This is a genomic window from Nonomuraea sp. NPDC049709 (assembly GCF_040674815.1).
In the GTDB taxonomy this organism is placed as follows: domain Bacteria; phylum Actinomycetota; class Actinomycetes; order Streptosporangiales; family Streptosporangiaceae; genus Nonomuraea.
Genome location: NZ_JBFANM010000012.1, coordinates 1 through 54,926 on the forward strand (window position 1 = coordinate 1; position 54,926 = coordinate 54,926).

The 54,926-nt window shown below is 71.3% G+C and carries 54 protein-coding genes and 1 pseudogene; 31 read left to right on the forward strand and 24 right to left on the reverse strand.

The features are described from left to right. Positions 1 to 212: pseudogene (locus AB0J69_RS13900) on the reverse strand (hypothetical protein); the annotation flags it as partial. A gap of 322 nt (positions 213 to 534) precedes the next feature. Here AB0J69_RS13900 and AB0J69_RS13905 point away from each other — a divergent pair. From AB0J69_RS13905 to AB0J69_RS13985, 17 genes are all read left to right on the forward strand, one after another. Beyond that, complete coding sequence (locus AB0J69_RS13905; RefSeq protein ID WP_364116695.1) at positions 535 to 1,869, forward strand: MBL fold metallo-hydrolase; 1,335 nt, start codon at positions 535 to 537, stop codon at positions 1,867 to 1,869. A 228-nt stretch (positions 1,870 to 2,097) separates the two neighbouring features. Continuing rightward, positions 2,098 to 2,955: a fumarylacetoacetate hydrolase family protein gene (locus AB0J69_RS13910; protein WP_364116697.1), complete on the forward strand. Its 858-nt coding sequence runs from the start codon at positions 2,098 to 2,100 to the stop codon at positions 2,953 to 2,955. A gap of 2 nt (positions 2,956 to 2,957) precedes the next feature. Further along, a complete protein-coding gene (locus tag AB0J69_RS13915; RefSeq protein WP_364116698.1) occupies positions 2,958 to 3,869 on the forward strand; it encodes a VOC family protein in 912 nt (303 codons plus the stop codon). A gap of 340 nt (positions 3,870 to 4,209) precedes the next feature. Beyond that, complete coding sequence (locus AB0J69_RS13920; protein ID WP_364116700.1) at positions 4,210 to 5,142, forward strand: TauD/TfdA family dioxygenase; 933 nt, start codon at positions 4,210 to 4,212, stop codon at positions 5,140 to 5,142. 2 nt (positions 5,143 to 5,144) lie between these two features. After that, positions 5,145 to 6,194, forward strand: a complete 1,050-nt coding sequence (locus AB0J69_RS13925) for a hypothetical protein (protein WP_364116701.1) — start codon at positions 5,145 to 5,147, stop codon at positions 6,192 to 6,194. 11 nt (positions 6,195 to 6,205) lie between these two features. Next, positions 6,206 to 7,267, forward strand: a complete 1,062-nt coding sequence (locus AB0J69_RS13930) for a cupin-like domain-containing protein (RefSeq protein WP_364116703.1) — start codon at positions 6,206 to 6,208, stop codon at positions 7,265 to 7,267. Continuing rightward, entirely contained in the window at positions 7,264 to 8,343 is a 1,080-nt protein-coding gene (locus AB0J69_RS13935) for a methyltransferase domain-containing protein (protein ID WP_364116705.1), read from the forward strand. Before AB0J69_RS13930 ends, AB0J69_RS13935 begins: the two co-directional genes overlap by 4 nt. A gap of 9 nt (positions 8,344 to 8,352) precedes the next feature. After that, positions 8,353 to 9,510, forward strand: coding sequence for a hypothetical protein (locus AB0J69_RS13940; protein ID WP_364116706.1), 1,158 nt, complete (start codon positions 8,353 to 8,355; stop codon positions 9,508 to 9,510). 2 nt (positions 9,511 to 9,512) lie between these two features. Further along, positions 9,513 to 10,205, forward strand: coding sequence for a M15 family metallopeptidase (locus AB0J69_RS13945; protein WP_364116708.1), 693 nt, complete (start codon positions 9,513 to 9,515; stop codon positions 10,203 to 10,205). Next, positions 10,202 to 11,182: a GNAT family N-acetyltransferase gene (locus AB0J69_RS13950; RefSeq protein ID WP_364116710.1), complete on the forward strand. Its 981-nt coding sequence runs from the start codon at positions 10,202 to 10,204 to the stop codon at positions 11,180 to 11,182. Before AB0J69_RS13945 ends, AB0J69_RS13950 begins: the two co-directional genes overlap by 4 nt. Continuing rightward, positions 11,182 to 12,441: an MFS transporter gene (locus AB0J69_RS13955; RefSeq protein ID WP_364116712.1), complete on the forward strand. Its 1,260-nt coding sequence runs from the start codon at positions 11,182 to 11,184 to the stop codon at positions 12,439 to 12,441. Before AB0J69_RS13950 ends, AB0J69_RS13955 begins: the two co-directional genes overlap by 1 nt. Further along, complete coding sequence (locus tag AB0J69_RS13960; RefSeq protein ID WP_364116714.1) at positions 12,426 to 13,502, forward strand: GNAT family N-acetyltransferase; 1,077 nt, start codon at positions 12,426 to 12,428, stop codon at positions 13,500 to 13,502. The genes AB0J69_RS13955 and AB0J69_RS13960 overlap by 16 nt, the downstream gene beginning before the upstream one ends. After that, positions 13,486 to 14,232: an SDR family NAD(P)-dependent oxidoreductase gene (locus AB0J69_RS13965; protein WP_364116716.1), complete on the forward strand. Its 747-nt coding sequence runs from the start codon at positions 13,486 to 13,488 to the stop codon at positions 14,230 to 14,232. The genes AB0J69_RS13960 and AB0J69_RS13965 overlap by 17 nt, the downstream gene beginning before the upstream one ends. Positions 14,233 to 14,277: 45 nt before the next feature. After that, entirely contained in the window at positions 14,278 to 15,375 is a 1,098-nt protein-coding gene (locus AB0J69_RS13970; protein WP_364116718.1) for a hypothetical protein, read from the forward strand. Next, positions 15,372 to 16,397 (forward strand): zinc-binding dehydrogenase, encoded by a 1,026-nt coding sequence (locus AB0J69_RS13975; protein WP_364116720.1) that lies wholly within the window; start codon positions 15,372 to 15,374, stop codon positions 16,395 to 16,397. The genes AB0J69_RS13970 and AB0J69_RS13975 overlap by 4 nt, the downstream gene beginning before the upstream one ends. A 4-nt stretch (positions 16,398 to 16,401) precedes the next feature. Then, on the forward strand, positions 16,402 to 17,892 hold the full coding sequence (locus AB0J69_RS13980) for a hypothetical protein (protein WP_364116722.1): 1,491 nt from the start codon (positions 16,402 to 16,404) through the stop codon (positions 17,890 to 17,892). Beyond that, positions 17,889 to 18,146, forward strand: a complete 258-nt coding sequence (locus AB0J69_RS13985; RefSeq protein ID WP_364116724.1) for a hypothetical protein — start codon at positions 17,889 to 17,891, stop codon at positions 18,144 to 18,146. Before AB0J69_RS13980 ends, AB0J69_RS13985 begins: the two co-directional genes overlap by 4 nt. 13 nt (positions 18,147 to 18,159) lie before the next feature. Here the strand turns inward: AB0J69_RS13985 and AB0J69_RS13990 are convergent, their stop codons facing one another. After that, entirely contained in the window at positions 18,160 to 18,936 is a 777-nt protein-coding gene (locus tag AB0J69_RS13990; protein WP_364116725.1) for an AfsR/SARP family transcriptional regulator, read from the reverse strand. A gap of 26 nt (positions 18,937 to 18,962) precedes the next feature. Continuing rightward, positions 18,963 to 20,144 (reverse strand): hypothetical protein, encoded by a 1,182-nt coding sequence (locus AB0J69_RS13995; protein WP_364116727.1) that lies wholly within the window; start codon positions 20,142 to 20,144, stop codon positions 18,963 to 18,965. A gap of 238 nt (positions 20,145 to 20,382) precedes the next feature. On the opposite strand from AB0J69_RS13995, the gene AB0J69_RS14000 reads away from it, so the two are divergent. From AB0J69_RS14000 to AB0J69_RS14010, 3 genes are read left to right on the forward strand one after another with little or no spacing between them, the layout of a single operon-like run. Next, positions 20,383 to 21,264, forward strand: coding sequence for a UbiA family prenyltransferase (locus AB0J69_RS14000; RefSeq protein ID WP_364116729.1), 882 nt, complete (start codon positions 20,383 to 20,385; stop codon positions 21,262 to 21,264). Positions 21,265 to 21,313: 49 nt separating this feature from the next. Then, positions 21,314 to 22,408 (forward strand): histidine kinase, encoded by a 1,095-nt coding sequence (locus tag AB0J69_RS14005; RefSeq protein WP_364116731.1) that lies wholly within the window; start codon positions 21,314 to 21,316, stop codon positions 22,406 to 22,408. After that, on the forward strand, positions 22,401 to 23,069 hold the full coding sequence (locus tag AB0J69_RS14010; RefSeq protein ID WP_364116733.1) for a response regulator transcription factor: 669 nt from the start codon (positions 22,401 to 22,403) through the stop codon (positions 23,067 to 23,069). Before AB0J69_RS14005 ends, AB0J69_RS14010 begins: the two co-directional genes overlap by 8 nt. Here AB0J69_RS14010 and AB0J69_RS14015 read toward each other — a convergent pair. Next, complete coding sequence (locus tag AB0J69_RS14015) at positions 23,042 to 24,037, reverse strand: aldo/keto reductase (protein WP_364116735.1); 996 nt, start codon at positions 24,035 to 24,037, stop codon at positions 23,042 to 23,044. The genes AB0J69_RS14010 and AB0J69_RS14015 overlap by 28 nt on opposite strands. A 327-nt stretch (positions 24,038 to 24,364) precedes the next feature. Beyond that, positions 24,365 to 26,026 (reverse strand): serine protease, encoded by a 1,662-nt coding sequence (locus AB0J69_RS14020; protein WP_364116737.1) that lies wholly within the window; start codon positions 26,024 to 26,026, stop codon positions 24,365 to 24,367. 354 nt (positions 26,027 to 26,380) lie between these two features. Between AB0J69_RS14020 and AB0J69_RS14025 the strand changes: the two genes are divergently transcribed. Further along, positions 26,381 to 26,920, forward strand: coding sequence for a hypothetical protein (locus AB0J69_RS14025; protein WP_364116739.1), 540 nt, complete (start codon positions 26,381 to 26,383; stop codon positions 26,918 to 26,920). On the opposite strand, the gene AB0J69_RS14030 is transcribed toward AB0J69_RS14025, so the two are convergent. The 3 genes from AB0J69_RS14030 to AB0J69_RS14040 form a co-directional block, all read right to left on the reverse strand. Continuing rightward, on the reverse strand, positions 26,917 to 27,372 hold the full coding sequence (locus AB0J69_RS14030) for a hypothetical protein (protein WP_364116741.1): 456 nt from the start codon (positions 27,370 to 27,372) through the stop codon (positions 26,917 to 26,919). The genes AB0J69_RS14025 and AB0J69_RS14030 overlap by 4 nt on opposite strands. 47 nt (positions 27,373 to 27,419) lie before the next feature. Beyond that, complete coding sequence (locus tag AB0J69_RS14035) at positions 27,420 to 29,438, reverse strand: hypothetical protein (RefSeq protein WP_364116743.1); 2,019 nt, start codon at positions 29,436 to 29,438, stop codon at positions 27,420 to 27,422. Between the two features lie 114 nt (positions 29,439 to 29,552). Next, complete coding sequence (locus AB0J69_RS14040) at positions 29,553 to 29,873, reverse strand: hypothetical protein (RefSeq protein ID WP_364116744.1); 321 nt, start codon at positions 29,871 to 29,873, stop codon at positions 29,553 to 29,555. Between the two features lie 148 nt (positions 29,874 to 30,021). Between AB0J69_RS14040 and sigJ the strand changes: the two genes are divergently transcribed. Then, positions 30,022 to 30,942 carry an RNA polymerase sigma factor SigJ gene (sigJ, locus tag AB0J69_RS14045; protein ID WP_364116746.1) on the forward strand — a complete coding sequence of 307 codons (921 nt, stop codon included), beginning with the start codon at positions 30,022 to 30,024 and terminating at the stop codon, positions 30,940 to 30,942. 23 nt (positions 30,943 to 30,965) lie between these two features. On the opposite strand, the gene AB0J69_RS14050 is transcribed toward sigJ, so the two are convergent. The 4 genes from AB0J69_RS14050 to AB0J69_RS14065 all read right to left on the reverse strand — a co-directional run bounded on the left by AB0J69_RS14050 (position 30,966) and on the right by AB0J69_RS14065 (position 36,984). After that, entirely contained in the window at positions 30,966 to 31,394 is a 429-nt protein-coding gene (locus AB0J69_RS14050) for an organic hydroperoxide resistance protein (RefSeq protein ID WP_364116748.1), read from the reverse strand. 142 nt (positions 31,395 to 31,536) lie between these two features. After that, on the reverse strand, positions 31,537 to 33,348 hold the full coding sequence (locus AB0J69_RS14055) for a sugar-binding domain-containing protein (protein ID WP_364116750.1): 1,812 nt from the start codon (positions 33,346 to 33,348) through the stop codon (positions 31,537 to 31,539). Between the two features lie 71 nt (positions 33,349 to 33,419). Then, positions 33,420 to 34,409 carry a LacI family DNA-binding transcriptional regulator gene (locus tag AB0J69_RS14060; protein WP_364117035.1) on the reverse strand — a complete coding sequence of 330 codons (990 nt, stop codon included), beginning with the start codon at positions 34,407 to 34,409 and terminating at the stop codon, positions 33,420 to 33,422. 91 nt (positions 34,410 to 34,500) lie between these two features. Further along, positions 34,501 to 36,984, reverse strand: a complete 2,484-nt coding sequence (locus tag AB0J69_RS14065) for a polysaccharide lyase family 8 super-sandwich domain-containing protein (protein WP_364117036.1) — start codon at positions 36,982 to 36,984, stop codon at positions 34,501 to 34,503. Between the two features lie 121 nt (positions 36,985 to 37,105). On the opposite strand from AB0J69_RS14065, the gene AB0J69_RS14070 reads away from it, so the two are divergent. Continuing rightward, positions 37,106 to 37,528, forward strand: coding sequence for a spore-associated protein A (locus AB0J69_RS14070; RefSeq protein WP_364116752.1), 423 nt, complete (start codon positions 37,106 to 37,108; stop codon positions 37,526 to 37,528). Between the two features lie 57 nt (positions 37,529 to 37,585). Here AB0J69_RS14070 and AB0J69_RS14075 read toward each other — a convergent pair whose 3' ends face one another. Further along, positions 37,586 to 38,137: a dihydrofolate reductase family protein gene (locus AB0J69_RS14075; protein ID WP_364116754.1), complete on the reverse strand. Its 552-nt coding sequence runs from the start codon at positions 38,135 to 38,137 to the stop codon at positions 37,586 to 37,588. Between the two features lie 139 nt (positions 38,138 to 38,276). Between AB0J69_RS14075 and AB0J69_RS14080 the strand changes: the two genes are divergently transcribed. Further along, positions 38,277 to 38,882, forward strand: a complete 606-nt coding sequence (locus AB0J69_RS14080) for a response regulator transcription factor (protein WP_364116756.1) — start codon at positions 38,277 to 38,279, stop codon at positions 38,880 to 38,882. Here the strand turns inward: AB0J69_RS14080 and AB0J69_RS14085 are convergent. The 3 genes from AB0J69_RS14085 to AB0J69_RS14095 all read right to left on the reverse strand — a co-directional run bounded on the left by AB0J69_RS14085 (position 38,879) and on the right by AB0J69_RS14095 (position 41,789). Continuing rightward, a complete protein-coding gene (locus AB0J69_RS14085; protein WP_364116758.1) occupies positions 38,879 to 40,744 on the reverse strand; it encodes a histidine kinase in 1,866 nt (621 codons plus the stop codon). The genes AB0J69_RS14080 and AB0J69_RS14085 overlap by 4 nt on opposite strands. A gap of 49 nt (positions 40,745 to 40,793) precedes the next feature. Beyond that, a complete protein-coding gene (locus AB0J69_RS14090; RefSeq protein ID WP_364116760.1) occupies positions 40,794 to 41,261 on the reverse strand; it encodes a phospholipase in 468 nt (155 codons plus the stop codon). 114 nt (positions 41,262 to 41,375) lie between these two features. Beyond that, complete coding sequence (locus AB0J69_RS14095) at positions 41,376 to 41,789, reverse strand: hypothetical protein (RefSeq protein WP_364116762.1); 414 nt, start codon at positions 41,787 to 41,789, stop codon at positions 41,376 to 41,378. A 219-nt stretch (positions 41,790 to 42,008) separates the two neighbouring features. On the opposite strand from AB0J69_RS14095, the gene AB0J69_RS14100 reads away from it, so the two are divergent. Then, positions 42,009 to 43,232 (forward strand): cytochrome P450, encoded by a 1,224-nt coding sequence (locus AB0J69_RS14100; protein WP_364116764.1) that lies wholly within the window; start codon positions 42,009 to 42,011, stop codon positions 43,230 to 43,232. Between the two features lie 115 nt (positions 43,233 to 43,347). Here the strand turns inward: AB0J69_RS14100 and AB0J69_RS14105 are convergent, their stop codons facing one another. Next, positions 43,348 to 43,929, reverse strand: a complete 582-nt coding sequence (locus AB0J69_RS14105) for a hypothetical protein (RefSeq protein ID WP_364116766.1) — start codon at positions 43,927 to 43,929, stop codon at positions 43,348 to 43,350. 48 nt (positions 43,930 to 43,977) lie between these two features. On the opposite strand from AB0J69_RS14105, the gene AB0J69_RS14110 reads away from it, so the two are divergent. Both AB0J69_RS14110 and AB0J69_RS14115 read left to right on the forward strand, forming a co-directional pair. Then, positions 43,978 to 44,508, forward strand: coding sequence for a peroxidase-related enzyme (locus AB0J69_RS14110; protein ID WP_364116768.1), 531 nt, complete (start codon positions 43,978 to 43,980; stop codon positions 44,506 to 44,508). A gap of 77 nt (positions 44,509 to 44,585) precedes the next feature. Further along, entirely contained in the window at positions 44,586 to 45,020 is a 435-nt protein-coding gene (locus AB0J69_RS14115) for an anthrone oxygenase family protein (protein ID WP_364116770.1), read from the forward strand. On the opposite strand, the gene AB0J69_RS14120 is transcribed toward AB0J69_RS14115, so the two are convergent. From AB0J69_RS14120 to AB0J69_RS14140, 5 genes are all read right to left on the reverse strand, one after another. Then, entirely contained in the window at positions 45,017 to 45,430 is a 414-nt protein-coding gene (locus AB0J69_RS14120) for a hypothetical protein (RefSeq protein ID WP_364116762.1), read from the reverse strand. The two genes, AB0J69_RS14115 and AB0J69_RS14120, sit on opposite strands and share 4 nt — an antisense overlap. A gap of 140 nt (positions 45,431 to 45,570) precedes the next feature. Beyond that, positions 45,571 to 46,218 carry an iron-sulfur cluster assembly protein gene (locus tag AB0J69_RS14125; RefSeq protein WP_364116771.1) on the reverse strand — a complete coding sequence of 216 codons (648 nt, stop codon included), beginning with the start codon at positions 46,216 to 46,218 and terminating at the stop codon, positions 45,571 to 45,573. Then, complete coding sequence (locus tag AB0J69_RS14130; protein WP_364116773.1) at positions 46,215 to 47,186, reverse strand: amidohydrolase family protein; 972 nt, start codon at positions 47,184 to 47,186, stop codon at positions 46,215 to 46,217. The genes AB0J69_RS14125 and AB0J69_RS14130 overlap by 4 nt, the downstream gene beginning before the upstream one ends. 3 nt (positions 47,187 to 47,189) lie before the next feature. Continuing rightward, a complete protein-coding gene (locus AB0J69_RS14135) occupies positions 47,190 to 48,224 on the reverse strand; it encodes an NAD(P)-dependent alcohol dehydrogenase (RefSeq protein ID WP_364116774.1) in 1,035 nt (344 codons plus the stop codon). A gap of 119 nt (positions 48,225 to 48,343) precedes the next feature. Beyond that, positions 48,344 to 49,711 (reverse strand): acetamidase/formamidase family protein, encoded by a 1,368-nt coding sequence (locus AB0J69_RS14140; protein ID WP_364116776.1) that lies wholly within the window; start codon positions 49,709 to 49,711, stop codon positions 48,344 to 48,346. 144 nt (positions 49,712 to 49,855) lie between these two features. Between AB0J69_RS14140 and AB0J69_RS14145 the strand changes: the two genes are divergently transcribed. Next, the gene (locus tag AB0J69_RS14145; RefSeq protein WP_364116778.1) at positions 49,856 to 50,326 is read left to right on the forward strand and encodes a PPOX class F420-dependent oxidoreductase; all 471 of its coding nucleotides are present in this window, start codon (positions 49,856 to 49,858) and stop codon (positions 50,324 to 50,326) included. Between the two features lie 54 nt (positions 50,327 to 50,380). Further along, positions 50,381 to 51,673 carry an MATE family efflux transporter gene (locus tag AB0J69_RS14150; protein ID WP_364116780.1) on the forward strand — a complete coding sequence of 431 codons (1,293 nt, stop codon included), beginning with the start codon at positions 50,381 to 50,383 and terminating at the stop codon, positions 51,671 to 51,673. On the opposite strand, the gene AB0J69_RS14155 is transcribed toward AB0J69_RS14150, so the two are convergent. Further along, on the reverse strand, positions 51,633 to 52,088 hold the full coding sequence (locus AB0J69_RS14155) for a MarR family transcriptional regulator (RefSeq protein ID WP_364116782.1): 456 nt from the start codon (positions 52,086 to 52,088) through the stop codon (positions 51,633 to 51,635). The two genes, AB0J69_RS14150 and AB0J69_RS14155, sit on opposite strands and share 41 nt — an antisense overlap. 83 nt (positions 52,089 to 52,171) lie before the next feature. On the opposite strand from AB0J69_RS14155, the gene AB0J69_RS14160 reads away from it, so the two are divergent. Together AB0J69_RS14160 and AB0J69_RS14165 are read left to right on the forward strand one after the other, a co-directional pair. Continuing rightward, positions 52,172 to 52,717 (forward strand): YceI family protein, encoded by a 546-nt coding sequence (locus tag AB0J69_RS14160; RefSeq protein WP_364116784.1) that lies wholly within the window; start codon positions 52,172 to 52,174, stop codon positions 52,715 to 52,717. A gap of 145 nt (positions 52,718 to 52,862) precedes the next feature. Further along, entirely contained in the window at positions 52,863 to 53,546 is a 684-nt protein-coding gene (locus AB0J69_RS14165) for a hypothetical protein (RefSeq protein ID WP_364116786.1), read from the forward strand. A 77-nt stretch (positions 53,547 to 53,623) separates the two neighbouring features. Here the strand turns inward: AB0J69_RS14165 and AB0J69_RS14170 are convergent, their stop codons facing one another. Then, positions 53,624 to 54,736, reverse strand: coding sequence for an FAD-dependent monooxygenase (locus AB0J69_RS14170; RefSeq protein WP_364116788.1), 1,113 nt, complete (start codon positions 54,734 to 54,736; stop codon positions 53,624 to 53,626). Positions 54,737 to 54,926: the final 190 nt, after the last annotated feature.

Genomic DNA, 54,926 nt, shown 5'->3' on the forward strand with positions numbered 1-54,926 from the left:
AGTGCGGCGACGGTCTTGCCGTACTTCACGCCCTTGGGCGCCTTGGTGAGCACGTGCCCGACCGGGCCGGTCGCGGAGGTCAGGGCGATGCTGCCCTCGGTGGCGGCCTTGTGGGCCGAGCCGGCGGCACCGGCGGCGGACATCAGCCAGACCGCGCCCCAGGCGGCGGTCCGCAGGGTGAGCGTGTCCTGGCCGGAAAGGGTGAGGGACATGGTGGGGTGCTCCTTCAGATCTGTTACGAGAAATTCGGTTGAACGGACGGCTGGTGGAGTGCGGCCTGTCGGTGCCGCGTTCGCTGTTCCGTTCATGGGCTCAACCATCGCCGACCGCTCTGATACCGGGCCGTCGCCCTCCTGACGCGGCCGCTGACACGACACCGCATGGGCCATCGCCGCCGGGCGAGTGGCGGACCTGGGTAATGGGCAAGGCCGCGGAGGCTGAGGCCTTTCCCTGGACGCCCTCGGGGATGGATGGGCGGCAGGCTTCCTTGGGCAGTTGACTGGTCGGCCTTGTTTTGATCCGAGGAGAAGAACGATGGACGTCATGTCGTTCCGGACGCCCGGCCTGGGCGACCAGACCTACCTGCTGACCCATGAGGGCATGGGCGTCCTCGTCGATCCCCAGCGCGACATCGACCGCTTCCTGCGGGCCGCCGCCGAGTGTGACGCCGAGGTTCGATTCGTGCTGGAGACCCATCTGCACAACGACTACGTCTCCGGCGCCGAGCAGGCCGCGCTGCGTACCGGCGCCGAGCTGGTGCTGCCCGCGGCCGCCGCGCCCGCGTACCGGCACACGCCCGCCTTCCATCTGGAGGACATCGACGGCGGTGGCGGCCTGACCCTCCGGCCCGTCCACACACCTGGTCACACCCCCGAGCACACGAGCTACCTCGTGCTCATCGGCGGCGAACCGGTCGCGCTGTTCTCCGGCGGCAGCCTGCTGGTCGCCTCGGCCGGTCGGCCCGACCTGCTCGGCCCCGACCGGGCCCGCTCGCTGGCCCGGCTCCAGTACGTCTCGCTACGCCGGCTGGCCGCGCTGCCTCCCGATGTCGGCCTGTACCCGACTCACGGGAAGGGCTCGTTCTGCACCGCCACCGGCTCCGGCAAGCTGACCTCCACCATCGGGGCCGAACGGCAGGACAACCCGCTGCTGGCGATCGACGATCCTGAGGAGTTCGCCGATGCGCTGCTGGCCGCGCCCATGCCCATCCCCGACTTCTATCAGCACATGGGCCCGGCCAACACGCTCGGCGTGCCGCCCATGCCGCCCGTAAGCGTGCCCGAGCTCGGGCGACCGGCGGCGGGCTCGTACGTCGTCGACGTCCGGCCGCGCGAGGCTCAGACCCGTGGCATGCTGCCCGGCTCCCTGGGCATCGAGCTGGACGACGACTTCGGCAGCTGGGCAGGTTGGCTGCTCCCCTATCGGCAGCCGATCACCCTGGTCGCCGAGCCCGGGCAGGACGTCACCGAGGCCGTCACCCAGCTCGCCCAGGTCGGGGTCGACACCGTGCAGGGCGTCGTGCGCGGCCTCGGAAAGGACGCCACGCAGACGTACGAGCTGCTGGACCTGGACGCCTTCGTCCACCGCCTGACCGAGACCGACGCCCAGTTCCTGGACGTGCGGATGCCCAGCGAACGGGAGCGGACGCGGCTGGCGGGCGCCGTCGAGCGCTTCCTGCCCGACCTGTTCACCCAGGGCGTTCCCGCCGAGCTCGATCCGGAGCGGCCCGTGCTCGTCGCCTGCGCCTCCGGCCGCCGCGCGAGCATCGCCGGCGGGCTCCTCGCCCGCGAGGGCTACCGGCCGCTCGTGCTCACCGACGCGGGCGTCTCCGAGGTGGTCGCCGCGCTCCACCAGCGCGACGGCGCCTGACCTCCTCGCATCCCACCATCCAGCCGACCCGGGAGAGAATCTTCGCGTCCCGTGCCGACGTCGACTGCGCCGAGGCCGAGGCAGGCGGCCCTTTGGTGCCGGCGCAGCATCCCGTCGGGGTGCTGAGGCCGGGCGGGGCCACCGCCGGGACCAATCGGCGGCGAGACTTTGGGCTGGGCGCGCAAGCGGCCGTGGGCCGGGCCTTCGTTGAATCAGGGTGACAAGCCGATGGACGAAGGGAAGCTCATGCGGGTTGCCAACCTCGCCGGCCGGGCGGTGCTGCTGGCCGACGGCGGCGCGATCGACATCGAGAAGGCCGGCGGTGGGCGCTTTCCAGCCGGCCCGCAGGCGCTGTTCGAGCGCTGGGACGAGCTGCGGGCCTGGAGCCCGGACGCCGCCGAACCCGTGCCGTTCGCCGAGGCGGAGCTGGGGGCTCCGGCGCCCGCGCCGCGGCAGGTGTTCGCGATCGGGGTGAACTACCGCGACCACGCCGAGGAGTCGCGGATCGAGCCCGGGGCCCGGCCGCCGGTGTTCACCAAGTTCGTCTCCTGCCTGACCGGTCAGGACGCCGTCGTCGTGCTGCCGGAGGGCGGGCTGACCGACTGGGAGGTGGAGCTGGTGGTGGTGATCGGCCGGCATGCTCACCGGGTGGCCGCGGGCGACGCCTGGTCGTACGTGGCGGGGCTGACGGTGGGGCAGGACCTGTCGGAACGCGTCACGCAACTGTCGCCGCCGCAGCCGCAGCAGTTCTCCCTCGGCAAGTCCTTCCCCGGGTTCGGGCCGATGGGGCCGTGGCTGGTGACCCCGGACGAGTTCGCCGATCCCGACGACCTGGAGATCGCCTGCCACCTGGACGGCGAGCGCATGCAGCACGCCCGTACCAGCCAGATGATCTTCTCGGTGCCCGAGCTGGTCGAGCGGCTGTCGTCGGTGACCCCGCTGCTGCCGGGCGACGTGATCTTCACCGGTACGCCGGGCGGCATCGGCGGCACCCGTACCCCGGCCCGATTCCTGGCCCCCGGCGAGCACCTGCACAGCACGATCGAGGGCATCGGCACCCTCCGCACCACGTTCACGGGAGCCTGACCATGACCCTGCACCGCCTGACCCGGATCACCATCGGCGTCCCGAACGTCGCCGAGACCGCCGCCTACTACGCCGACTTCGGGCTGCTCGCGACCGGCGAGCACACCTTCGCCACCGCCGACGGCGGCGAGCAGCTCCACCTGGTGCACGCGCCCACCCGGCGGCTGGTCGAGCTGGGCGTCGGCGTGGACGACGCCGACGACCTCGGCCGCATCGGGGCCGGCCTGGCCCGGCTGGACCTGGCGCTCGATGCTGACGGCCGGGTGACCGACCCCGGCACGAAGGTCCGCGTCCAGGTGTCGGTCGCCGAACGGATCGCCCGCCCGGCCGAGCCCTCCCCCGTCTACAACGGGCCCGGCCGCGCCGACCGGGTCGACGCCCGCGCGCCGGGCGTGCTGCGCGAGCAGCCGGTACGGCCGCGCAAGCTCGGCCACGTGGTCCTCGGCTCCACCGACCAGGAGGCCAGCCGGCGCTTCTTCACCGAGGGCCTCGGGTTCAAGGTCAGCGACGAGGTGCCGGGCATCGCCGCGTTCCTGCGCTGCTCGACCGACCACCACAACGTGCTGGTCCAGCCGGCGCCGATCCCGTACCTGCACCACACCTCCTGGGAGGTCGAGGACGTCGACGAGATCGGCCGCGGCGCCCACCGGATGCTGGAAGGGCATCCGGAACGGCACGTCTGGGGGCTGGGCCGCCACCACATCGGCTCGAACTTCTTCTGGTACCTCAAGGACCCGGCGGGCAACTTCTCCGAGTACTACTCCGACCTGGACTGCATCGTGGACGAGGCGATCTGGGAGCCGGAGGTGTTCCACGACATGCGCATCCTCTACAACTGGGGGCCGCCGGTGCCGCCGTCGTTCATCGAGCCGGAGGACCTGGCCGCGCTGATGGCGGGAGCGCACGGATCATGAGCCACCACGCGGAGGGTGAGCGGCCGCTGGTCCTGGTTCCCGAGGATCTGCCGCTGGTGGAGGCGGTGCCGCTGGCCGAGCGGGGCCTGCCCGCCTCCACCTAAGAGCTGCTGCGCCGCACCGCCGGCGCGACCCCGCACGCGCCCGCCCTGCGTGATCGGCGGTGGCGGTGGCGTACTTCAACACCTGGGCCGAAGACGGGGGTGACAGCGGGCATCTGGACTGCTCGCCACCCCTAGTTGCAGGTTTCAGCGGCGCATCAACGGGGTTCGACAGCCAATATAGCCAGACGGGTGATTCTGGGCGGTGATGGACGGCCGGAACATCCGGAAGGTGTGGCATGAAGATTCTCTCGAAGACCATTGGCTGCGAAATCGCCGCCGGTCCCGGTGAGCGGCTCGCGGACATCGACCCCGCGATCGTCGTACCGCTCCTGAAGAAGGACGGCTACGTGCACTTCACGGGATACCAGCCGACCCTGGCGGAGTTCGAGGCCTTCACCGGGCGGTTCGGTACGTGTGCCGGGGCCCGCCACGTGCACTACCCGGAGGGCGGGGAGGCGCTGGGCTTCCACGCCGAGGACTCCTACAACCCCTACAGGCCGGATGCCATCTGGTTCCTGTGCCTGTTCGAGGGCAGTGACGGCGGCGCACCCACGGGGGCGGTCGACGGGGTGCGGCTGCTCAATGAGCTCAGCCCGCGCTGGCGCGAGTTCTGCCGGGCGAACACGCTCCGCTTCGAGCGTCACTGGGGCGAGGAGACCTGGCGGACGGCGGCCGGTGGGGCGACGGCCGGGGAGGTCGGGCAGGTGCTGGACTCGCTGCCCGGCTTCAGCCACCAGTTCCTCCCCGACGGCACGCTGTACACCTGCTGCGAGACACCGATCGTGGTCAGGACGCCCAACGGCGACGACAGCTTCAGCAACACGATGCTGCAGGCGATGACGGAGCAGACGTTCTACGGCATGACGCTCGGCGACGGCACTCCGGTGCCGCGGGAGCTGCTGGAGATCGTGGAGCGCTGGGCGTTCGAGCACGAGATCGAGATCGGCTGGTCGGCCGGCGAGGTCGCGGTGATCGACAACTACCGCATGATGCACCGGCGGGCCGAATATCACGGCAAGGACCGTGACCTGCGGGCCAGGCACTGCGAGAACCTCTTCGGTACGCGCCTGCCCGACGACTCCACCGAGCTGGCGGCCGGCGTCAAGTCGCTCATCCAGAGCGACGTGGGGCTGCCGGTGGCCACCGGTCCCATCCCCACAGCGGTGTGACCATGGACATCCGGTTCAGCAAGTACACCTCGTTCGGCAACACGTTCATCATCGTCGACGAGACCCGCACGCCGCTGGCCGGCGACGAGCAGCGGGCCGGCTTCGCGCGCTGGGCGCTCAACGGCGACTTCGGCATCGGGGGGACGGACAACGTCCTGTACCTCTCCGAGGCCACCGGCGCGGCCGACTACGTCTTCCGGATCTTCGAGGTGGACGGGTCCGAGACGCTGTCCTGCGGGAACGGGCTGCTGTGCACCGCCGCCGTGCTGCGGCGGGAGCACTGCGGCGATCAGTGGCGGGTGCTCACCGAGCTCCCCACCGGACGGCCCCGGCCGGTGCAGATCGGCGCGGAGGGGGACGGTCGCCGCACCTGGGTCAACATGGGCGAGACCCGCCCGGTCCCGGCGGAGCTGATCAACCGGAGCGGGCCGCCCCCGGCCGACGGGATCGATCGGATCAGCGGCCTCGACGTGCCGGGCGTGGGCGAGCTGGGCGGCTACCTGACCTTCAGCGGCGAGCCCCATCTGGCGCTGTTCCGCGGGCACGGGCTGCCGGACGAGCTGGCGGAGAAGCTGTTCATCGACGCGCGGGGGGCCATCGGCAAGCCGGACGGTGACGACATCACGGAGTCGGTCGCCCTCGCCCACCACATCGGCACCCACGTCAACCGGGCCTACCGGGACCTCTTTCCCCAGGGCGTACACCTCAACTTCGCCCGGGTCGAGGGGCGGCGGGTCGAGTACCGCACGTGGGAGCGCGCGATCAACTGCGAGACGCTGGCCTGCGGCTCGGGCACGGTGGCCATGACGCACGTCGGGAGGGAGCTCGGGCTCCTGCCCGAGGGTGAGATCGAGTTCTGGCCGCACCGGTGCCGCTGGTACCAGCCCGGCGCCGCCCTCACCGTCACCAGCACCGAATCCGGATATGTCGTGACCGGCCAGCCGCGCCTGGTCTGTGTCGGCGTCGTACCCGAGACGTCGGTCGTACCCGAGACGTCGGTCCCCCCAGACCTCGCCCGCGTCCCAGAACCCCGGCAACCGTCGATCCGCTAAGGACCCCATTCATGTGCTCGCTGCACCAGCAGGTTGACCCTGCCGACACGCTGCGCGAGGCCGGTCTCGACGTGCGGCCGCTGCCCCGCCACGGCAACCCCACGCCCGCGGCGGTACGGCAGGCCATCGCCGACCGCTCGGGCCCCATGGTGTTCCCGGGGCTGTCCGACTCGTGGCCGGCCAGGACTCGCTGGACGCCCGAGAACCTGGCCGGCACGCACGGCCGGCGCCCCGTCACCGCACTGATGGGGCTGCCGGCCAGCGGCGTGCTGTTCCCCCAGGACCAGAAGAACTACGAGCGCACGCTCCCGTTCGCCGAGTTCGTCCACACCATGTTGACCACCCCGGCGGACTCGCCCTGCTACCTGGCCTACACCCGGGCCGCCGAGCTGTTCCCGGCCTGCGACTACGACTTCGAGCCGCTCAGCGGCGGCCTGCCGGACGGCACGGACACCCGGGTGTGGATCGGCTCGGCCGGCACCAGGTCGATGCTGCACTCGGATCTGAAGGACAACTTCTTCTGCCAGATCTGGGGCGAGAAGCACGTGGTGCTGGTGCCGTGGGAGCACGCCCGTGACGTCTACCCGTTCCCCGGCAACCTGGTCAACAGCCAGGTCGACCTGATGGACCCGGACCTGGACCGGTTCCCGCGGCTGCGCCGGGCGGTGTTCTACGCGGGCACCGTGGGGCCGGGTGACGTGCTGTTCATGCCGCGCGGCTGCTGGCACGACATCAGGGCGCGTACGCCGTCCGTCTCCGTCAACCACTGGTTCGGCCGCCCGATGACCGCGGCCGACTACGCCTCGCTGCTGCTCAGGAGCGGTCCGCGGTACTGGGCCGCGACGGCACGGGACTTCGTCGCGCACGGGCTGCTGCGCCGCCGGGAGCAGACCACGTTCTTCTTCAGCCCGCCATCGACCGGCAAGCGGCTGTTCGACCTGCTGCGCTGGGGCGACTTCTCGCGCGAGAACGATCCGGCCACCGACGCGTCGCGCGAGAAGGTCCCGGCCCCTGAGCCGGCCCCAGCTCCGGCCCCAGGGCCGGCCGACGACCGATCCGGGAGGACGCCGTGACCACCACCACGACCCTGACCAGCCCGCTCAGGACGACCGTGGACCCGTCGTTCGAGCTGCGGCTCGTCGAGGCGATCCGGCCCATCACCGAGCACTTCCTCGCGGTGGGCATCCACCACCTCTTCGACACCGGCATCTACGACGCCCTGGCCGACCGGCCGCCGGTCCCGATCCCGGCCCTCGCCGACGAGCTGACCATGGACGTCGACCGGCTGCGCGGCTTCCTGCTCTACCTGGCCAACGAGGACATCGTGCAGCTGGAGGACGACCGGGTCGCGCTGACGGGCCGGGCGCGCGGGCTCGACGAGTTCCGTGCCTGGTACACCTTCCTCATCGGCGGATACGCCACCACGATCCAGCAGATCGGGGGCGCCCTGGCCCGCGGCGCCCCCGACTGCACCCGCAACGGCGCGTACGTGGGCGTGGGCAGCTGCGAGATCAGCCGCTACGACGGCATGCCGATGACCCTCGACCTGCTGGAGCAGGGCGGCGTGACCGCGCAGGAGCTGCTCGACCTCGGCTGCGGCAACGCGCTGTACCTCACGGAGTTCGCGAAGGCCGTCCCCGGCCTGCGGGCGGTCGGGGTGGAGCCGGACCCGGACGGCTACCGGGCGGCCGTGGGCCTGGTGGAGCGGACGGGCATGGCCGAGCGGGTCCGCCTGGTGAACGCCTCGGCCACCGACTTCCTGCGCGATCCGCCCCCGGAGTGCCGGCCCGATCTGATCGTCCTGGGCTACGTGCTGCAGGAGATCCTGGCCCAGGAGGGCGAGGAGGCGGTGCTCGACCTGCTGCGCAACGTCGTCGCCCGGTTCCCGCGGATCAACGTCGTCGTCATCGAGGTCAGCGACGAGATCGGCAACCCGGCCGTCATGCGGCACGGCGTGGCCAGGAACTTCTGGAACCCGTACTTCCTCATCCACTACTTCACCCGCCAGCGCCTGGCCAGGAAGGCCTACTGGGACGAGCTGTTCCGGCGGGCCGGGCTGACCGTGGCCGGCTTCACCTCCACCGACCCGCACATCGACTCCAGCGGTATCGAACTCGGCTACCTGCTGCGTGGTCCGGACTACCACTGAGGAGCCGTCATGCTTTCCCAGCAGCTCGTCGACCAGGTGGCCGACTGGGCGGAAAAGGAGCGGATCGGGACGCCGGCGTTCCTGTTCGCCCCCGCCACGCTGCGCGCCGGGGTGGCCGAACTGCGGACCCGGCTCGGCGCCCGCATCTCGTACGCGACCAAGGCCAACGCCCACCCGCTGGTGCTGCGGGCGCTGGACCCGCTGGTGGAGGAGTTCAACGTCACCAATCCCGGGCACCTCGCCACCCTGCTCGACCTGGGGGTCTCGCCGCACCGCATCGCCTATCTCAACCCGGTCATCACGCCGGGAAACCTGGAGAGGATCCTCGCGTCCGGAGTGACCCGGTTCGTGGTGGACGACACCAGGGGTCTGGAGATGTTGCCGGACACGGCCAGGATCACCCTGCGGCTGCGGCCGCCCGACGCCGGGGAGTCCACCCGCTCGATCGTGCGCTTCGGCAACACCCCTGACGTGCTCGCCGGCCTGGCCGGACGGGCCGTCGAACGCGGCATCGAGGTCGAGGCGCTGTCGTTCTTCGTCGGCACCGCGGGGGCGGAGATGGAGCAGGCGCAACCGTACCTGCGCGGTCTCGACGTGCTGCTGGGGCTGCGGGAGCGGCTGGCCGAGGCGGGGGTCGCCGTGCCGACGATCAACATCGGCGGCGGGTTCCCCGGCTCCCGCGACCGGTTCCACCACGATCACCCGGGCTTCTTCCAGCGGATCGCCCAGGCCCTGCCGCCGGACGTGGACGTGCTGTGCGAGCCCGGCCGGTATCTCTGCCAGCCGGCCATGGCCATGCTGAGCCGCGTCGTGGCCGATCGCGTCGTGGCCGGGCGGCGGCTGGTGCATCTCGACACCAGCGCGTACGCCGGCCTGTTCGAGACCACCTTCATCGAGCCCGAGGCCGGCGTGGAGATCGCCGCCGCCGCGCGGTCCGGCGACCCGGTGCCCGCGGCCGTGCTCGGCCCGGTCATGGACTCCTTCGACGTGATCGCCAGGCACGCGACGCTGCCCCCGCTGGCCGAGGGAGACCTGGTCGTCCTGCCCAACTCCGGCGCCTACGCGTGGGGCTACACCGCCCCCGTGGAGGGCCTTTCCCCGGCCGAGCCCGTCGAGCTGCCACCCGATCTGTCCGAGGGGTTCGCCAAGGCATGGTTCGGGAGCTGACGATGATCACAACACTGGACGGGCCCATCGTCATCGAGCCAACGGTGTCGCCGCCGCCGGGCATAGGGGTGCGCGAGTGCGGCGAGCCGCTGGTGGAGGTGGCCGGCGTGCCGGACGTGCACGCCGGCCCCGCCTACCACCGGCGCGGCATCGCCGCCGCCGACAGCCGCGTCTTCGTCCGGCGCCGGGTGCTGGCGGGGCTGCGGAGCGCCTCGGCCGCGCTGCCCGACGGCATCGACATCCTGGTCTGGGACGGCCTGCGCACGCTGGAGACCCAGGCCGAGATCGTCGAGCAGTTCCGCCGGACGCTCCCCGATCCGGGCGACGACGCCACGGTCGAAATGTATCTGGCGCTGCCGCCCACCGACCAGGAGGAGTTCCTGACCTTGCCGCCGCCGCACACCACCGGGGGCGCGGTGGACGTCACGCTGTGCGATTCCGAGGGTCGCGAGCTGGATCTCGGCGCGGAGTTCGACGAGTTCAACGAGCGGTCCTGGCTCACGCATTACGAGAATGACCCCCGGTCCGAATACCGGCGGCTGCGCCGAATGCTCTACTGGGCGATGCTCGGCGCAGGTTTCGCGCCGTACTCGTGGGAATTCTGGCATTACGAGTTGGGCACCATGGTGAGCGCCGCTTTTCACGGCGAACGGTTTGCCGAATACGGCGCCGCCGTACCGTGGAGGAAACCATGACAATGCCACACATCACGCATTATCCACGTACCGTATTCGACACCGAGGAATGGCTCACCGCGTGGAGCGGCAACACCGTCGAGCGGCTGCGACAGACCGACCGGCCCCTCCTTCAGCGCCTGGAATACTCACCCTTCTGGCACGGCTACGAGCTCGACACGGAGCTGGGCCGGATCTGGGACCGGCCGATCCTCACCGTCGGCTCGCTCTACGCCGGGTACGGCCCCGCGTACCTGGCCGAACAGCCGGATGAAGTGGCCGGCCTGATGGACTACGCGACCGGGCAGATGCCCGGCACCTGCGGCCTGCTCGTGCTCAACCTGCCGCTGGAGGCGGCCCTGGAGTGGGCCACCGTCCGGCAGCCCGACGGCATGGTGCGGCTGGACCACGCCTACCACCGGACGATCGGCGGCGGCCCCGAGCCGGATCTCGGCGACGTGGACAAGCGCCGGGAGTGGCGCAGGCGGTGGCGGCGCTCCACCGAGAGGGGGATGCGGCTGATCATGGAGGAGGATCCCGCGCCCGAGCGCATCGACGAGGTCGTCGAGCTGGCCAACGGCTCCGCGGTGCGGCACGACTGGCCGGTCCTGTACGACCGGGCCGGCTTCCAGGCGGTGGCGAACACCCCCCACGGCCGGCTGCTGCGGGCCGACTGGGAAGGCCGCACGGTCGCCGCCTTCGTCGGGATGGAGCACGACCGCCGGTTCTACCTGTGGTCCGGCGGCATGGACCACACGGTGGTCAAGGAGGTCAGCCCGTACCTGTTCACGCTCTACGAGCTGCTGCGGATGGGGCTGGAGCGCGGGTGGGAGCGCCTGGAGCTCGGCAAGGGCAACGACGACTTCAAGCGCCGGTACGGCTTCACCGGCGTGGAGCTGTGGTCGCTGTGGTACGCGGCCGACCCGGCCGACGCCCCCCGGTACCGCCCCAAGCTGGCGACCCTGCACCAGAGGCTCGGCGCGGCTCAGGTGGCGTGATGGCCGGCCTCTGGCGTCACGGCGACTTCCTCAAGCTGTGGGGCGGCGAGACGATCTCGCAGTTCGGCGCGCAGATCACCGTGCTGGCCCTGCCGCTGACCGCGATCCTCACCCTGCAGGCCACCGCCGGGGAGCTGGGCGTCCTGACCGCCATGCAGTTCGCGCCGGTGCTGCTGATCACCCTGTTCGCCGGGGTGTGGCTGGACGGGAACCGCAAACGCCCCGCCCTGACCATCGCCAACCTGGGCCGGGCGGCCCTGCTCGGCCTGGTCCCCGTGCTCTACGTGGCCGACCTGCTGTCCATGCCCGTCCTGTACGCCATCGCCTTCCTGACCGGCCTGCTCACCGCCGTCTTCGACGTGGCCTACGTCGTCTACCTGCCGTCCCTGGTGTCCAAGGACCAGCTCGTCCAGGCCAACTCCCGGCTGGAGGCGACGTACTCGATCGCGTCCATCGGCGGCCCGGGCGTGGGCGGCCTGCTCGTCCAGTGGCTGACCGCGCCCGTCTCGATCGTGGCCAACGCCGTCACCTACCTGGCCGCCGCGGTGAGCGTGGCGGCCATCCGGCACCGCGAGCCGCCCCCCGACCGGCCGGCGGACCGGGCCTCCACCTGGACGGAGATCAAAGAAGGCCTGTCCACCACGCTGCGCGACCCCCTGCTGCGCCCGCTCACCGTGGGCTCGGCCTGGTTCAACCTGTTCGAGCAGGTCATCCTCACCCTGTACCTGCTGTACGGCGTGCGCGAGCTGCACCTGTCCACCAGCCTCCTGGGCGCCGTCCTGGCCGTCGGGAGCGTGGGCGCGCTGGCCGGCTCGTTCGTGGCCGACCGCGCCGGCCAGGTCCTCGGCGTCGGCCGCACCATGGTCTGGACGATGATCCTCGGCTGCGCCGCGCTCGGCCTGGTGCCCGCGGCCTCGGGGTCCCCGCTCGTGGCCGGCTCGGTCCTGGCCGCCGGCCTGTTCGTGTACGGCCTCGCGCTGGCCGTGTTCAACGTGCACAGCCTGAGCCTGCGCGGGGCCATCGTGCCGCCGGAGCTGCTCGGCAGGGTGACGGCGACCTACCGGTTCTTCGTCTTCGGCACGATCCCGCTGGGCGGACTGCTCGGCGGGCTGCTGGGTGAGCAGCTCGGCGTCCGGACGGCGATGGTGATCGCCGTGGCCGCCCTGCTGGCCGGGGCCGTGGTCTTCGCGGTCACCCGCATCCGGTCGGTCGGCGACGAGATCTTCGGCCCGAAGGAGACGCTGTGCTCGCTGGACTGACCCCGGCCGCCTGGGACGAGCTGGCCGGACCGCATTTCTACTCGACCAGTGCCTGGTTGCGCTTCTGCGCGGCGGAATACGGCGGATCGGGCGACGCCGTGGTGCGCGACGGGGCCGCCGTGCCGTACGTGGAGCTGACCGGGCCGCCGGCGCTGCCGCTGTACCGGTGGACCGAGCAGCTGGCGGCGCGCGGCCTGCCGGCGCCCCCGCCCGCCGGGCTGATGGTCGGACCCCGCGAGGGTTACCAGACCCACTTCCTGGGCGCGCCGGAGGGTGTGCCCGCGCTCATCGAGGAGCTGCGGGCGCGGGCGGCCGGCCGGCCCTGCGTGGCGATGTACCTGCCCACGTCCGAGCTGGAGCTGGCCCGCCGCGCCGGGGTCACCGCGCCCGCCGTGGTGATGGACGCCGACGCGTGGACCGCGGTCGACGGCTGGCCCGGCTACCTGTCGTCCAAGAAGCGCTACCGCATCCGCACCGGCCGCCGGGCGTTCGAGGACGCCGGGTACAAGATCAGGCATCTGCCGCTGGCCGACTGCGTCGACCTGCTGGCGGTGCCGGCGTCCAAGACCCTGGCGAAATACGGCATCGACAGCGAGCCCGAGGTGGAACGCGTGGCGCTGAACAGCCACGCCGTGCACATGGGCGCGGCCGCCCGGGTGGCGCTCTGCTGCCGCGACGGCGGCGACCCCGTCGGGTTCTGCCTGTACTACGTGGGCACCGACGCGATCTTCCTGCGCTGGGCCGGCTTCGACTACGACCGGCTGTCCGGCGCGGCCGAGTACGGAAACGTCGTGCTGGCCGCCCAGCTCGACCTGGCGGCCGAGCTCGGGCTGCGCTGGGTCCACGCGGGCCTCAAGTCGTACGAGGCCAAGGCCCTGTACGGCGCCAAGCTGCGGCCGGTGTGGCTGCTGGACCTCTCCCCCGACAGCGTGCTGAACGCCGCCGCCGACCAGGTGCGGCAGCACAACGCGAGCTTCTACCGGCGGCTGAGCGAGGACCCGCGGACGGCGAGCGCCCTCGACCCCGAGACCTGGCGGAGCATCCATGAAGACACCGGCTGAGCGCAGAGTGATCGTCACCGGCGGGGCCTCCGGCATCGGCGCCGCCATCGCCCGCCGCTTCGTCGACGACGGCGCCCGGGTGGCCGTCATGGACCGCGACAAGGCGGCCATGGACCGGCTCGACGACCGCGTACCGGGAGCCGACCTGGGGCTCGTCGTCAACGTGGCGGACCCGGCGGCGGTGGACGAGGCGTTCGAGGAGATCGGCCGCCGCTGGGGCGGGGTGGACGTCGCCGTCAACAACGCCGGTATCAGCAGCCCGGGCGCCTTCCTCGACGTGCCGCTGGCCGACTGGGACCGCATCCTGCGGGTGAACCTGACCGGCGTGTTCCTGGTCTCCCAGCGGGCCGCCCGGCGCATGCGCGACCGCGGCGGGGCCATCGTCAACATCGCCTCGGTCAGCGGGATGGTCGGCATGCCGGACTACAGCGCCTACAACGTGAGCAAGGCGGGGGTGATCGAGCTGACCAAGACGATGGCTCTGGAGCTGGCGCCGCAGATCCGGGTCAACGCCGTCTGCCCGGGCTACGTGCTCACGCCGATGCAGGAGGCGGAGTACTCACCTGCCGCCCTGGTGGAATGCGCGCGCAAGATACCGCTCGGCCGGCTGGGCCGGCCGGCGGAGATCGCCGCGCTCGTCGCCTACCTCGCCGGCGACGAGGCGGGATTCGTGACCGGGCAGAGCTTCGTCATCGACGGCGGCGAGACGGCCGGCGGGCTGGCGAGCTGATCCCGGATCAAGGCTGTTACCCGAGAACAGAAAGGCATATTTCCCATGACCGTGTCCTCGCTTGCTCCGGCCCGCCAGGACCGCCGCGCACCGGCCAAGGTGGTGAGCTCCTACAACGAATGGGATCCGCTGGAAGAGGTGATCGTCGGGCGGCTGTCCGGCGGCGTCTTCCCGACCTGGCAGGAGTCCATGCGCGCCACGATGCCACCCAGCTCGTGGCGGCTCTTCCAGGAGCGGGGCGGGCAGCCGTTCCCGCAGGACCTGGTGGACGCCGCGGACGAGGAGCTCGACGGGCTGGCCCGCACCCTGGCGGCCGAGGGCGTCAAGGTGGTCCGGCCGGAGCCCGCCGACCACGGCGCCGAGCTCGCCACGCCGCACTGGGTGACCTCCGGCGGGCTCTACTCGGCCATGCCGCGCGACCACCTCATCGTCGTCGGGGAGACCATCATCGAGTCCCCGATGTCGTGGCGCTGCCGCCAGTTCGACGGTGACCCGTTCCGGCCGCTGCTCAAGTCGTACTTCAACCAGGACGCCCGGTGGCTGCAGGCCCCCCGCCCCCAGCTCACCGAGGAGCTGTTCCGCACCGGCGAGCACGACGGGTGGGCGATCACCGAGTTCGAGCCGGTCTTCGACGCGGCCGACTTCATGCGGTTCGGCCGCGACCTCGTGGTGCAGCGCAGCCACGTCACCAACGCGTTCGGCATCCGGTGGGTGCAGCGGGCGCTGGGCAGCGCGTTCCGCGTACGCACCATCGAGGTGAACGACCCGCACGCCATGCACATCGACGCCACGCTGCTGCCGCTGGCGCCCGGGAAGCTGCTGGTCAACCGGGAGCGCTACGTGCCCACCGACCTGTTCCGCGGCTGGGAGATCCGCCAGGCGCCGCGACCGACGCTGCCGCGGGACTGGCCGATGTACTTCTGCAGCCCGTGGGTGAGCATGAACATGCTCTCCCTGGACGAGCGGACCGTCGTGGTGGAGCGCCAGGAGGAGCCGATGATGGAGCTGCTCACCGACTGGGGCTTCCGCTGCGTCCCGGTGGACTTCCGGCACGTGTACACCTTCGGCGGCTCGTTCCACTGCGTCACCGTGGACGTGCGCCGGCGCGGCAGCATCGGCCAGTATCTGGCGCCGGGCCGATGAAGACCGTACGGATCACCGGCCCGCGCGCCTGCGCGGTCGTCGACAAGCCGGACCCGGCCATCGGCCGTGACTACGTGCTGCTCAAGGTCGAGGCCGCGCCCATGTGCAACGAGTATCTGGCCTACCGCGACCAGGTCTACCTTGAGCGCAACCGGCCCGACTCGCTGGGCCACGAGATGGCCGGCGTCGTGGCCGACGCGCCCGAGGGCGCCCGGCTGCGGCCCGGCGACCGGGTCGTGGCGCTGTGCGGCTATCCCTGCGGCACCTGCGAGCTGTGCCGGCGCGGCTACTACTCGCACTGCGCCGGCACCGAGGACCCGCTGGAGGTGTGCAAGAGCGAGTCGGGCGAGTGCGGGTTCGCCCAGTACGCCGTCAAGCCCGCCTGGCTCTGCGTACCGGTGCCCGACGCGATGCCGCTGGATCACGCCGCCATGGCCTGCTGCGGCCTCGGGCCGACGTTCGGGGCGATGCAGCGCATGGGCGTCGGCTCCTTCGACACCGTGCTCATCACCGGGCTGGGCGCGGTCGGCCTGGGCGGGGTGATCAACGCCCGGTACCGCGGCGCGACCGTGATCGGCGTGGCCCGCAGCCCCTACCGGGCCCGGCTGGCCCGCGAGCTGGGCTGCGCCACGGTCCTGGACCCGCGCGACGGCGACCCGCTCGAACAGGTCAGGTCGCTCACCGGCGGCGTGGATTTCGCGATCGACTGCTCCGGGCAGCCGGAGTACCAGCGGCTGTGCGTCGACGCGGTCAGGCGCCTGGGCACGGTCGGCTTCCTGGCCGAGCCCGGCGAGCTGACCGTTCACGTGGACGACGACCTGGTGCAGAAGGGGGTGACGCTGATGGGCAGCCTGGACATCAACCTGAACGACGCCGGCCGGCTGCTCCACCTGATCGGCGAGGTCCCCGACCAGATCGAGCGGTTCATCACCCACCGCTACCCGCTGGACCGGATCGGCGAGGCGTTCGACCGGCAGTCCCGCCACGAGTGCGGCAAGATCGTCCTCTATCCGTGGAGCTGAAGCCATGACGTTGGGTGCTCACGTCCTCGACCTGGCGGCGCGGCACTCGCCGCTGGTCCGCGACACGCTGCGGCGCCTCGCCGACGCCCCGCTGGCCGACCTGCTGGCCGGGCTCCGCCCCGGCCGGTCCGAGCCGTGGCAGAGCAGGGAGGACCTGTACCAGGTCGTCGCGGACCAGACGGCGGCCTGGTACGGCCCCGCCGTGGCCGCCGAGGCGGTGGCCGGCCTGCGCGCGCAGCCGATCGTGCCCACCTCCAACCACTTCGGGGTGGACACCTTCGCCGACTCCGTGCAGGGCACGCTGCTCTTCGCGCTGCGGCCGGGCGCCCCGCGCGACGTCGTCGTGCTCGGCTTCGGCTCGGTCAGCATGAACAACCTGACCTACCCCATGGGGCTGCGGCTCTACGATCCCCGGCACGGCGAGGTCGGGTCGTTGCCGCAGCGGCTGCCCATCCAGCCGAACCGCGACAAGCACCGGACCGTGCTGGCCGCGCTGCCGTACGACGCCGGGATGATCGACCGGGCACGCGCCCGGCTGGCGCGGATGCGGCGGGACGGGGAGGTCTCCGCGTTCTGCGCGCGCAGCGCGGACGACGTCCTGCACCAGGTGTACGCCTCCCCCGACACGCTGTCGCTGCCCTCGCACGCCCTCCAGGCCACCCGCGTCAACACCGCCCTGTGGAACGGCCTGTTCCAGGCCGATCCGCCCGCCCGGCTGGTGCAGCTGGCGATCGAGCCGATCAGCGCCGCCCTGCTGAGCCGGGATCTCCACGACCCCGGCAGCCTGGTCCACCAGCTGTTCTTCGTGCCCCAGGTGCGCGACGCGCTGCTCGGCGGGCTGGACGGGGTGCGGGCCTGCTGGCAGCGGGACCCGTCGCGGGGCACGGTCTTCTTCTGGGGCCTCAGCGCCGCGGGCCGGCGGGTGCCGCTGACGCTCGACGGCGAGCTGCTCACCGGGACCGACGAGCGCGGCCACCGGCTGGAGTGGAAGTTCGGTCCCGAGGACCTGGTGCCGGCGCTGCTCGGCGGGCAGCTGCTGCCCTCGCTGTTCACCTGTTTCGCGACCCTGGCGTTCGCCCGCGGGCTGAGCTGCATCGGCGGCTACTTCCAGGCCACGTACCTGCCCGTGATGCAGCGGGGAGTGGTGGACGCCCTGAGCGTGGGCGCGGAGTTCCGCGCGGCGGCCGAGCGGGTCGCCCAGGTGCCCGCCGGCCTCCACCTGGCCAGCCTGCAGGCCGTCGCCCGGGCCCTGCCCGGCGGGGCGCTCATCCCGGCGGGACCCGTGGAGATAGCCGGCGCGGGCGGGCTGTCGCCGGCCGACGTGGACGCTCTCACCCGCGTCCCGGTACGTGCGGCGCACCTGGTCGCCTTCCCCGAAGTGCTGGACCACCTGGTGCCGCCCGAGGAGCTGCCGACCGGCTGGGCCGCCGCGCTCGCCGCGGAGAGCGGCAGCCGGGACGGCGGCCGGGTCATACGACTGGAGGAGACATCATGAGCACGGACATAGGCGAGGTGCTGGACCTGCTCGAGACCGCCCGGGACCGGGTGGCCGACCTGGACGGCTGCGAGGAGCTGATGGTGCAGGCCACGCAGGAGCTCATCTCCTGCGCGGCCGGGGCGGTCGCCGCCTTCCCCCAGGGCAGCGTGGACGGTGCCCGCGAGGCGCTGAGCTGCGCCAGGGGAGCGGCGGCAACGGCGGCTTTCGCTGTGAGGCATCTGAACGACGCGGCCAAGACCCGCGCCCGCTAGGGTGCGATCGCGTTCATGACGCCATCTTCTTCAGCATGCCGGCGGACAGCAGCTCGCGTTGCAGCTCCTGGATCTGCGGCGAGGGGGCCAGGCCCAGCTCCTCGTCGAGGAGGTGGCGCAGGTTCTGGTAGGCGAGCAGGGCCTCGTTGCGCCGGTTGCACCGGCCCAGGGCACTGATCAACTGGCCGTGGAGCCCCTCGTTGTACGGGTACGTCTCGACGAGCAGGCGCAGCTCGGGAAGGACGTCACGGTGCCGGCCCAGCTCCAGGTCGGCCTCGATGCGCATCTCCAGGGCGCAGACCCGCTGCTCGTCGAGCGCGACCGTGTGCCCGTGCAGCACCGGCCCCGGCACCACGTCGGCCACCGCCCGCCCCGACCACATGTCCAGCCCGCGGCGCAGCAGCGCGGCGGCCCCCGCCACGTCGCCGTCGCGGAGCAGCCGCCGCCCCTCCCGGACGAGCCGGTCGAACCGGAAGACGTCGATGTCGTCGTCGCCGGCCCGCAGCAGGTAACCGGCGGTCCGGGTCTCCACCAGCTCCTCGCCGTGCCGGCACAGCCCGTCCTGCTCGAAGGTCTTGCGGAGCTGGTAGACGTAGGTGTGCAGGATGGTCCGCGCGTTCTTCGGCTGGCGCTCGTCCCACAGCTCCTGGATCAGCAGGTCGGTGTCCACGATCTGGTTGGCCCGCAGTGCCAGCACGGCCAGCACCTGGCGCAGCTTGTGCTGGCCGAGCGTGCGCACGTGGCCGTCGACGACGATCTCTACGGGGCCGAGCAGGTTGAAGTTCGCCATGGTGATCTTCCTTGTGGTGGGCGGCGTCAGTCCGCTGCGAGAGCGGTCAGTTCGCGGTCGGTGAGCACGCGGGTCGCGCTGCGCGCGGCGGTCAGGATCCGGTCGATGACCGGCGGGTCCGAGGGCAGGCCCTTGCGCCGCAGCCAGCTGTGGACGTTCCAGCGCCCGCTCGTCGGGCCCACGCCGATCTCCTGGCGGCGCCCGAACCGCGAGGCGGGGACGCCGGAATAGACCAGGTCCGCCAGCCGCCTGTCCCCGGCCCGCTCCGCCTTGGCCACGGCCGCGGCGTGCACGCCGGTGGCGGTGAAGAAGGCGTCCCTGCCGAACACCGGATACTCGGGCGGGATGGGGCGGCCGACGACCTCGGACGCCGTACGGCAGTACTCGTCCAGCATGTCCAGGTCGCGCCCGTCGCCCAGCAGGCCCAGGTTGACCAGGAGCTGGTCCATCGCCGTGTTGCCGCACCGCTCGCCGATGCCGAGCGCGGTGGCGTGCACGCGCGAGGCGCCCGCGTCGATGGCCGCCAGCGCGTTGGCCAGCGCCAGGCCGCGGTCGTTGTGGCCGTGCCAGTCGATCGGCACGTGGTCGTGGCCGGCGGGGTCCAGAATCTTCTCGCGTACGTGGCGGATCAGCGCCGCGGCCCCGGCGGGCTCGGCGTGTCCGGCGGTGTCGCACAGGCAGATCCGGACGGCCCCCTCGTCCAGAGCCGCGAGGTAGAGGCGGCGCAGCAGCCTGGGCCTGGCCCTCGTGCTGTCCTCGGTGACCAGGCAGGTCGGCAGCCCTTCCGCGACGGCGAACCGGACGGCCTCGCGAACGGCCTGCTCGACCTGCGCGGCCGTCCAGCCCTCCGCGTCCATCCGCACGTGGCTGGAGCCGATGAAGGCCATCACGTCGAGCGGGCGGCCGAGCTTCTGGCTGACGTCGGCGACGGCCTGGATGTCGCCCGTCACGGTCCGGGCGGCGCAGTGCAGCCGCAGCCGAGGCGTCGCCTCGGCGCCGAACGCGGCCAGCTCCGTGACGGTGCGCTTGGCGGCCGCCCCGGAGGCCGGCATGCCGATGCTCGCCGCCTCGATCCCGAGCCGGTCCATGAGCCGGAGCAGGCGCATGCGCTCGGCCGATGTGGGCTGGCGCGCGGAAGGGCTCTGCAGGCCGTCGCGTAAGGTTTCGTCGTTGAGCTCGACTCGCCGTTCACCGGTGCCTGCGGCCAAATTCCAGTCATAAAACCGGCTCGCCGAAGAGGAGGGCATCACCGAAAATCTCTCTCTAGTGGGAGTAAGTCAGGTCGGGTCGACTCCCTTGCAGCTTCACCTGGCTGACGTGCTTAAACAAGCCGACTCCCCCGCAAGCGCCATCCGGCTGACTCGAAATAATCGCCGCACGACTCCTAAAGTGGTAACACCGAGTTGTACCCCTTGTCAGATTCGTTTGGCGACGCATCATACGGCTATGAGAGCCGACCGATCAGTGGCGCCGTGGCGCGTGCCCGTCCTGTGTCTGCGTGAGTCCCGGCCGTCCGTGCTCGTGGTCTTCGCGTTGCGGTTCGGCGCCGGCGCCGCGCTGGGAGCGGCGGGGTCGTGGCCCTCCGGTGCGCTGCTCGGGATCTGCTCGTGGACACTCGCGGTGTTCTTCGTCTACCTCTTCAACGGGGTGACCGACGTGGTCGAGGACCGGGCGAACGGCTCCTCGCGGCCCATCGCCGGCGGGCTGCTCTCCCCCGGCACGGCGGCCAGGGTCGCGGGCGGGGCCGCGGTGCTCTCGCTCTGCCTCGGCGTCCTGGCCGGCCCCCTGTTCGCGGTCCTCGTCGCGGCGCTGCTCGTGCTCGGCCACGCCTATTCGGCCCCGCCGCTGCTGCTCAAGTCCCGCCCGAGCACCAGCGTCGCCGTGGCGGTCAGCGCGGCGCTCCTGACGTACGCGGCCGGCTTCGTCGCCGCCGGCGGCCGGCTCACCGAGGTCACCGGCACCCCGCTGCCGCAGGTCGCGCTGATCATGGCGGCCTGGATGGGGCTGGTCGGCGCCCCGGCCAAGGACCTGCCCGACGCCCTCGGTGACGCGGCGGCGGGGCGGCGGAGCTTCCTGACCGCGTACGGCCTCGCTCGTACGCGGATCCTGCTCATCGCGGCGCCCGCCTCGCTGGCCGTCGCGGCCGGCCTGGCGAGCATGGCCGAGCCGCTGCTGGCGGGGATGGCGATCGGCCTGTCCGCCGGCGCCGTGGTGCTGGCCGGGCTGGCCGTCAAGGTCGGGGCCGGCAGCCGGGTCCCCTACCGAGTGTTCATGGCAACGCAGTACATCGCCCATGTTGCTGTGCTGTTGTCGGTCTTATGGGCTTGATAAAAGATGTCCTACGTTCGGGCGCCCACCTTCCGGGAAGGGCCCAGTGATGGCGCACGTGCGCGAAAGCGGCAAGCCATTGCGGGAGGCGCTGGCCGACTTCCTCGACGCTGAGCGGTCTGCGCTCCTGGCGGCCTACGTGGCCGGGCTGGAGAGCATGAGCAGTCCGCTCATCGGCGATCCCGAAAGCCGGCCGCAGTTGCTCGCCCATGCCGACCTGACCATCACCGACGTCATGAGGAGCCTGCGGCTGGGCCACCCCACCATCGACGAGGGCTACAAGCTCCTCGCCTGGGACATCGGCAAGACCCGGGCGGAGAGCCGGCTGCACCCCCGGGCGTCGCTGCAGGCCGCGACCTGCCTCGCGGACGTCACCATGAACGCCGCCGCCGACTACCTCTCGGAGCACGCGTGCGGCCGGGAACTGCTCGTGCTCGTCATGCGCGCCGTGACGGAGAGCGTCATCATGCGGGTCCACGAGGCCTCGCTCGCCTACTCCTCCCAGCTCCTTCACGACATCAACGCCGCGCACGTGGACGAGCGCCGGAGGATCGCGCGTGAACTGCACGACCGGGTGGGCTCCGGGCTGGGAGTCGCCCACCACCAGCTGGAGCTGGCCGAGGTCTACCGGACGAACCCGGCCAACGCCATGAACCGCGTGACGCTGGCGCACGAGGCCGTCCAGAACGCCATGCTCAGCACCCGCTCGATCGTCTCCGACCTGCGCATGGACGAGCAGGTGCACAACCTCGAGAAGGAGCTGACCACGCTCCTGGAGACCATCGCCCCCGACGGTGTGATCATGCGCTTACGCGTCAACGGCGACGAGGCGTGGGCCTCCCGGCAGGTGCTGGCGGAGACGTTCCTCATCATCAGGGAGGCCGTGCGCAACGCGCTCGCGCACGGCACGCCGAGCATGGTGCTCATCAGCGTGAACATCGCGCCCAGCCAGCTCCACGCCATGGTCGAGGACGACGGCGGCGGCTTCGACCTGGCCCGGGCGCGCCGGTCGTCCGGCATGGGGCTGACGTCGATGCGGGAGCGTGCCGAGCTGATCGGCGGCCGGTTGATGCTGACACCGGTGGTGAACCGCGGCACCTACATGGAACTCGTCGTACCGTTATCGGAGCATCGAGATGGATGACCGCACCACCGTCCTCATCGTGGACGACCATGCCCTGTTCCGTGAGGGCCTGAAGGAGCTGCTGGAGAGCGACGACGAGATCGTCGTGGTCGGCCAGGCCGGCGACAGCGAGGGCGCCGTCTCGGTCACCGCCGAGCGGAAACCGCACGTCGTGCTGCTCGACGTGGAGATCCCCGGCGACGAGGTGACCACGACGGTGAGCCGCATCCAGGCCGCCTCGCCCGACACCGAGGTGATCATCCTGAGCATGTACGACGGGCCGTACCTGGTGCGGAGCCTGCTGGCCCAGAACATCCGGGGCTACCTGCTCAAGAGCGTGCGCCGGGCCGAGCTGCTGGCCGCGGTGCACGCCGCCCGCACCGACCACGACCGGGTCGTGCTCGCCGTCTCCAGGGAGAGCCTGTGCCAGGCGCAGCCGAGCAACGTCAACCCGCTGTCCGCGCGGGAGCTGCAGGTGCTGGAGCTGGTGTCCGAGGCGCTGAGCAACGGCCAGGTCGCCAGCCGGCTGGACCTGACGGAGGCGACCGTGAAGCGGCACCTGCGCAACATCTTCGTCAAGCTGGGCGCGGTCTCGCGGGTGGACGCGGTGAACAAGGCCGTCGCGGCGTCCCTCATCAAACCGCCGTCCACCCATCACAACCCCGGACACGGTGGGTCCTGAGGGGCCGGGCCCTGGGACGGCAGACCCTGGAGCGGCGGGCCCTGGAGCGGCGGGCCCTGGAGCGGCGGGCCCTGGAGCGGCGGGAACAGCGTGCCGAGCCGGGCGAGCAGGGCGTGGTCGGGCTGGATGCCCGCCGCGCTGGCGTTCATCTCCAGGTGCACCTGGTTGCGCGTGCTCGGGACGGGCACGATGTCGCCGCCCTGCGCCAGCAGCCACACCAGGGCCAGCCTGGCCAGGCTGAGGTGCAGCTGCGCGGCGATCTCCTCGGCCGACCGCACCGCCCGCATGCTCTCCCCCAGCGCGTGCCTGGCGATGCGGAAGTCGGCCCGCCGCGCGTCGTCGTGCGCCAGGTGCGCCCCGAACCTGGCCGCCCCCGACAGGAAGCCGCGGCCGAGCGGCCGGCAGGCCACCACCCCGATCCGGTGCGCCCTGGCCGCGGGCAGCCGGTCCAGCTCGGCGCGGCGCTCCCACAGGGAGTACTCACAGGTGATCGCCGAGATCGCGTGCTCGGCGGCGGCCTGGTGGATCTGCCCGGCCAGCGGTTCGGCCAGCCCGATGTGCCGGATCTTCCCCGCCGTGACGAGCTCGGCCAGCTCGCCCACACCGTCCTCGATGGGCCGCTGCCAGGCCGGGCAGTCCAGGTAGAACAGGTCGAGGTGGTCGACGGCCATCCGGCGCAGGGCGGCGTCGCAGGCCCGGGCCAGGCTCCGGTTGCCCGGGCGGGCCAGCGCCGCCAGCACCACCTCCCGGCGGCGGCCCCCGATCGCCCGGCCGGCCAGCTGCTCCACCTCCTCGGATCGGGTGCGGCAGGTCGTGTCGAGCAGGGTGATGCCCAGATCCAGCGCGTGGCGGATGACCCGGACACCCGCGCCGACATCGACGGTGCCGTACGCGCCGCTGAAGGCCGTCCCGCCCAGGCCGATGGCGGAGGAGGCCGGACCGGCGTGGCCGAGTCGCCTGACGTCCATCGGGTCACGGGATCCCGCGATGGGGCGGGTGCCGGTGACGGCCGTGCTCGCAGCCTTCGGTCAGGGTTTCGCCGGACATACCATCACGATGCGCCGGGCCTATCCAGGCAGACTTGATCCGCGATACAGCGGGGATACGAACGGGGCCCATTCCGGGGAAAGTTGGCTCCGTCGGGGGCGGGCATGGGTGAACCGGCGGCACGTCCACGATCACGTGCCGCCGGTCCACGAACCTCCGGCTGCCGCCCCTCGGGGGGACGATCACCTACGGGGGAACATCGTGAACGGCTCATGCTCCTCCCCGCCTGCTGCCGGAGGAAGCCGTTCTCAGGAGGAGTGACCGTCCCGAGGAGGCGCGAACTGGCCGTAGCGGGCGTCGCGCGTCCGGTCGTCCAGGTACGGCTGACCGGCGTGCCCCTGCGGAGGGTTGCCGTACTGCCCACCACCGGCATAGGGCCGGGCCCCGTGACCTCCCTGACCGTTGTGGGCGTACGTGCCTCCATGGGCCGGCGGGACCGGCGGCGACGCTTGACCGGCATGTCCGGCCGGCAGCTGGTGCCGCGGCCACGAGGGCGGCGGCACCGCACCGTACGGGGCGTAACTCACGGGAGGTGAGGATCGGCGGCGGCGCTTGCCGAGGAGCTTCACCACGACCAGGGCGAGCACGATCGCGACCAGCACCCCGGCCCCGATCAGCACCCACATCAGCAGCGGCCTGGGCGACTCGTCCTTGCCCGCCGAGATCGCCGCCTGCGTGTCGCTGATGTACTTGGCCACGTACGGGTGGTTCGGGAAGAGCGCCTGCACCTCGCGGAACTTCGGCAGGGCGTCCTCGAAGTAGTTGCGGAAATAGTCGTTGAGCGCCTCGTTGTACCGGACCGTGGTGACGGCCTGGGCGGGCTTGACGTTCTTCTCGCCGAGCTTCTCCTTGATGATGCTCACCGGCAGCACGAAGCTCTCGCTCTCCGAGGCCTCGCCGCCCTCGCTCACCGTGCCGGCGATCAGCATGCCGATGACCTTGCCGTCCTTGCTGAACACCGGGCCGCCGGAGTTGCCCTGGTAGGACGGCGCCTGGGTCTGGATGTACGGCACGCCGGTCTGGGTGGTGCGCTTGGCGTTGTACGGCCCCTCGGTCAGCGCCGGCTCCAGCTTGGACTCCAGGCTGAAGAACGGGGTGTTCGTGACCAGGCCCGGGAAACCGCTGATGTACAGCGAGTCGCCGGTGCGCACGTCGGCGTCGTCACCGAGCGGGACGGTCGGCAGGTTCTGCTGGCCGTTGACCTTGAGCAGCGCGAAGTCCTTGCCGGGGTAGCTCTCGCCCACCGACACCAGCTCCGCCGGGACCGCCTTCGCGGTCTTGTCCACGCCACCGCCGGGCAGGCTCTGCAGCACCGACAGGCTCTGCTTCAGGCCGCGGATCTTCATGTGGTTGGTGTTGAACGTGACGTAGATCTGCTGGGCGAGCTTGACCATCTCCTCGTCGGCCGCGATGTTCTGCAGACCAGAGATGATCTCCTTGGCGTCCTGCTCGTTGAACTTGGCCAGCGCCTGCTGCGCGAACAGCTGGCCGAGCTCGGTCTCGCCGACCTGGACGCAGTGGGCTCCGGTGACCATGTACCCGTCGGGGGTGACCCACCAGCCGGTGCACAGGCCGCCGACCTCGGCGTCGACCGTACGTTCCGGGGTGGTCTCGGCGAGGTAGGTGTCGACGTCGGCGGCGATCTGCTGGAACAGCCACTTGGCGATGCTGCGCTCGTCCGACGAGATCTTGCCCGCCTGCACGGCGAGGACGGCCTGCTCGGTGAGCTGGTTGACGGCGTTCTGGTTGATCGTGCTGGTGGGGACGGCGACCGTACCGGTGTAGGTGAAGCTGGTCAGCTGCACCGCGGGCTGGGTGCGGGCCGCCAGCCACGTGCCCACGGGCACATCGGGCCGCTCGTCGGGCGCGCCATCGGCCACCGCGGGCGCGGCGGGTAACGCGACTGCCATGACGACCGCGGCCGCAACCGCGGCAACCTTCGTCCACCTACTACCGAGATTCCTGAAATTCCCGAAAAATCCGTTCACGTCGGCAAATGCTGAAGCACCGCTCTTGTCCATGGCTTGTAGCCGACTGGGAACCCACCACGTGGGCACCCCAGAAAAGATCATGAGTCGGGAACACAGTCCGGCAGCGACGATCCCTCACCCTGGTCGCGTGCCTGTGAGCAGACGTTATGCCCAGTTCTCAACCTTCCTTGATGCCCGCCCGCCGGATCAGTTGTCATTTGAAGGAGGATTCTGCTTCTGCAGGCCCACCAGCCGCCTGGGTCGTGCGTAGCCCCATCGACTCATGGAGGCACCATGCGCATCCACGGCAAGATCGCCTTATCGGCGGTGTCAACAGCGATGGCGGCGGTGCTCGCCGCTCCCGTCGCGCACGCCGGCCCCACCCCCGACCCCCGAGCGGAGCTCGTCCCAGCCTGGGACGCTCCAGGCCCGCAAGGCGAGACGGCGTATGAGGGCGACTCCCCTCCGGCCGAAGAGCAGCGCGCCGCTCCACCCTGGCGCTGCTTCCTCTACGTCAGTGATCCGACGTTCAAGAAGCGAAACGGTCATTGGCAGGTCGAAGGCACCGGCCGGCAGTCGTGCGTCGGGGCCGGCTACACCCCTCAAGGCCCGCGGTTGACCCTGCAGCGCTACCTGGGCCTGGGGCTCTGGCGGAACGTGTTCCGCACCACCATCGCCTGGTCCCAGGGCGGGTACGCGGAGATCCGCACGGGGTGGAAGTGCGCCGGTTCCGGTAGTGAGGAGTACCGCTGGGTCGTCGACGGGTTCGCCAAGGGCGTCCCCCGAGCGAGGGCGAACGCCTACTCCGCGCAGTACCTGCGGGTCATCTGCTAAGGCCGGTCCACCGAGACGGCGGGCGCCCGTCGGCCCCGCCAGACCATGATCGCCCAGCCGTGCGGTGCCGCGACGGTTCGTGTGGCCACGCGCAGCTGGGCGATCCGCTGAGCACGCAGGACACGCGTGTGTACGAGGTGATGGCCACGCAGGCTCCAGCGCCTGGTCCGGCTACGCCCCCAAGTGTCGAACCGCACTTCGAGCCCCGCCCGCTCCCCCGCCGGAGGGGGGTCTGTAGTGGTGATGGAGGTATTGCCCAGCAAGAACCAATCGGTGTCGTACTCGAACACGGCCCATTCCAGAGACTCCCCGTGCGCGAACAACGCCACCGCGAGGTCCCCGTCGATGACGTCATGCGACAAGGGCACCAGATCGGCATCATGCGAAATGTCCAGCCCGTGCTCGATGACCCGGCGCGCCTGGTCTGCCAGGGCCGAGTGGAACTCTGGCATGAAACGACGGTATGCCGACAGGTTCCATGGCACCAGACCTTCCGGGCTCAGGCGGGCACGTGCTCCTCGATGGAGGCGAGCGCGCGCCGGGCGGCGTGCTGGAAACGCTCGTCGGCCCGGACATCGCGGTTCGTGACGCGGGCGCGGCCGTACGCGATGGTCCGCAGCGCCGGTACGGCCGCGGCGGCCGCCGCGCCCGTCGTGCCCAGCGCCTCGACCGCGAGCAGTCCGGAGTCGGGCCGCCCGCGAAATCTCCGATCGGACAGCGGCCTGACCGTGATGGCCTCCAGCAGCGGTGCGACCAGTCCTTCGCTGTCACCCGTGATCGCCCACAGCGCTCGTGCGATCGCCACCCGGTCGTACAGATGCCCGTGCTCGGCGTCGTGGAAGAGCTTGCGCAGCACCGGTACGGCGACCGTGGCGGCGGGACCGAGCTGTTCGAGCATCGGTGCGATGTCGGTCGCCTGGTGGCCGCCATAGCGTGCGAGATTCTCGGCCAGCAGCGCCGGGGCCTGCCCCGGCACACCGGTCATCCGCCACAGCGCCCAAGCGGCCTCGGGCCGATCGCTCTCGTCGTCGAGCAGAGCGCGCACCCGCGGCTCAACGGCGGCGGCGGCCGGGCCTATCGCCCCGAACAGCGGCAACGCGACAGAAAGGTAAGCCTGCGACACTCTGGCGGCGATCGCCGGTGCCAGAGGCGCCGCCGCGGCTCCCCACGACGTGAGCGCATAGAGGCAGTCGAGCTCATTCATGCCGCCGCGGCGCGAAGGGTGGTAGTAGGTCAGCAGGGCAGGCATCAGCGCGTCCGCGTGTGCCACCATGGCCGGCAGTATCTCGCGGACGTCGAGCTGCTTGACGTGTCCGTACTCGTCGAGGAAGGCGGCGGCGAGCCAGGGGACGCAACGCTCGTCACCGAGCCGGCCCAGCCCTTCCACCGCCGGAACGACCACGTTCGGCCATGGCTCGGCGGGGTCTCCGGTGAGCAGCTCGGCCAGCAGGTCGGCGTAGGGCGCGGCGGCCTGTCCGGAGTCGGAGATCAGCCCCACCGCGTGCACCAGCGAGTCTGACACGCCGACCTTGCGCCTGCTGCGTACTGACTGGGGAGCCGCTGCCAGCTCGCGCACCCGGCTCGCGACCATCGGCAGCAGCTCGGCCGGCGCGGCCCGCCAGGACCAGATCGCCTCCCACGCGCTGTACAGGGCCTGGTCGATCTCCGTCAGCCCGTGACGGGTCAGCAGTTCCCCGGCCACTGCCCGCTGCCAGTGCTCGGCGCGCAGCAGGGCCGAATTGATGGGTGTGACGCCGTCGCCGTGCCATCGGACGCGCTCAAGCACCGAACCGGGGTCGGCTTGGACGTCGGCCACCAGCCTGACCACCGCATCGTCGTCCGGTACGGCTGTGGGGTCGGCCAGCGCGAGCCCCACCGCGGCCACGGCACGCAGGTCACGATGCGCGGGGGCAGCACCCAGCAGCCCGGCGAACCAGGCCGCGTGATCGGCCGCCGCCAGCCACGCCACGGCCAGCGCGCAGGCCACCGGCCCAGCGTCGCCGACCGGCCGCACCCCCTTCTCGGCCCTGGCGCGCAACGCGGGCAGACTCCTCGGCGCGGCGTCGGGCAGGCAGGCCAGCAGCCGGGCCACCTCCGCCACCACCTTCGGGGAGGCATCGTCCAGCAACCGCGCGATCGCATCGACGCGGTCGGTCATCGCGGCCCGGGCCAGCGCCGCGTGGTCGGGCTCGGGCCCGGCAGCGGGGTCCCGGAACACGTCACGGTGCGGCTGCGCCACGGCCATGTCGACCATCAGGTCCATGACCAGCCCCCGATGCGGTTGCCGGGCCGACCTCGTCACCTCCAGCAGGTAAGGCACCAGGTACGGCGCCGCCTCGTACACCTCACGAGCTTCGATCCCCTGGAACAGCCCATGCCGCAACCGCCACACGGGCGACCGCTCCTCCGTGCCCGACGGCGCCGTCGCGATCTCCCGCAGGATGCCGGGCACCGCGTCCGGCCCACCGGACCAGTAACCGAGCCGCCCCCACGGCACCTCAGCCACACCCTCCAACACCGCACCGCCTTCCGGACCCGGTCGCCGCGACCCCAGCACCCCCGGAACGTGACGATGCCGGCGGTGTTCGCTGCCGCAGCATCTCAGGGACCGGCGACAATTTCCGAGGCGGGATCATCGCGGGCCGGACGTGTCCCCGGCCGGCCGGCGCATGCCGGCCTGCGGAGTCGGGTCGACGTACCTGACCTCGTAGACGCGCTCCGCGAACTTCCAGCCATCCGGGGTGCGCCGGTAGAGGTGCGACCTGCCGTCGCGCATGCGCCCGAGCTCCGAGATGGCCCACGAACGCGACGTCGATGTGCGGCATCCGCAACGCCTTATCGGGTGTGAACAGCGACGGAAGCGGTCGTAGTCGCGCATCATCCCCGCATCCGTGAACTCGCCGGGCAGCCCCGCGATCTCGACGCGGTCGGCGACGGTCTGAAGGGTGCTCATCGGTTCGTTCCTTGGCTGGTGTTGGATGGTGCCAGGTCTCACCGGTACGACGACGCGACCCGCGGAAGGTGAGGCGGCACCTCACAGTTCGGCACGCTGTCTCGTCCAACTGGTGAGGAGAGATGCGACCGAGGGAGTCGTCGACACCATGACCACCCGATCCGGGCCAGGGCACGACCGGGACGATCCGAGTCTGAGCGCGATCATGAGTGAGCGGCGGCAGCTGATCAATCTCGCGTACCGACTGCTCGGTTCCCTGGCCGAGGCCGAGGATGTCGTACAGGAGACGTACGCCCGCTGGTACGCCATGTCCGACCGGGAGCAGGCGTCCATCGAGGCCCCGGGCGCCTGGCTGCGGAAGGTCGCCGGCCGCATCTGCCTCGACCTGCTCGGCTCGGCCCGGGCCCGGCGGGAGAGCTATGTGGGCGAGTGGATCCCGGAGCCGGTGCCCGACCGTACGGAGTGGATGAAGCCCGAGGGAGACCCCGCGGACCGGGTCACCCTCGACGAGTCCGTCAACATGGCCTTCCTCGTCGTGCTCGAATCCATGACCCCGGCCGAGCGGGTCGCGTTCATCCTGCACGACGTCTTCCGCTACTCCTTCCCCGAGGTGGCCGAGATCGTCGGCCGTACGCCGGGGGCGTGCCGCCAGCTGGCCTCCTCGGCCCGCCGCCGCGTCCGCGAGGCCGAGACCCCCGCGACGCCGAGCGCCCAGCAGGCCGGCATCGTGCGGGACTTCAAGCTGGCCTGGGAGGCCAAGGACATCGACGCCCTCATCGGTCTCCTCGACCCCGGCGTCACGGCGACCGCCGACGGGGGCGGGCTCGTCAGCGCCCGGCTCCTGCCGGTCCACGGCGGCGACCTGGTCGCGCACGCCTTCGCCGACATCGCCCGCGTGGCGCCCGACCTGGCGATCCTGGAGCGTAGCGTCAACGGTCAGCCGGGGCTGGTGGCCCAGCAGGACGGCGTCACGGTGGCGGTGTTCGCGTTCGAGGTGGCGGGCGATCGGATCAAGCACATCTGGGCCGTCCGGAACCCCGAGAAGCTCCGCCCCTGGACGGCGGGCTGACGCCTGCGGCGGAGAAAGGGACGTCAGGCGACGGCGGTCGCCCGGATGGTCACCAGGATGTTGTCGCGCGTGGCCTTGGAGTAGGGGCAGATCTGGTGGGCGGCGTCCCCGAGCTCCTCGGCCGTCCGCTGGTCGACCCCGCCCAGTTCGAGGTTGAGCACGGCGCCGAGGCCGAACTCGCCGTCGTCGCCGTGCCGCAGGGTCACCTCGGCCGTGATGCTCGTGCTCTTCAGCGTCACCTTGCGCTGCGCCGCCGCCCTCCTGACCGCGCCGAGGAAGCAGGCGCCCCAACCGGCGGCGAACAGCTGCTCGGGGTTGGTGGCTCCACCGGCGCCGCCCAGCTCCTTGGGGATGGCGAGGGTGGTGTCGAGGAGACCGTCGTCGGCCCAGACGCGGCCCCCGTTACGGCCCTCTCCGGTCACGGTGACGACCCCGGTGTAGCTCACAGCCATGACATTTCCCTTCCCGCAGGACGATCGCCGGCCCCGGACGGGCACGCTCGCGATCGTCACCTGTTCAACTGGTGACGATGCTGGCAGGACGTCCGTCACCTGTCAAGCCGGTGATGCGGGTACGGCCGGCGGGACCCGGGCCTCAGCGTTCGGCGGCGGCCGGGCGGGACTGGACCGCGCGGACCCGTTCCACGTCGAGCTTCGCCGTACGGTCGAAGCGGTAGATGCCGTTCTCCTCCTGGAACACGTCGGTCAGCTGCGTGTAGCAGTAGCCGAACATCCCCGGGTCGTCCAGCAGCACCCCGGTCAGGCCGGCGAAGCGGGCATGGAACTCCTCCTCGCTCCGCACCCGCTGCCCGTAACCCCAGGAGCTCTCGCGGAGCGCGTCCTGCTCGGTCCCGGCCAGCTCCGGGTTCCACCAGATGCCGCCGTACTCGCTGACGAAGTACGGCTGGCCGCGGTAGGGCACGGACATGGGCCGGCCGCCCGAAGCCCGGTTGACGAAGGGCTCGCCCTTGCCCAGGCCACTCAGCTGCCCGGCGAACGCGACGGGCTCCTGCTCGTAGTTGTGCGAGTCGTAGACGTCGGTCTCCGGCACCCGGTGGCTGTAGCCGGAGGCGTCGACGACCGGGCGGGTGGGGTCGGCGAGCTTGGTGGCCAGGAACATGCCGCGGGTGACGTCGTCGAGCTGGGTGACGTGGTCGTCGATGGCCTGGGAGGTCTCGTTGAGCGGGCACCAGCCGATGATCGACGGGTGTGAGACGTCCCGTTCCAGCACCTCCAGCCACTGCGTGACGAAGGAGGCGGCCGGCTCCTGCCGCTCGTGACCGGTGGCCGCGCCCCAGTCGCCGAACTCGCCCCACACCAGGTAGCCCAGCCGGTCGGCGTGGTACAGGAAGCGCTCCTCGAACACCTTCTGGTGCAGGCGCGCGCCGTTGAAGCCGGCGGCCACCGACAGCTCGATGTCCCGCAGCAGCGCGGCGTCGGTGGGCGCGGTCATGAGGCCGTCCGGGTAGTAGCCCTGGTCCAGCACGAGCCGCTGGAAGACCGGGCGGCCGTTGATCAGCACGCGCTTGCCGTCGATCGCGATCGAGCGCAGCCCGGCGTAACCGTCCACGGCGTCCGTGACGGCGCCACCGGCGTCGAGCAGCTCGACCTTGAGGTCGTAGAGGAAGCCGTCACCCGGCTCCCACAGGCGCACCCGGTCCGCCGGGAGTTCCAGGCGTACGGAAGGTGCGAGGTCCACGTCGGCGCGGGCGGTCGCGGTGGCGGCTGCGCCGTCCCCGTCGGAGACCGTCACGCGGATCGAGCTGCCGGGGCGGTTGCCGGACAGCGGCACGACGACGGTGAAGGACGAGGTCGCCACGTCGGGGGCGATGCGGGGGCGGCGCAGGTGCACGTCCGGGACGGGCTCCAGCCAGACCGTCTGCCAGATGCCCGTCGTACGGGTGTAGAGGCACTCGAAGTTGCCGTACCGAGTGGACTGCTTGCCGCGGGCCTGGGGACCGTGCCGGGGGTCGCGGGCGCGGACCACGATCGTGGCCTCCTCGCCGGGGCGGGCCACCGCCGACAGGTCGGCCGTGAACGGCGAGAAGCCGCCGCGGTGGCGGGCCACCTCCACGCCGTTCACCCATACCGTGGCGTCGTGGTCGACGGCGCCGAAGTGCAGCAGCGTGCGGCGGCCGGCCCACGCGGCCGGGATCGTCACGGTGCGGCGATACCACACCGCCGCCATGAAGTCGGTGTGCCCGACGCCGGACAGCTCCGACTCTGGCGCGAAGGGCACGGTGATCGTGCCGGAGAGCTCGCGTTCGCGCAGGCCGCGCTCCAGGCCGGAGTCGGCGGCGTCGATCTCGAACTGCCAGGGGCCGTTGAGGTTGAGCCAGTCCTCGCGGACCATCTGCGGGCGGGGATATTCCGGACGGGGCACGTCGTGGGGAGCGGCGCTCGGCATCTCACAACCTTCGGAGGGCAGGGAATTTGCTACGTAGCAAAGTATCCTGTCACAACCCCTGCGACACGGCCTCACCGGCTGGACTCGCGCACCTCCAGCCGGAAGTCCACCACGACGCGCGACTCGCGCCCGCCGGACCGGCCGCCGATCTGCTCGTCCAGCATCGCGACGGCATTCCTGGCCAGCGCCTCGACGTCCGGCGAGACGGAGGTCAGCGACGGCGTCGCGTAGCGGGCCTCCTCCACGTCGTCGAAGCCCACCAGCGCGACCTCCTCCGGCACCCGGACCCCCCGGGAGCGCAGCGCCCGGAGCGCGCCGAGGGCGAGGGAGTCGTTCATCGCGTAGATGGCGTCCGGCAGCCGCCGCCCGGCGTCCAGGTGCTCCTCGATCGCCCGCCGGCCGTCCGCCCGGGTCCAGTCCGCCCCGACCAGCAACTCGTCGTACGCCGTCAGCCCCGCCTCCGCCAGCCCCTCCAGGAATCCCCGCAGCCGCAACCGTGCCGTCAGCCCTCCGTCGGGATCGTGGCCGAGCAACATCAACCGCCGCCTGCCCGTGCCCGCCAGATGGCGCACCACCGCCAGCGACGCCTCCCGGTTCGGGATGCCGACGTGCGGGACCTCGCCCTCCAGGACCTCGTCGCCGATCAGCACGATCGGATAGTCCGGGCGGCGGCGCTGCCCGTCGTCCGGCCGCAGCGACATGGCCATCATGATCGCGCCGTCGGAGAGCTGGTCCCGCCCGCCCGTCAGCACCTTCAGCTCGCGCTCGCGATCGGACTCGGTCAGCTCGATCAGCACCGTGTAGCCGAGCGCCTCGGCCTCGCGCACGACCTGACCGGCGAGGTCGGCGAAGATGCGCGCCCTGAAGTCGGGGACGACGAGCGCGATGAGCCCGGTGCGGGCGGACCGGAGCCGGCGGGCGGCGGCGTTGGGCACGTAGCCGAGCTCCGCCATGGCGTCGAGCACCCGCCGGCGCGTCTCGGGCCGGACGTACTCGTAGTCGTTGACGACGTTGGAGACCGTGCGCTGGGAGACACCGGCGGCGCGGGCCACGTCGTGCATGCTCACGGCCATCAGCGCAACGCCTTACCCCTGGGTCGGTACCACGGCCATCATCGTACTGGCCGGCGACCCCGTCGCTCCTCCTGCGCGGTCAGCGCAGGGTCGCCGTGAAGGTGCGGCCGTGCGCGTGCCGGGTGGTCGCCTGGATCAGGGTGCCGCCGGGCACGCGGCGTACCGTCACGCCCTCGTCGGCCGTGTCGAGCCTGAGGGACGCGCCGTGCAGGACGACGGAGACGCGGTCGCGCCGCATCGTGGGGTCCGACAGGGCGACGACCGTGCGCGCTCCGGACCGGACGATGACCGAGGCGGGACCGTCGATGAGCAGGCGTTCGACGTGGCGGGGGCCGTCGGAGAAGACGTTGGCGGCCACGATGCCCAGGGCCTTGTGCTTGATCGCCTGCACGTGACGGTTGTTGGCCAGGACCGACAGCGGGCCCTTCGCGTAACCGCGCAGGGCGGCCTCGGTCGCGTTCGGGACGAGGGCGTAGGCGAGGGCGGTCAGGTCGCCGTCGGCCGGGTGGGTGACGGAGGCGGTGAAGACGTTCTTGGTCACCATGGTGTCGGGGTTGGACGCGCGCACGACCCGGCGGCTGCGGGTGACGGTCTCCAGCCCGGCCGTGACCGGCTGCCTGGTGAGGAAGGCGTAGCCGACCGACGTGCGGCGGGTGCCGTTGGCGTAGCGCAGCCAGCGCGGTGGCGTGCTGCCGCCCGCCTGCCAGGCCCCGCCGTCCCAGCCCTCGCCGGTGACCGCGACCGCGTCGCCGGGGGCGGCGATGCGGCTGTCCACGGTGGTCACCGCGGCCCGCCCGCCCTGGCCGGAGACGCCCGCGGCCAGCACCACGATCTCGTCGTCGAGCATGAACCAGGACTTGGTCGCGCGGGCGTTGCGGTAGGCGACGAAGTCGTCGGGCAGCAGCCCCGCCTGCTTGGCGGTGTAGGCGGCGTCGTCGGACTGGACCAGGCCGGCCGCGCCGTACGCGCCGAGCGTCGCGCCGCCGGAGAAGGCGTTGCCGGCGCGCGGGAAGTACACGTAGGTGTTCTGGGACTCCGAGGAGGAGGTGAAGTTGAGCGGGTGTCCGGGGTTCTCGTACCAGAACCGGCCGTACAGCTCGGGCACCGTCCGCCGCTCCTCCACCGGCGCGGTGGCCCCGGCCAGCCGGTACGGCGAGACGGTCGTGTAGTAGTCGACGCCGAAGACCTCGCGCTGGTCCTCGCCCGCCAGGTAGAGGTGGTAGGCGCCGTCGCCCTGGAACCAGGGCATGAGGTTCTCGCCGTTCATGTACTCGTACTTGCTGATCCGCTCCGAGCTCCGCGCCAGGGCGAAGGCGTAGCCGGGGCGCCGGTGGACGGTCCTGTCCATGGCGTTGAACGCCACGCACCGCTCGGGCGGGTTCAGGTCGGCGGCCGGGATGGCGGAGTCGGCGCGGATGGCGGCGTAGCGGGCGATGCTGACCGGGGAGACGAAGGTGGCCGGGTCGGTGGCCGGCAGGAACTTGAGGTATTTCCTCAGCGCGAGCGCCTCTGCGCTCCCGACGTGGTCGGCCAGGTCGGCGACGGCCTCCACGACCACGCTGACGTCGGAGTAGCCGGTGTTGGTGCGCGAGACCGCGCGCCCCTTGACGATCTCCATCATCCAGCCCTCGAAGATCAGCGGGGCGAAGCCGTCGGAGATCCACCGGTACACCGCGCCGGGAAGCTCTTCGGGGCCGCCGGTCACGCCTTCGAGGGTCTTGAGCGTCTGCACGACCCGGGTCAGCAGGATGCGGCCGTAGGAGCCGGTGTAGGCGACCGAGTGGTGCTGGATGAAGGAGCCGTCACGGTAGTAGCCGTCGGTGACGCCGTGCTGGAGGTTGTAGGGGTCGATCGTGGCGAAGACGGTGGCCTGGTCGGAGATGGCCTTGGTGACGCGGGCGTCGTCGCCGGTGAGCGCGCCCTGCAGGATGCGGTTGGCGGTGATGTCGGCCAGGTTCGCCCCGGTGTGGAAGCGGGAGTCGAGGTCGACGTCGCCGTTCTCGCCGTTGCGCAGGTAGGCGTCCATCGAGGTGATGTACGTCCCCGTCAGGTCCCCTCGTAACTGCTCCGGCAGCAGGACCAGCGTCCTGCTCACGTGGGTGGGGATGCCGATCTCCCAGTTGTGCCAGTTGCCGTAGTAGCCCGCGGCCTGGTCGCCGAAGTAGCGCTCGTGCAGCCACCGCAGGCCGCCGGCGACGCGCTGCTGGACGGCGGTGTCGTCGGCGAGCGCGCTGCCGGGGGCGCGGGTCGCGAGCACGATCTCGTACAGGTACTGGTAGGCCAGCCGGAGGTTGGCGTCGTCGGTGCCCAGCCTCAGGCCGGCGAACAGCTCGCCGTCGCCCGCCTGGTCCATGGCCGTCAGCCGTTGCCTGGCGGTGCCGAGAATGGCCGCGAGCTTGCCCGCGACCTCGGGGCGGGCGTTGACCTCGGGGGTCCCCGCGAAGATCGCCACGGTGTTGGCGAGCAGCCGCGCGTGATCGACCGCCGCCGCGGCACGCGCGGGGGTGGCAACGGCGAGCAGGCCGACGGCGGGGAGCAGGGAGAGAACCTGGCGGCGGGACATGTGCGGCACGGCGGGCTCCAGGCCGTTGGGGGGTATGCCGGGCTCACATTACATGATCTTTTTCTGGCCGCCCAGGAGCCGGCCTGATGACATCCCGATGAACACGGGCTATAACCGAATAGTGACTCTCCGTAACAGCTCCAAGCGAGCGGCGGCCGTGGCCGCCTGCGCCCTCACCGCCGTGACCGGCACCGTCATCACCGCCCCACCGGCCGCCGCGGCCACGTACGCGGGCGAGTGCGGTCCCGGCTACCGCGTGGTCAACTCCGCCCCCATCGGCCGGCTCGGCACCGTGTTCCTGGCCTACAGCTCCGCCTCGGGCAACAACTGCGTGATCGCCAAGCGCCACCGCGCCGGCTCGCGCGTGCTGATCGAAGCGGGCCTGGGCGTGCACCCGGTCGGCCCGCACTGGCCGGCCTACCAGGGGAGCTACTACACCTCCTACGCCGGGCCGATCCGGCTGTCCGCGGCGGGCAGGTGCGTGGACTGGATGGGACGCATCTCGGGGGTCGAGGGCGGCAAGCGCCGGACCAACTGCGGCTGACCGGACCGGACGGGTGAGAGCCCGATCCGGTCCGGCGGGCACGACGGCACCGGGGTCTCAGGACTCGACCGGCCGCACCGGGCGGTAGTCGAGGACGAGGGCCCCGGAGCCGAAGACGTGGGTGGCGGCCAGGTGCCAGGTCTTGGGGTCGGCGCCGTCGGCGAACAGCCGCCTGCCCCTCCCGACGACGACCGGGTGGAGGAAGAGCTTGAGCTCGTCCACGAGGTCGTGCCGGATGAGGTGATCGAGCAGGTCGCCGCTGCCGTAGACGAGCAGGTCCTTGCCCTCCTCGGCCTTCAGCTTGGCGACCGCCGCGGCGACGTCGCCGTCGATGACGGTGGCGTTCCAGGTCGGCTCCTTGAGCGTCGTCGAGGCCACGTACTTGGGGATCCTGTTCATCTCGCCCACGTCCTCGCCGGCCGCCTCCATCGCCGGCCAGGCCTGCGACATGCCGTCGTAGGTGACGCGGCCGAGGAGCAGGGCGCGGCTCTGGGAGAGCTGGCCGGCCTGGAACTTGCCGTGGTCGTCGTTCCAGAACGGGGCGCTCCAGGCGGGCTCTTCCACGACCCCGTCCATGGAGATGTAGATCACGGACACGAGCTTGCTCATGGTGGGTTCCTCACGGGCTTCGGGGGGTTTGCGCCGGTAACCGCTTCGGTGGTCGAAGCGCTCTGGTGTGTAATGAGCATCGCCCGCCGTCCGAACGGCAGGTAGTGCCACGTTCACCAGTCCCGTGTGAAGGATTCACATGATCAGAATCATGATCGCGGAAGACGTCCGGATCCTCAGGGAGACGCTCTCCGCGGTCCTCGAACTCGAGGCCGACCTCGAGGTCGTCGCCCAGGTGGAGCGGGGCGACCGGATCGCCGCCGCGGCGCTCGCGCACCGCCCCGACGTGGCCCTGCTTGACATCGACCTGCCCGGGCTCGACGGGATCAGCGGCGCGGACCGGCTGCGCCGGGAGCTGCCCTCGTGCCGGGTCCTGATGCTGACCGGGCTGGCGCGTCCCGGCTACCTGCGCCGCGCGCTGGCGTCCGGCGTCACCGGCTTCATGCTCAAGCACGCGCCCACCGACCAGGTCATCGACGCGATCCGGCGGGTGCACGGCGGCGAGCAGGTCGTGGATCCCCAGCTCGCGCTCGCCGCGCTGCGGACGGCCGAGAGCCCGCTCACCGAGCGGGAGGCGGCGGTGCTGAAGGCGGCCGCGACCGGCGCGGAGGCCGACGAGATCGCCGTGCTGCTCTCGCTCAGCCGCGGGACCGTGCGCAACTACCTCTCCTCGGCGGTCATGCGGCTCGGCGCGCGCAACCGCGTGGACGCCATCCGCATCGCGACCGACGAGGGCTGGATCTAGGCGGGCACGGCCGCGGCCACGGGGAGTTCGGCGGTCAGCACGTACGAGCCGTCCTCGGTGCTGCCGCGCAGGTTCCCGCCCACCGCCGCCATCCGGTGCCGGAGGTTGTCGAGACCCGCGCCGGGCGGCACGTCGTTCGTCCTGACGCCGTCGTTCCGGAGCGTGAGCAGCACGGTGCCCCCGTCGGCCCTGACGTCGAGGGCGCAGGTGCGGCCGTCGCTGTGCCGCAGCACGTTGGTGACGCCCTCGCGCAGCACGGTCGCGAGCACGCTGCTCTGCTCGGCGGTGAGCGGCGCCACGTCGACGCTCCCGCCCACCGTGAATCCCGCGGCCTCCAGCACGGCTCTGGCCGATCCGATCTCGTCCTCCAGGGAGATCCGGCGATAGCCCGTCGCGACCGTCTCGATGTCCGCGAGGGCCTGGCGGGCCGCCGCGAGACCCTCGTTCAGCTCCTGGTGGGCGCGTGCCCGGTTCCGGTCCAGCAGGCGGAAGGCCAGCTCGCTCTTCAGCACGATCACCGAGAGGCTGAATCCGAGCAGGTCGTGCAGGTCGCGGGCGAACCGCAGGCGCTCGCGCGCGATCTCGGTGCGCGCCAGCTGCGTGCGCGCGGCGCGCAGCTCACGGGCGAGCCGGCTCATGCGCACGAACCCGTAGACGACGACCGCGCGCTCGCCGATCCACACCATCTGGTACGCCTGGTCCACGAAGGTCGGCCCCTGGAGCGTGACACCCCAGACCAGGAAGGTGAACAGGTCCTGGGCGACCAGCGGGATCGTCACCACCCAGCGCACCCGGCCGCGCAGCAGGATGAGCGTGAGCGCGGGCAGGAAGATGCTGAGGTACCACAGCGGCCGCTCGAAGAGGAGCTCGGGAGCCAGCGCGACGACGAACGCGGCGGCCAGGGCGTACCCCCAGAAGCGCGGCCGGCCGTCGTCGTCGCCGATCCGGCAGCACCACAGGAACAGCGCCGTGAAGATCGCCACGCACCCGAGGTACAGCACGGCGTCGCCGCCGGTCAGGCCCCCCTTGATGACGGACTTGATCGGGTTGGGCAGGAGCAGCAGGGCCACGACGGCCACGCCGAGACCGGTCACGACGGTGGCCGTCAGGTCGTCGCCGACCCGCCGCTCCGCGGGCGCGCCGTCGCGGTGCGAGTGGGCGACCAGGCGGGTCTCGTTCAGCGTGGATCTGGCCGTGTCCAGGCTCGCGGTCAGCCGCTCCCGTACGGTCCGCGCGTCGGACGACTCCGTGACCGCCTCACCGTTGCGGACCACCTCCGCCAGGCTCGTACCGACCCGCTCGTTGAGCAGCTGGGCGAACGCCAGCCGCTCCCTGGTGACCTCGGCGTCGGCCAGCGCGGTCCTGGTCTTCTCCATGTCCCCGACCAGGTCGGCGAACCGGGCGACACCATAGAGCGCGAGCCCGACGAAGGCCGTGTGCCCGAGCGCCAGGTAGGCCGCGTCCCAGACCGTGGGGCGCACCTCCAGCCCCGAGAGGTACTGGGCGACGGCGATGACCGCGAACCCGGCCCAGGCCGCCGCGGCCGGCCGGATCAGCAGGAGGACGGCGGCGGCGAGGAAGCCGGTGTTGCCGTACCACGTGCCGGCGAACAGGTACATCCCGGCGCCGGTCAGCACCGCCTGCAGCGCGAGCGTCCACTGCCACGCCCGGGGAGGCCGGCCGTCGGGCGTGCGGACGCAGTTGTAGAGGTGCAGGAGGAGCAGCCCGGCCAGCAGCCCGCACGCGAGCGCCTGCTGGCCCACCGGGTCGCCGGACCGGAAGATGCCGATGAAGCCGCCGAAGGAGAACCCGACACTGACCACCACCGCGACAACGCGGGCGAGCCTGAACGCCGACCACATAACCCCGCAATCTAGCTGCGATCAGGTGATCACACACCGGCTGTGCCGGTCAGCGGATCCCCTCGCCGACCACGAGCGCGCCCAGCCGCTGAACGGCCTGGTGGTACGAGCGGGCGAGCCGGTCACAGGCCTCCTTGCGGACCCCCTCGTATCCGGCGCACACCTGCCGCATGTCGAAGAGGAAGGCGCTGTCGACGTGCTCCTTGTTGGCCGCGAACCGGCTCACGGCCCGGTAGTTGCGGTAACCGAAGTCGTGCCGCCGGCAGGGCATCCGGAAGTCGAAGCCGAGCGGCTGGTCGGGGCTGCCGGAGCACAGGTCGGTGGACCAGTCGAAGGCGTAGGCGGTCCAGGACGCCCGGTCCAGCCAGGCGTCGTACCAGGCGGCGGCGCCGGCGCTGGTGGGACTGGTGAGTGCGGAGAGCGCGGAGAGCTTCTGCTCCAGTGTCACGGCGTACGCGGGAGCCGGGTGCGCGAAGACGATGATGGGGGCGAGGGCGGCGAGGAATCGTCCAACCATGAGAACCTGCTTGTCTTTGCCCGGGGCCGGAACCTTGTCATGGCAAGCTTGGTCCGGCCACCCCGGCGATCAGGCGAGCCGACGGGCAACGCCGCAGCAGTTCTCCTTCAAGATTCAGTAGATGCGGTACTTCTTGCCGCAGTTGTCGAACTTGCCGGCCCAGCAGGTGAAGGTGTACACCTTCCCGATCCCCCGGCCACTCCACGAACCCACGACCTTGCCGTCCCACGACTTGTTGAACTTGTGCCAGGCGCCGTTCTGGTAGACCTCGAACCACACCCAGCCCTTCTTCCCGCCGACCTTGTCCACGCCGTACCACTTCGTGAACACCTTGCCACCGGACTTCCACGTCCTGCCGAACGTGTACGCCTTACCGTCACTGGAGAAGAACTTCCCCCAGCTCGTCCCCGTCGACTGCGTCGCGGCCGACTGGGTCGTGGTGCTCGCCTGGGCGGCGGCCGGGCTGAGCGCCAGACCGGTCACGGCCATCGAACCGGCCAGAGCGGCGATCGCAAGAGTCTTACGCATTTCGGGTTCCTCCCTGTCAGTACTGCCGGGGTGTTTCCGGCAAGACAGACAGTACGGAGACCACAAGCGATCAACTGTGCAGGAATCCACACATCAGAGGTGATCAGCGCCACAAAGCACCGGCACGGTGGCCCGACACGTCGCGCCGGCCTTCGTGGGCGTCCTAAGGCGATCGACTTATATTCGGAAGGACGACGGGCTCCCGAGTTGGAGGACAAGGTGACTGCCGACGCGATCCCCGAATTCCCGTTCGACCGCCCCACGGCCCTGGAGCCGCCGCCGCAGCTCGCCGAGCTGCGCGAGAAGTGCCCGGTGACGCACGTACGGCTGCCCAGCGGCGACGTCGCCACGCTGGTGACCAGGTACGACGACGCCCGCGCGGTGATGGCGGACCCGCGCTTCAGCCGCAACCTGGCCAGGGAGGGCGCCGCCCGGCTGTCCACCACCGAGGACGGCGGCCTGTTCAACCGGCGCCGGGTGAACACCATGGACATCAGCGAGGGCCAGGGCCACCTGCGCTGGCGGCGCCTGCTCAGCCGCTGGTTCACCATGCGGAAGATGGAGCTCTGGCGGCCCAGGGTCCAGGCGATGACCGACGACCTGCTGGACGCCATGCTGGCCAAGGGCTCCCCGGGGAACCTGTCGGCCGGTCTCGCCCTGCCGCTGCCGGTGCGGGTCATCTGCGCGCTCGTGGGAGCGCCGAGCGAGGACCAGGACAAGTTCGCCCGCTGGTCCCGCGTCATGCTGACGCTGACGCGGCACACGCAGGAGGAGGTGGACCAGGCCTACCGGGAGTTCAACGCGTACGTGTCGGACCTGGTCGACCGCAACCGGGCGGACCCGGGTGACGACCTGCTCAGCGAGCTGACCCAGATCACCGACGCCGAGGACGGCCGGCTCAGCCAGGCCGAGCTCATCGCCACCGTACGCGGGCTGCTGCTGGCCGGTCACGAGACCACCTCGAACATGATCGCCATCATGGCGGCCATGCTCCTCTCGGAGCGCCGGCGGTACGAAGCCGTCATCGAGGACCCCGACCTTGTCCCGGGCACCGTCGAGGAGGTGCTGCGCCTGGACAGCACGCTGTCGGTGATCGGCGGGGTGCCCAGGTTCATCACCGAGGACGTGGAGCTCAGCCGGACCACGGTGCCCGCCGGCAGCACGCTGATCCCGAACATCCCGGCCGCCAACCGCGACCCGGACAAGTTCCCCGACCCCGACCGGTTCGACCCCCGGCGGCAGAACAGCGGCCAGCACCTCACCTTCGGCGCCGGCCCGCACTACTGCCTCGGGCAGCCGCTGGCCCGGCTCGAACTCCAGGTCGTCCTGACCACCCTGGCGCAGCGGTTGCCGAACCTGCGGCTGCGTGACTCCGCCGACGACCTCCGGCTGCGCACCGGTGGGCTGTCCGGCGGGCTCCAGGACGTATGGGTCACCTGGTGACGTCCTGGCCACCGTACGACCCCGCTCGACACGGGCCAGGGACCCGCTCATGCGCCGGCTGGGCGGCCACCTGAGCACGGCCGTCCACGGGCTCAGCTCGGCGCCGCCAGCGCCGCTACACGGGCACGCGCAGCACGGGAACGCCGTTGTAGTGGGCTTCCCAGGCGGTGGCGCCGACCAGCTCGAGCGGCTTCCTGATCATGAATGACGCCTCGCCGGCCGCCCACCTCCCGAGCCGCTCCCGCGCGTCCTCCACGCTGAGCCGGCCGACGAGCTGGGAGATCACCGTGGCGCCGTCCACCATGGACGCCGCGCACCGGAACGGCAGCCGGCCCCCCGGCGCGGCCGCCTCCAGCGCGCTGTTGAGCCCGCTGCGGATGCCCTCACCCGCCGCCCGCAGGTGCTCGGGCGCTCGGGGATGCTCCGGGAGAAGCTCGCGGAGCAGGTGCTGCTCCTCGTCGTCGGCGTGCTGGTAGCAGGCGTACGCGGGGAGGTCGGCCGAGACCGCCCGGGCGACCTGGCCCATGAGCCTCTCGACGTCGGCGTCGTCGTCGATCTCTATGTCGATGTTCCCGCCGGTGTCGCCGCTGCCGCCGCCGGTGACCTGGCCCTTGCCGGCCAGGACCTCATCGATGGTGTCCTCGACGTCGTACCTGCTGGCGTGAGCGTGGCCGAACCAGTAGATGTAGAGCTCCATGCTTCGCAGACATTACCGATTCGGTAATGTCCCCATCTGGAGGACCGGATGCCACATATCGACCTGGGCAACGACGCCCCCGGGATCGTCGGGCTGCTGCGCTACCGTCCCGAGACGGGCAAGGTGCTGAGCGAGCTGGCCGAGGTGCTGCTGCGCGGTGACAACACGCTGTCGCGGGGCGAGCGCGAGCTCATCGCCTCCTACGTCTCCACGCTCAACGAGTGCGGGTTCTGCGCCAGGTCCCACGGGGCCTTCGCGGCCGCCCAGCTCGACGGGGGCGAGGAGGTCGTCGCTCACGCGTGCGCGGCCCCCGACACCGCCCCCATTTCCGGCAAGTTGCGCGCCCTGCTGCGCGTCGCGGCGGCCGTACGGCACGGCGGGAGCGCCGTCACCCCCGAGGACGTCGCGGCGGCCAGGGAGGCCGGCGCCACCGACACCGAGATCCACGACACGGTGCTGATCGCCGCCGCGTTCTGCATGTTCAACCGGTACGTCGACGGCCTGGCCACCACCGCCCCCGACGACCCCGCCCCCTACGCCCATCGCGCCGCCCACATCGTCGCCCACGGCTACCTCTGAGATCGTGGACCCTCACGTATGGGATTGAGCGGAACGGGCATGGACCGTCTCATCGGTCAGCCGTCACCATATGAACCATGTTGGTAATGGCTCTCGTCACACTCCTGCTGCACGGCGCCCTCACGGGCCTCTTCTACACCTTCTCCATGTCGGTCATGCCGGGCCTGAACGCCATCGACCCCGACCAGGCGGAGGCGGCGATGCGGAGCATCAACCGGAAGATCCTCAACCCGTGGCTCTACCTCGCGTTCCTGGGCTCACCGATCGCGGCTCTGGTGACCGGCTTCCTCGCGGACGCCCCGGCCGCCATCTGGTTCTTCGCCGCCGCCGGGGTGAGCTTCGTCGGCTCGTTCCTGGTCACCATGGTGATCAACGTGCCCATGAACAACGCCCTCGACGCCGGGACGATGTCCTGGAAGGACTATTCGCCGAGGTGGACCGCCTTCAACACGCTGCGCGCCGTGGCCAGCGCGGCCGGTCTCGTCCTGGTGGGCGTCGCCCTGATCGTCTAGTAGATGCGGTACTTCTTGCCGCAGTTGTCGAACTTGCCGGCCCAGCAGGTGAAGGTGTACACCTTCCCGATCCCCCGGCCACTCCACGAACCCACGACCTTGCCGTCCCACGACTTGTTGAACTTGTGCCAGGCGCCGTTCTGGTAGACCTCGAACCACACCCAGCCCTTCTTCCCGCCGACCTTGTCCACGCCGTACCACTTCGTGAACACCTTGCCACCGGACTTCCACGTCCTGCCGAACGTGTACGCCTTACCGTCACTGGAGAAGAACTTCCCCCAGCTCGTCCCCGTCGACTGCGTCGCGGCCGACTGGGTCGTGGTGCTCGCCTGGGCGGCGGCCGGGCTGAGCGCCAGACCGGTCACGGCCATCGAACCGGCCAGAGCGGCGATCGCAAGAGTCTTACGCATTTCGGGTTCCTCCCTGTCAGTACTGCCGGGGTGTTTCCGGCAAGACAGACAGTACGGAGACCACAAGCGATCAACTGTGCAGGAATCCACACATCAGAGGTGATCAGCGCCACATGGGGAAACGTCATCCGGCGAGCGGTCTAGGACGAAGACTCCGCCCCCGCATAGCGCGTACGCAGCAACCCCCGGCAGAACCCGGCGTTGCCCTCGATGCTGACCCGCACCACGCGGGCGAACCGCAACCGGCGCTCGGCCTCCTCCTCCGGGATGGGCGCCCCGCGCTCGTCGAGCAGCAGCGCGGACCCCGGCGCGCAGTCCAGCCCGAGCTCGGCCCGGCGCCGGAGCAGCCCGGCCAGCTCCGGGCAGTCCGGCACGTCCGCCAGCCGCGCGACGACTCCGCACCGGTCGACCAGCCGCTCCAGGCTCGCCAGGTACGCCTTGCGCCGGAACACCAGCCGCAGCTCGTCCAGCTCTCCCCGGGCCTGACCGGGAAAGGTCCCGGCGAACCCGTCCCCCTCCGCCACGCCCGCGTTGATCTCGTCGGCCGCGAAGTGGTCCGCCAGCCGCACGTCCACCGACACGACGCCCGGCACCGCCCGCACCGCGTCGCGGGCGTCGGCCACCATCAGGTAGGCGAAGTTCGGCGCGCAGAAGTAGGTCGGCAGCCGCAGCCGCACCGATGCGCGGCCGTCGCGGACCTCGGCCGAGCCGACGAACCCGAGGTCGGTGATCGGTTCGTCCAGCTCCGGGTCCCGCACGGTGGCCAGCGCGTCCCAGATCGCGCTCATGCCGGAACGGGCAGGTCGTAGAGCCGGGCCAGGTTCACGCCCAGGATCTTCCGCCGGATCTCGGGGGTCAGCTCGCCGTATTCGCCGCGCATGTCCTCGGGGATCTGGAAGTCCACGAACTTCTCGATGAGCCACTTGGGCGTCCAGATGGCGTAGTCGCTGGCGAACGTGATGCGGTCCTCGCCGACCCAGTAGAGCAGCTCGCCGATGATCTGCGCGAAATAGCGCGGCCGGGTGTGGATGAACGGCATCGCGACCGCGAGCCCGGCGTACACGTTCGGCTCCTGCGTGGCGATCCAGCAGAAGTCCTCCAGCCGGGGCAGCCCGCAGTGCTCGACGATGAACCGCAGCTCCGGGAACGCGGTCGCGACCTCGTCCACGTCGGTCACGTCGAACGCGTCCAGGTTGAGCGGGTAGATCGTCGGGCCCTTGTGCACGTGGATGTTGCGGATCCCGAGCTCCTGGCAGGTCTCCAGGTACCGGTAGGCCCACGGGTCGGTGAGCTTCCAGCCCTTCGAGGAGCCCTTCCACTCGGCGGTGTAGAGCTTGACGCCCTTGAGGTGCCACCGCTCGGCCAGCGCCCGCAGCGCGTCGAGCCCCGGCTCGCCGTCGCGCGGGTCCCACGACCCGTTGACGATGAACTTGTCCGGGTACTTCTCCGCGAACGCCCCGTCCTGCTCGGTGGTGTTGAAGCCGTTGACGAAGAACTCGTTGAGGTAGGTCGGCTGGAAGATGGCCCGGTCCACGTAGCCGGCCTGGAACAGGTCGTGCAGCACCCGTTCCTGGCTCTGCTGCCAGAACTCCTCCAGCGACCACACCTCGGACTCCGGCGAGAGATTGCGGTGGTAGTCGTAGAAGCAGTTGATGAAACCCTCGCCGTAGCGGTTGGCCTGGTTCGACGGGCGACCGTCCCAGAAGTGCACGTGCCCGTCCACGACGAAATACCGCTGGCCGTCCTTCTCGTACATCCGTTAGCTCCTTGCCGGCACGAGGATTCCCCGGCCCTGCAGACGGCCGCCGTCCAGGTCGTCCATGGCGTCGTTGACGGCGTCGAGCGGATACGTCCTGGTGTGCAGGCGCACCTTTCCCTGGGCGGCGAGGGCCATCAGCTCGTCCAGGTCGTTGTAGGAGCCGACGAGGTTCCCGATGACGTTGATCTCGGTGGAGATGATGTCGATGGTGGGGATCTCGACGCGCCCGCCGTACCCGATCGAGAAGTACGACCCCGCGCGCCGCAACATCGCCACCCCCTGCCGCTCCGCGCCGCCCTCGCCGACGAAGTCCAGCACCACGTGCGCGCCCTCGCCATCGGTGAGGTCGGCCACCGCCTCCACCTGCCGGCCGTCGGCGGGCACGGTGTGCGCGGCGCCGTACCCCTCGGCGAGCTTGAGCGCCTCGGCCGACCGGTCGACGACGATGATCTCGGCGGGCGTCATGGCGGCCAGGCACTGCACGCCGATGTGCCCGAGCCCGCCGGCGCCGATCACGACGACCCGCGTACCGGGGTGGAGCAGCGGCACCGCCTTGCATACCGCGTGATAGGCGGTCAGGCCCGCGTCGGCCAGCGCGGCGACGTCGGCCGGCTGCAGGGAGGGGCTCAGCTTCACCACCGACCGGGCGGTGGTGAGCAGCAGCTCGGCCATGCCGCCGTCGGAGTCGATGCCGGGGAAGCGCGAGTTCGCGCAGTGCACGTCGTCGCCCGCCCGGCAGGCCCGGCACAACCCGCAGGTGACCAGCGGGTGCAGGATGACCGCGTCACCGGGCCGGACGTTCGTCACGGCCGCGCCGACCTCGCGCACCCACCCGGCGTTCTCGTGCCCGATCGTGTACGGCAGGCGCACGCCGGACTTCTGCGCCCACTGCCCCTCGACGATGTGCAGGTCGGTACGGCACAGCCCGGCCCCGCCGATCTCGACCAGCACGTCGAGCGGGCCGTCGGCCCGAGGCTCCGGGACCTCCTCGACGACCGGACGCTTGGTGTACTCGTGCAGACGTACGGCTTTCATCCCGACCGCTCCCTCGTAGCGCGCTTATGCCCGATCGTTCGCGCGCGTGCCGGGAGCGGTCAACAACCGAAATTTCATAACGCGGTAATTTCGGCCCCTCCATGGGACCGGCTACGCGGTCAGTCCGAGAAGTGCTCCTTGAGGATCACGCCGTGCACGCCCGTGGTCCGGTCGACCACCTGCGACACCTCGAAGTCGGTGGCCGCCGAAAGGTAGGCGTAGGCGACCGCGCGCTCCATGCCCTGGTCGTGCTCCAGGAAGTCGAGCGCGTTGACGACCGCGCGCCGCATGGCGACGTCGAGATCGTTCACCTGGCCGTTCCGCGACCCGTCGGGGTCGGACAGGCCGATCGGCAGCCACGCGTCCGGGGTCTCGGCGAACGGGTAGTGGAAGGCGACCGAGGGCGCGTCGCCGGAGCCCGCCTTGCACACGGTGAGCCGGAAGGTGCCGCGCAGCGAGCCCTCCATCGCGGTCAGCGCCGCCTCCCCGCCGCCCATCGCGTGGTGCGGGTCACCGGTGTAGAAGAGCGCGCCCTCGGCGAACACCGGCAGGTAGAAGGTGGCGCCCGCGCCGAGCAGGTTGATGTCGATGTTACCGCCGCCGAGGGTGGGCGGGATCGAGTTGAGCGCGGGATCGGTCGGCCCGCTCGCGGAGGCGAACGCGACGCCCATCATCCCCATGAACGGGCGCAGCGGGAACGTCACCTCCCCCGACCTCCCGCGCTTCATGACCCCGCTCGGCACGCCCCTCCGCCCCCGGCGTACCGGGGTGAACACGGACACGTTGCCGTACCGGGTCGGGTCGCCGGTGGGCCGCCCGTCGGTCGCCACCGGCGGCATGACCTCCTCCAGGGTGATCCCGTCCGGCGCGCCGCCCCCGGCCTGCCGGGCCAGCGCCCCCTTGCCGTGCCGGCTCGACACGACCCCGTACGGCACGCGGGGCAGCAGCGAGAGCATCTCGACCTTGAGCACGTCCCCCGGCCGCGCGCCGTCCACGTGGACGGGGCCGGTCACGACGTGCGGGCCGTCGACGTCGAAGTCGCGGGTCGTGCGGGAGTAGTCGCGGGCGATCGCGATGGCGTCCTGGAGCACGTTCGCGCGGGGCACGCCGTGCCCGCCGAAGTACGCGACCGGGTCGCGGCCCTGGTCCTCCAGGATCCCCTCGTGCGAGACCGTGTCGATGGTGACCGTCTCCCCCGACCGCATCCGGAGCACCGGCTCGCTGCCCACCGACGGCACGTACCCCCATCTGACCTGCTCGACGGCGGAGGGCAGGTAGTGCCTGCCGTGGATCGGGCCCTTGCGGGGTTGCAGGATCTCCCGGGGCAGCGTCGGCGTGCCGCTCGTGGCGGCCGTCGCGGCGCGCGAGGCGGCCAGCAGCCCACCGCCCGCCCCGCCCACGGCCGCCGCCGCGCGCAGGAAACTCCGTCGTCCAAGTCTCGCGATCAGGGCGTCGCGTACGTCGCTCGGGCTCTTCGGCACGCTCATGGCTCTCCTCGCGTCACCGGCCGGAAGGTTGCCACCGATCATGCAGTACGCCCGTTACGCGGCTGTTTCGGCCTTGCCTCGGACAGAAGTGAAAGGATCAGATCGAAGTCTGACCTCGAAGGACATACTCGAAAGGCATCCGAGATGGCTCCGAACATCGCGACCGCCCGCCGCGTCGAACTGCCCGAACTGCTCGAGTTCCTCCGCCCCCGGCACCACGGCCTGCTGTCCACCACCCGTACGGACGGCCGCCCGCAACTCTCCCCCGTGAGCTGCGGCGTCGACGAGGACGGCCGGATCGTGGTCTCCACGTACCCCGACCGCGCCAAGGCGACCAACGCCCGGCGTGACGAGCGCGTGTCGATCTGCGTCCTGTCCGACGACTGGAACGGCCCGTACGTGCAGGTGGACGGCCGCGCCGAGGTGCTCGACATGCCCGAGGCGCTCGAAGCGCTGGTCGGGTACTACCGCTGTATCGCCGGCGAGCACCCCGACTGGGACGAGTACCGCGAGGCCATGCGCCGCCAGGACAAGTCGCTGATCCGCATCCACATCGACCGCTGGGGCCCCATCGCCACCGGCGGCTTCCCCGCGCGGCTGGCCACCGGAGGGTGATATAATGATCTTGCATCCCGAGCGAGGTCCGCCCCGCCCGGGATTTTGCTTTTCATGCCCTCTCCCCACCGCACCATCCTGAACGCGGCGTTCCCCCTCTTCCTGTCCATGAGTGCCGGGATCATCGCCCAGCTCCTCGGCACCTCCCTGCTCGGGCACCAGGGGACGGCGCAACTGGCCGCCTTCGCGCTCGTCTGCGCGGTGCTCAACCCGGTCACCGCGGCCGTGTCCGGCGGGCTGCGCGGGATGTCCCCGTTCGTCGCGACCTGCCGGGACCACCCCGCCGAGGCGCTGCCCATCCTGAAGGACGCACGCTGGTTGTCCCTGGGGATCGGAGTGGTCGGCGCGGGCGTCATGCTCGCCGTCCCGCTGATCACCCGCCTCAGCGGCGTGTCCTACGACCTGGGCGCGTTGCCGCAGATCTTCGCCCTCCAGGTGCTGCTGGCCGCCGCGGGCGGCGGCGCGAACGGGGTGCTGATCGCGCTCGGGCACAGCCGCCTCGTGCTCCGGTCGGGCCTGACGAGCACGGCCGCGGAGGTGATCCTGCTCCTCGTCCTGGTGCCCCCGATGGGCGCGCACGGTGCCGCCCTCGCCCTCCTGACCTCCACCGCCCTGGCCCTCACCCTCTCGAACGCCCTCCTGCTCCGCCGGCCCGAGTTCGCCGGCCAGTCCCTGCTCCCCCGGCGTCCCCGCCCTCGCCAGATCCTGCGCATGGCCAGGCTGGGCATCCCGATGTCCGCCTCGGTCGTCCTCAAGTTCGCGGTGATGGGCGGCGCCACCTACGCCGCCGCGCGCACGGGCCCCCACGCCGCCGCCGCCCACGCCATCCTCGCCGCACTCGACGGCCTCCTCGGCCTGGCCGCCTTCGCCGTCGCCCAGGCCGCGACGCCGGAGATCGCCCGATCGCGTTCCCCCGCCGATGCCCGCCGCGCCAACCGGGCCGCCCTGGCCATCGCCTCCACCGGCACGCTCACCGCCGGGCTCGCGCTGCTCCTGCTCGGCGCGGCGGCACTCGGACTGTTCACCTCCGACCCCCGCGTGCTCGCCGCCGCCCTCCCCCTCCTGCCGCTCCTCCTGGCCTACTCCCTGGCGAACAACTGCGGGATCGTGCTGTCCGCCGGCCTGATGGGGCTCAGGCGCTCCACCTGGAGCCTGGGCTCGGCCGTCCTCGGGTACGGCCTGCTCGCCGTCGCCATGACACCCGTGACGGCGGCCTGGGGCCTGACCGGCCTGTGGACGGCGTTGACCGCCGCCCGCGCGCTCATCCTCGCCGTGCAGGCCGCCGGCTTCACCCGGCACAGCGCCGCTATTTCTCCTCGGTCAGGTGCTCGAGAAGAACCTGGCTGATCTCGCCCAGCTGCCGGATCTGCTCGGGAGTCAGCAGGTCGACGAGATGGGCACGCACGCTCTCCACGTGGGCCGGAGCCGCGGTCTCCAGCGCCGCCAGGCCCTCGTCGGTCAGCACCGCCAGCCAGCCGCGCCGGTCGCCCTCGTAGTGCTCCCTGCGCACCCAGCCGCTCTGTTCGAGCTTGTTGACCGCGTGGGAGATGCGGCTCGGCTTGGAGTTGGTCCAGTGCGCCAGCTCGCTCATGCGCAGGGTGCGCTGCGGCGCCTCGGAGAGCAGCACCAGCAGCTCGTAGTAGGTCGGCGGCATGCCGGCCGCCGTCTGCAGGTCGCGTTCCAGGCGGTCGGTCAGCAGGCGCGTGGCCAGCGCGAAGGCGCGCCAGGCACGTTGTTCGTCGTCAGCGAGCCATCTCGTCACATCGGCATCGTACTAAATAGTTGCGCACTGGAATATCTGGAGGTACTGTCGTGCTGGATATTTCAGCACTGAAGGAGCCTGGCATGTTTCCCAGCGACCTCACCGGCGCGTACACCATCGACCCGGCGCACAGTCGCTTCGGTTTCGCCGCCCGGCACGCGATGGTGACCAAGGTGCGCGGCAGCTTCCCCATCGTGGAGGCCACCGTCCACCTGGACGCCGCCGACCCGGCAGCCTCCAGCGTCCGCGTGGTCCTGGACGCCGCGGGCGTCGAGACCGGCAACGCCCAGCGTGACGGCCACCTGCGCACCGGCGACTTCCTGGACGTCGCCGCTCACCCGCACATCACGTTCACCAGCACGGGCGTGAAGCACGTCGGGGGCGACAGCTTCGAGGTCACCGGCGCGCTGACCCTCCACGGCGTCACCCGGCAGGTGACCGTTCCGCTCGACTACACCGGCACCTCTGTCGACACGCAGGGGTTCAAGCGGGCCGGGTTCGAGGGCGGCATGGTGATCGACCGCAGGGACTACGGGGTCAGCTTCAACGCCCTGCTGGAGACCGGGGGCGTGATGGTCTCGGAGAAGATCACCCTCGAGTTCGACCTGTCCGCCGTCAAGACCGGCTGACCGCTCGTGCACCTCCATCTCCTGGCCGAAGAGCGCGCCCTCCGGCCAGGAGAAGCACCCCGTACCCGGCGCTCGGCACCGCCTCCACCCTCTGTCTCCCTGGATCGCCGTCACCGTCCGCGTCTCTCATGTCACAATGAGCGGCGTGCCGTCCCCCCGATACGACGTCCTCGTCCAGTTGTTCCACGACCACCCCCAGCTGGCGGTCGAGATCCTGCGTGACCTCATGGCCGTGGACCTGCCCTTCGCCACCCCGACCCGGCTGGACCCGTACGACGGCACCCTGGCCCTGACCCTCGGCCCGCCACGATCCCCCGCGCACGCGATCATCGTGGAGATCCCGCAGGACACCAGCAGGACCGCCGAGCGACTCGCCCGCGACGCCGCCGCGTTGTGGCTGAGGCTGGACTGCGACGTCACGGTCCTGCTCGTCTGCCCCGACCACGAGATCGCCGCCCACTACGCGCGACCGATCACGTCAGGGCTGACCGGCTACCACTTCCAGGCGCAGGTCCTCGGCCCGTACGGCATCCCCGACTCCGACCTGCACTCACCTGAGATGTGGCACCTCGAAGAGATCATGACGTCCGCCACCTGGCTGGCCCACAGCCCCTTCACCCGCGGCCTGGAAGAAGGCCGGACCGCCGGCAGGAAAGAGATGGCCGCCAGAATCCTCCTGCTCGTCCTGGCCACCCGCGGCCTCGACGTCCCCGACGACACCCGCACCCGCATCGTCAGCGGCGCCGACCTCACCCAGCTCCGCACCTGGGTGACCCGCGCGGCCACCGCCAAGAGCGTCGAGGACGTCTTCGACGAGCCGGCGACCTGAAACCCGCCGGCCGTCTGCACCACCTGGCAATCCCGCGCCCCGCTGTCCCCGGGCGCGTGTCCCGGAGCGGTGGGGTGTCAGGCCAGGTAGAGGCGGTCCTTGAAGGCGCCGCGCTCCTCGCGCTTGGCCTCCGCCGTCCTCTCGATCTCCTGCCAGTCGTGCCCGTGGGCCGCCGCCAGTGCCCTGAGCACCTCGTACACGTCGGCGAGCTCCCCGGCCACCTCCTCCGGCGGGGCCTCACTCACCTCGGTCGCCTCCTCGAACAGCTTGGCCATCAGGGCCGCGCGATACTCGGGTTCCCCGAGGATCGTGATCACCGGCTCCTCGCCGGTACGCCGGATGATCTCCGGGATGCGGTCCCGTACCAGCTTGCCCATGCCCAGACGTCCTTCGTGGTGCGGCGGGTTTGCGAGGTCACGAGCGTAGTGGGTCAGACCATGGCGAGGTAGGCGGCCAGCTCGTCGGTGGAGGAGGTGGCGATGCCGACGTAGCCGTCCGGGCGGATGAGGGTGTGCCGTTCCTCGCCGTACGGTCGCGCCGGGCGATACGTGCGTACCTCCGGGCCGCCCGGGATGCGAGGGGCGGGGCCGGGGGACAGGAGGGTGGAGTGCGGGCCGCGCAGGAGGTCGAACATGCGGGCCCTGGCCTCCCGCCGGCGGATGCACGTGCACGGCGTCCCCGGCCAGGAAGACGCGGCCGGAGCGGTAGCGGTCGGCGAGGCGGATGTTCACCCGGTAGAAGGAGGACCACAGGAGCTCGGTCAGGCGGACGCCGCGCGTCATCGAGCGCTCCGCGAAGGTGCGCTGGTGCCAGCCGAGTGTCGGCTCCGGCTCGATGCCGGGCCTCGGGGTGGCGAGCAGCTGGAAGGTGTCGGTGCCGGCCATCGGGTAGAGGGCCACCATGCCCTTGCCGGGGCGCACCCAGGCGTGGATGTGGTCGCGGTCGAGGCCCTCGACGCGTACGTCGGCCAGGGCCATCCGCTCCTCCTCGCGAGTCTCCCCGGTGAAGCCGATGCCCAGGGCCTTGCGTACCCGGCTCCTGCCGCCGTCCGCCGCGATCAGGTAGCGCGCTCGCACGCTCTCGCCGGTGCCCAGCCTGGCGGTCACCCCGCGCTCGTCCTGTTCGAAGCCGGTGAGCGCCGTGCCGTGCTCCACCTTCCCACCCAGCTCGGCGAGCCGACCGCGCAGCACCGCCTCGGTCCAAAGGGTTCCTCGCCTTCTCCCGTACGAAGGAGAGCAGGCGTAAGGTGGGTGGTGCGCGCGCAGGACGCCACCGGTCCGCGGGAAGGGCGAAGCCCACCTGGAGTTCACCGTACGACCTCGGCCCGACCTCTTTTCCGGCCTGACCATGCGGACACCAGGCCAGACGGAAAGGAGGCCA

What these genes read in the sequence shown, in the direction of transcription:
- AB0J69_RS13905 (WP_364116695.1), top strand. Translation starts at nt 535, where the DNA reads ATGGACGTCATGTCGTTCCGGACGCCCGGCCTGGGCGACCAGACCTAC.
- AB0J69_RS13910 (WP_364116697.1), top strand. Translation starts at nt 2,098, where the DNA reads ATGGACGAAGGGAAGCTCATGCGGGTTGCCAACCTCGCCGGCCGGGCG.
- AB0J69_RS13915 (WP_364116698.1), top strand. Translation starts at nt 2,958, where the DNA reads ATGACCCTGCACCGCCTGACCCGGATCACCATCGGCGTCCCGAACGTC.
- AB0J69_RS13920 (WP_364116700.1), top strand. Translation starts at nt 4,210, where the DNA reads ATGAAGATTCTCTCGAAGACCATTGGCTGCGAAATCGCCGCCGGTCCC.
- AB0J69_RS13925 (WP_364116701.1), top strand. Translation starts at nt 5,145, where the DNA reads ATGGACATCCGGTTCAGCAAGTACACCTCGTTCGGCAACACGTTCATC.
- AB0J69_RS13930 (WP_364116703.1), top strand. Translation starts at nt 6,206, where the DNA reads ATGTGCTCGCTGCACCAGCAGGTTGACCCTGCCGACACGCTGCGCGAG.
- AB0J69_RS13940 (WP_364116706.1), top strand. Translation starts at nt 8,353, where the DNA reads ATGCTTTCCCAGCAGCTCGTCGACCAGGTGGCCGACTGGGCGGAAAAG.
- AB0J69_RS13945 (WP_364116708.1), top strand. Translation starts at nt 9,513, where the DNA reads ATGATCACAACACTGGACGGGCCCATCGTCATCGAGCCAACGGTGTCG.
- AB0J69_RS13950 (WP_364116710.1), top strand. Translation starts at nt 10,202, where the DNA reads ATGACAATGCCACACATCACGCATTATCCACGTACCGTATTCGACACC.
- AB0J69_RS13955 (WP_364116712.1), top strand. Translation starts at nt 11,182, where the DNA reads ATGGCCGGCCTCTGGCGTCACGGCGACTTCCTCAAGCTGTGGGGCGGC.
- AB0J69_RS13965 (WP_364116716.1), top strand. Translation starts at nt 13,486, where the DNA reads ATGAAGACACCGGCTGAGCGCAGAGTGATCGTCACCGGCGGGGCCTCC.
- AB0J69_RS13970 (WP_364116718.1), top strand. Translation starts at nt 14,278, where the DNA reads ATGACCGTGTCCTCGCTTGCTCCGGCCCGCCAGGACCGCCGCGCACCG.
- AB0J69_RS13975 (WP_364116720.1), top strand. Translation starts at nt 15,372, where the DNA reads ATGAAGACCGTACGGATCACCGGCCCGCGCGCCTGCGCGGTCGTCGAC.
- AB0J69_RS13980 (WP_364116722.1), top strand. Translation starts at nt 16,402, where the DNA reads ATGACGTTGGGTGCTCACGTCCTCGACCTGGCGGCGCGGCACTCGCCG.
- AB0J69_RS13985 (WP_364116724.1), top strand. Translation starts at nt 17,889, where the DNA reads ATGAGCACGGACATAGGCGAGGTGCTGGACCTGCTCGAGACCGCCCGG.
- AB0J69_RS13990 (WP_364116725.1), bottom strand. Translation starts at nt 18,936, where the DNA reads ATGGCGAACTTCAACCTGCTCGGCCCCGTAGAGATCGTCGTCGACGGC.
- AB0J69_RS14000 (WP_364116729.1), top strand. Translation starts at nt 20,383, where the DNA reads ATGAGAGCCGACCGATCAGTGGCGCCGTGGCGCGTGCCCGTCCTGTGT.
- AB0J69_RS14005 (WP_364116731.1), top strand. Translation starts at nt 21,314, where the DNA reads ATGGCGCACGTGCGCGAAAGCGGCAAGCCATTGCGGGAGGCGCTGGCC.
- AB0J69_RS14010 (WP_364116733.1), top strand. Translation starts at nt 22,401, where the DNA reads ATGGATGACCGCACCACCGTCCTCATCGTGGACGACCATGCCCTGTTC.
- AB0J69_RS14015 (WP_364116735.1), bottom strand. Translation starts at nt 24,037, where the DNA reads ATGGACGTCAGGCGACTCGGCCACGCCGGTCCGGCCTCCTCCGCCATC.
- AB0J69_RS14020 (WP_364116737.1), bottom strand. Translation starts at nt 26,026, where the DNA reads ATGGCAGTCGCGTTACCCGCCGCGCCCGCGGTGGCCGATGGCGCGCCC.
- AB0J69_RS14025 (WP_364116739.1), top strand. Translation starts at nt 26,381, where the DNA reads ATGCGCATCCACGGCAAGATCGCCTTATCGGCGGTGTCAACAGCGATG.
- AB0J69_RS14030 (WP_364116741.1), bottom strand. Translation starts at nt 27,372, where the DNA reads ATGCCAGAGTTCCACTCGGCCCTGGCAGACCAGGCGCGCCGGGTCATC.
- AB0J69_RS14040 (WP_364116744.1), bottom strand. Translation starts at nt 29,873, where the DNA reads ATGAGCACCCTTCAGACCGTCGCCGACCGCGTCGAGATCGCGGGGCTG.
- sigJ (WP_364116746.1), top strand. Translation starts at nt 30,022, where the DNA reads ATGACCACCCGATCCGGGCCAGGGCACGACCGGGACGATCCGAGTCTG.
- AB0J69_RS14050 (WP_364116748.1), bottom strand. Translation starts at nt 31,394, where the DNA reads ATGGCTGTGAGCTACACCGGGGTCGTCACCGTGACCGGAGAGGGCCGT.
- AB0J69_RS14055 (WP_364116750.1), bottom strand. Translation starts at nt 33,348, where the DNA reads ATGCCGAGCGCCGCTCCCCACGACGTGCCCCGTCCGGAATATCCCCGC.
- AB0J69_RS14060 (WP_364117035.1), bottom strand. Translation starts at nt 34,409, where the DNA reads ATGCACGACGTGGCCCGCGCCGCCGGTGTCTCCCAGCGCACGGTCTCC.
- AB0J69_RS14065 (WP_364117036.1), bottom strand. Translation starts at nt 36,984, where the DNA reads ATGTCCCGCCGCCAGGTTCTCTCCCTGCTCCCCGCCGTCGGCCTGCTC.
- AB0J69_RS14075 (WP_364116754.1), bottom strand. Translation starts at nt 38,137, where the DNA reads ATGAGCAAGCTCGTGTCCGTGATCTACATCTCCATGGACGGGGTCGTG.
- AB0J69_RS14080 (WP_364116756.1), top strand. Translation starts at nt 38,277, where the DNA reads ATGATCAGAATCATGATCGCGGAAGACGTCCGGATCCTCAGGGAGACG.
- AB0J69_RS14085 (WP_364116758.1), bottom strand. Translation starts at nt 40,744, where the DNA reads ATGTGGTCGGCGTTCAGGCTCGCCCGCGTTGTCGCGGTGGTGGTCAGT.
- AB0J69_RS14090 (WP_364116760.1), bottom strand. Translation starts at nt 41,261, where the DNA reads ATGGTTGGACGATTCCTCGCCGCCCTCGCCCCCATCATCGTCTTCGCG.
- AB0J69_RS14095 (WP_364116762.1), bottom strand. Translation starts at nt 41,789, where the DNA reads ATGCGTAAGACTCTTGCGATCGCCGCTCTGGCCGGTTCGATGGCCGTG.
- AB0J69_RS14105 (WP_364116766.1), bottom strand. Translation starts at nt 43,929, where the DNA reads ATGGAGCTCTACATCTACTGGTTCGGCCACGCTCACGCCAGCAGGTAC.
- AB0J69_RS14110 (WP_364116768.1), top strand. Translation starts at nt 43,978, where the DNA reads ATGCCACATATCGACCTGGGCAACGACGCCCCCGGGATCGTCGGGCTG.
- AB0J69_RS14115 (WP_364116770.1), top strand. Translation starts at nt 44,586, where the DNA reads ATGTTGGTAATGGCTCTCGTCACACTCCTGCTGCACGGCGCCCTCACG.
- AB0J69_RS14120 (WP_364116762.1), bottom strand. Translation starts at nt 45,430, where the DNA reads ATGCGTAAGACTCTTGCGATCGCCGCTCTGGCCGGTTCGATGGCCGTG.
- AB0J69_RS14125 (WP_364116771.1), bottom strand. Translation starts at nt 46,218, where the DNA reads ATGAGCGCGATCTGGGACGCGCTGGCCACCGTGCGGGACCCGGAGCTG.
- AB0J69_RS14130 (WP_364116773.1), bottom strand. Translation starts at nt 47,186, where the DNA reads ATGTACGAGAAGGACGGCCAGCGGTATTTCGTCGTGGACGGGCACGTG.
- AB0J69_RS14135 (WP_364116774.1), bottom strand. Translation starts at nt 48,224, where the DNA reads ATGAAAGCCGTACGTCTGCACGAGTACACCAAGCGTCCGGTCGTCGAG.
- AB0J69_RS14140 (WP_364116776.1), bottom strand. Translation starts at nt 49,711, where the DNA reads ATGAGCGTGCCGAAGAGCCCGAGCGACGTACGCGACGCCCTGATCGCG.
- AB0J69_RS14145 (WP_364116778.1), top strand. Translation starts at nt 49,856, where the DNA reads ATGGCTCCGAACATCGCGACCGCCCGCCGCGTCGAACTGCCCGAACTG.
- AB0J69_RS14150 (WP_364116780.1), top strand. Translation starts at nt 50,381, where the DNA reads ATGCCCTCTCCCCACCGCACCATCCTGAACGCGGCGTTCCCCCTCTTC.
- AB0J69_RS14160 (WP_364116784.1), top strand. Translation starts at nt 52,172, where the DNA reads ATGTTTCCCAGCGACCTCACCGGCGCGTACACCATCGACCCGGCGCAC.